This is a genomic window from Stenotrophomonas sp. PvP093, assembly GCF_017876915.1.
In the GTDB taxonomy this organism is placed as follows: domain Bacteria; phylum Pseudomonadota; class Gammaproteobacteria; order Xanthomonadales; family Xanthomonadaceae; genus Stenotrophomonas; species Stenotrophomonas muris.
This window is the reverse complement of sequence record NZ_JAGIOX010000001.1, coordinates 64376-120687: the sequence shown is the minus strand read 5'-3', so window position 1 is coordinate 120687 and position 56312 is coordinate 64376. Positions and strand designations below refer to the sequence as shown.

Below are 56312 nucleotides of genomic sequence, written 5' to 3'. Positions count from 1 at the left end.
GACCGAGATCATCGATGCCAAGCTGCGCTATCCGAACTGTGCGCTGGCGGCGGTGCAGGTTGATGCCAGCCAGTTCCAGAACATTCCCACCCGGTCCTACCAGCTGTGGGGCCGCATCGTACGCATCCCCTCCAACTACGATCCGCTCAGCCGTCTCTACAGCGGTGTGTGGGACGGTACCTTCAAGAGTGGCTGGACCAACAATCCGGCCTGGGTGTTCTTCGACATCGTCACCAACGATCGCTTCGGCCTGGGCCATCGTGTTCCGCTGGACTGGGTGGACAAGTGGCGGCTGTACCAGATCGCGCGCTACTGCGATGAACTGGTCAGCGATGGCCAGGGCGGCAAGGAGCCGCGCTTCACCTGCAGCCTGTATCTGCAGACCCGCGCCGAGGCCTACCGCGTGCTGCAGGACATCGCCACCATGTTCCGCGGCATCAGCTTCTATGCGGCGGGGCAGGTGATGGCCTCGGCCGACATGCCCAAGGACCCGGTGCTGACCTACAGCCAGGCCAACGTCATCGAAGGGCGTTTCCACTATGCCGGCAGCAGCCGCACGGCGCGGCACACGGTGGCCCTGGTGTCGTGGATCGATCCGGACGACTTCGGCCGGCAGAAGGTCGAAGTTGTGCAGCACCTGCCTGGCGTGGCCCGCTACGGCATCAACCAGACCGAAGTGACGGCGGTGGGCTGCCACTCGCGTTCGCAGGCGCAGCGCGTGGGCAACCACATCCTGCATACCGAGATGCTGGAAACCGAGACGATCAGCTTCTCGGTGGGCCTGGATGCGCTGGGCTGCATGCCCGGTGATGTGATCCAGGTGGCCGACCCGAACCGCGCCGGCCGCCGCAATGCGGGCCGCATCCGTAGTGCGGGCACGCGCAGCCTGGTGCTGGACCGCATGCCGGAACAGATCGCGGTCGGTGACACCCTGCGTGCCACCCTGCCCAGCGGGCAGACCGAAGCACGCACGGTGCAGTCGGTGGACGGCGAGACGGTGACCGTCACCGCGCCGTGGTCGGCGGTGCCGGTGGCGCAGTCGGTCTGGGCATTGGAATCGCCGGAGCTGGCCCTGCAGCACTATCGCGTGCTGTCGATCAGCGAAGGCGAGGACCTGACCTATCAGATCACCGCGCTCAAGCACGTGCCGGGCAAGTACGCCGCCATCGACGATGGCACGCGCCTGGAACAGCCGCCGATCAGCATCATCCCGCCCAGCGTGCAGCCGGCACCGGCCAACGTGCGGATGGCCTCGCATGTGGTGGTCGACCAGGGCATCGCTACCTCCGTGCTCACGATCGAGTGGGATGCTGCAGACAAGGCGATCGGTTATGACGTGGAATGGCGCCGTGGCGATCTCAACTGGGTCCGCGCTGGTCGCGTCGGGACGCAAAGCCTGGAAGTGCGGGGCGTCTACGCAGGCGAGTATCTGGCCCGCGTACGCGCGGTCAATGCGCTGGGCGCGGTGTCGCAGCCGACGCTCAGCGCGCTCACCACCATTGAAGGCAAGACGACGCCGCCACCGGCATTGACCTCGCTGACCGCGCGCAGCAGGGTGTTCGGCATCGAGCTGGGCTGGCAATTCCCGGCAGGCGCCACGGATACCGAACGCACGGAGCTCTGGTACAGCACCAGCCCGGATCGCGCAGCGGCCATCAAGCTTGGCGACTTCGCCTATCCACAGTCGCGGCACCAGATGAACGGTCTCGCGGCGGGCGCACGCTTCTGGTTCTGGGGGCGCCTGGTCGATCGCAGCGGCAACGTGGGTCCGTGGCATCCGGTGGAGATGGGTGTTCTGGGCGAGTCCAGCAGCAACCCATCGGACTACGACGCCTATTTCGCCGGCCGCATCAACGAAAGCGCGCTGGGCCAACAGTTGAAGGGCAAGATCGAGCGCGTCACCGAAGTGCTGCCGCTGGTCTGGGATGCCGAGGCAACCTACAGCCCAGGGCAGACCGTCATCCACGACGGCAGGATCTGGAGCTGGCAGGGCGCCGCTGCAGGCAACGAGACGCCGCCGGGCAGCCACTGGAAGAACATCGGCGACGCGATCGCCGAGGCGGGTGCCATCGTCGGCCGTGTCGACCAGCTGGAAATGGACGTGACCGACGTCGATGGCAAGGTGGCTGCGCAGGGGCAGAAGGTCGACGGCCTGTTCGCCCAGGTCAGCGACCACACTGCCGGCGAGGAGGACTACAACGTCGGCGAGAACGATGTCAGCGCCGGTGCCATCACCGTCTACAGCGTGATGGCCGAGAAGGACGCGGCACTGGCCAAGCGCGTGGACACGGTCGAAGCGTCCATCGAAGGTGTTCCAGGCAAGATCGAGGGCGTCAGCGCCGCGGTCCAGCAGGTCTCGCAGGCCGTGGTCAACCTGGATGGCAAGGTCAGCGCGACCTATACGGTCAAGGCGCAGATCACCAGCGCCGGGCAGATCTACATGGCCGGCATGGGTCTGGGCGTGGAGCAGCAGCCAGATGGCAGCTATCAGAGCCAGATCCTGATGCAGGCTGATCGCTTCGCGCTGATCAACACCAACAGCGGGCAGGTCAGTGCGCCCTTCGTGGTGCAGGGCGGGCAGACCTTCATCAGCCAGGCACTGATCGGCAACGGCTGGATCCAGAACGCCATGATCGGCGACGTGATCCAGTCCAATGCGGTTGGTGCCGGCGGGCAACCGCGATGGAGGCTCGACAAGAACGGCACGCTGACGATGAACGGCCCCGAGAACGGCGGCCGCCTGACCATCAATGACAGTGTCATCCACGTTTACGACAGCAACGGCCGCGTCCGCGTCCGCATGGGGATCTGGTAATGGCAACAGGTATGCAGATATTCGGCCCGGATGGGCAGATGTGGTTCGACACCAATGATCGTGCCGGCAAGATCATGGGCACTCTCTCGGTCGTTGGAAGCTCGTCCAGCAGCGTGGGCCTGGCCGGCCTGGGTGAGCCATTTGCCATCCTGCCCAGCCCTGGCTCCGACAGTTGGCAGGACCAGAATGGCAATCAGTTTTCCGCGCCTGCGCTTGGGTACATGTCGTTTGTCGACGGCGGCAATACATTGCGGATGCAGTTCACGTTCTCGCCGATTGCCAACCCGACTGCTTCCATCTACTACGGAGTCTTCTGATGTCTGTTGGTCTTGAAGTCACCAATGACAGCGGCGTTCCGGTTCTTGTGAACGCACATTCCTTCGTCTTCTTTTCGATAGCCAAGGGCACGCAGTCCATTGCAAGCAATACGTCCGCCTATGGCGCGAGCGGGTTTGTAAGCCTTCCCGCACAGAGCGTGCCGTACCTGGTGTTCATCCGCTGCAATGGCGGATCCGCACAGGTGATGTCAGCGCTGAATGGCTTTTACTGGAGCATGGGGCAAGGGACCACCAGCTTCGAGTGGTGGGCATGGGGGCGGGCGGTCAACAGTGGAAGTACAGGCATGCAGGTCTACAACGCCGACGGATCCATCCAGTGGGATATGTCAAACCGTCCACTGCGCATCGCTGGTTTGGTCGATAAATCGGGTGGAAGTGTTCCAGGCTTTACCGAGATGTCCACCGACAATGTGAGGCAAGGGCCACTGTTCAACGGTCCTGGTGAGAATCTCGCCTATCTGATGTCCGACATTGGACTGTGCCATGACATCTACGCCTACTACGGAAGTGGCCCGACCATTCGCGGCAACATGCGCTATCAGCCGTACATCAATACTCCAAATGCTTCGCAGGTGCGATTGAACTACTGCAGGCGTAGAGAGAACCGTCAACGTTCGTTGAGCGGCGCTTCCTACCAGAGTTTCACGGGGCAGTTGCCGAACTTCCTGATTGCCGCACACACCTACTAGCCTGAAGCAGGCCCGTGCAGGCGGCCATTTGAGCCGCCAGGGACTAGACTGCGCCCCTCCTACGCTCCTCGACGACGCACTGCAGTGATCACGCCACCCTGACCCTTGCCGCACATCGGCAGCCGGCCCGCCCGGCTCAGGATGGTCGGCCTGCTCGAATCGATGATGACCCTGCAGATCGTCGAGGACATCACCGAGACGCCAGCGAGCGCAACCGCGAATGCGTCGGCCAGGGCGTGGCGAATACGGTCACCGGTTTCCTCGGCGGCATGGCCTGCTGCGCGATGATCGGCCAGTCGGTCATCAACGTGACGTCCGGTGGCCGTGGCCGCCTGTCCTGCCTGGTGGCCGGCGTGCTGCTGCTGGTGCTGGTGGTGTACGGCAGCGACCTGGTGCGGCAGATCCCGATGGCCGCTCTGGTGGCGGTGATGATCATGGTCAGCATCGGCACCTTCAGCTGGCGCTCGCTGCGCGACCTGCGCACGCATCCGCGCAGTTCCTCGGCCGTGATGCTGCTGACCGTGGTGGTCACCGTGGCCACCCACGACCTGGCCAAGGGCGTGCTCAGTGGCGTGCTGTTGTCGGCGCTGTTCTTCGCGCGCAAGGTTGGCCGCATGCTGGATGTGCAGCGCGAGGATGTCGCAGACACGCAGGTCTACCGCGTACGCGGGCAGGTGTTCTTCGCGTCCGCCGGCCAGCTGGGCGCCGCGTTCGACTACCAGCATGTGGCGCCGAAGGTGCAGATCGACCTGCGTGATGCCCATCTGTGGGATCTGACGGCGGTGGCCGCGCTGGAACGCGCGCAGGAAAAGCTGGCCGCGCATGGGGCGGGGGTGACGGTGGTGGGCCTGAATGCGGCCAGCCAGACGTTGATCGAACAGGTAGGCGGGCGCGGAGGCGGGCATTGAGGTTCCAGCGTCCGCGTCTGAGACGACGTGCACGCATTCTGAATCCAGTCAGGCACCTGAAACCGTCACTGTCGTAGCATTGCCCGCGTGATGGGGGGCGATGGACGGCCCCTCCCTGCCGGCACCCGCTGGCGACACGCAAGGGAGAAACAGGCAATGCAGGCAATGGACGCGCTTGGGCGCAACGAACGGGTCGGCGTCGGCCATGGGTATTGGAAGGTGCTGGCCCTGTGCCTGGCGCTCACCGCATGCCAGGCGCCTTCTTCCCAGGCATCGACCGAAACGGCGGCCCCCGCGTCGATTGCTGCGGCATCGCCGACAGCCCCTTCCGGCCCGGCATCGGCAGATTCCCTCCACTACCCGGATGCGTCCTATACCGACGGTCGCCTGCGCCCAGCCTATGGCTGGTGTGTGGATGGGGTGGAAGATGCAGGCAAGCTCCAGGCCTGCGGCAAGGACGAACTCGCCTACCAGGAAGGGCGTCTCGAAGCGGCGGCCAGCAAGGCGCTGGCCGGACTCGACGGCGCTGCCCGGACGGCATTCCAGGCCACCCAGGCGAGCTGGCGCAGCGATACAGACCGTTATTGCCGCGATGTCCCCAACAGCAGCGTGCAGCAGCTGCAGGGCGCGCAGGAATGCCGCCTGTACCGTGTTGCCAACCGTGCCGACCAGCTGCTGGCGCAGAGCGCGCCGCCGGATACCTCGTATACCCAGGCAGCGCTGCGTCCGGAATACACCCGTTGCGTGCAGGACGCCCGCGGCATGGACGACCAGTTGGAAGCCTGCGATACGGCCGAGCTCGCCCATCACAAGGCGCTGCTGGAAGTACAGGTTGCGCGACTGATGGACAGTCCCGATGGCCCGGCCAAGGACCGCTGGATGGACGAGCAGGCCAACTGGGTTGAAGACACCGACAAGCGCTGCGCGCCTGCCAGTGACCATGTGGGGTCGATGCTGGATGCACAGTCGTGCCGCATCAACCGGTATGCCAACCGCGCCGTCGAGCTGCACACGCGCGTGCTGTCGCCCTGATCCACCGTCGCCAGCAGGCAACTGCACCCGGTCATTCCTCCACGGACAAGGAAGTGAGACATGCCAAACAATATTGACACCCGTAACCTGGACGCCACTGCCGGCGCGGTGTTCTTTGCTGTCGGACGCGGCACCGAAGGTGGTGGGTCGTCGTACCACCTCAGCATTGCCGGCATCACCAAGCATCTGAACGAGCCGCAATGGGGCACCGTCAGCGCGGTGAGGGACAACAGCGGCTATTCGCTGGGCACCATCCAGGTGGATTTCGGCCAACGTGGCGAGTGGCCGCTGGGCGCGACCGGAGAGCGCAAACTGAAGCCGGGCGAGACGACGTATGTCGATGGGGTCATCGACCAGGCCAGCGCCTACGCCAAGGCACACAACCTGCCCTTCACGCATGATCGCGCCGACCTGCGTGCGGATCTGCTCAGCCACGGCAATGGCGAGGGAAAGCGCTCATCCATCCGCTTCATCGATGCGCCGACGCGCGACAGCATCAATGCCTGGGCCGGTTCGGCGGAAGGCAAGCAGTGGATCCACACGCACATCGATTACCCGCAGGTGCGCAATGCCACCAATATCGCCATGACCATGCTGGACAAGCATGGCAGCGGCATTGCCGAGGACAAGCGCTTCGAGGCCATCGCGCTGATCGCCAAGACCGCCAACCAGCTGCCGGGCCGGTTGGATGGCCTCGAGGCGGTGCTCAAGCGCGGCGGGGACTACCAGGATCTGCGCGACCAGGCCACCGCGATCCGCCAGCGCACTCCTTCCTATGCCGGGTTGGCTGCTGCCGATGTCGCTGCCGGGTATGAAGATGCCTATGCGCAGCACTCCGCCGAAATGGATCGCGCGCACCTGAAGGTGGGGCGCCGCGATTTCGCGCCCGCCACCGAAGGCAGCGACCCGGATATCCAGGTCGCGCTGCAACAGGCGCGTGCGCACGGACACGGTGGCGGTGGTCCGCAGGTCCTGAAGGAAGGCTCCAGCGGCCGCGCGGTGGAAAAGCTGGAACACAACCTGCACACACTGGGCTATGGCGGCGCAGGCGCGCAGGCCATCCATCCCGACCGACAGTTCGATGCCACTACCCGGCAGGCCGTCGAAGCCTTCCAGCGCGATCATGGCCTGACCCCGGTGGATGGCAAGGCCGGTCCGGCAACGCTGGGCGCGATCGACCGCGAGGCGCGCGCGCTGCAGGCTGACATGGCGGCGTTGGGGCTGACCGATGCACGGGGCAAAGCGATTACCGCAGATGGTTACCTGGGGGCGGGGAGCCAGCACGCCCTCAACACCTTCCAGCAGCAGCACCATCTGCCGGCCACCGGCATGGCCGACGCCGGCACGCGCAGTGCGATCGAGGCCGAAGCGGCACAGCACCGCCCTGCAACGCCGACACCGGCCGCACCCGCTGCGCCTGCTGCACCGGCCGCGGCACCTGCGCCCGAACGCCACAGCGGGCCAGCCGCAGCCGCTGCACCCGGCGGCGAGCGCATCTCGGTGGTGGAGCCGTTCGGCAACGGCGGCAGCAACCGCATCCTGCGCCACGGCATCAGTGGCGAAGAAGCGTTCCGCGAACTGAAGATCCACCACCCCAACACCAACGCAGCTGCCGTTCGCGCGGGCGATGCCAGCCGGGTCGACCGTAGCGCGGAGATGGTCGAGGGCGAGCTGGAGGCCGTGCGCCGGCGTGGCGACGTCAACAACATCCCGCTGGTGCAGAAGGACCTGATCCTGACCGACCGGTCAGGCGGGCGCAATCTGATGGTTCCCAGTCCGGTCGCCGGCTACGTCAAGCTCAACAACGACGGCACCAACTCCATCAGCATCTACAGCCATCCGGTGGGCGATGCGCGCCGCGAGCTGGTGGGCCAAGTGCTGCACGGCGCGCGCGGGTCCATTCCGTACAAGACCGGGGATTTCGTCGAATACGGTGCGCCGCTGGTGCGGCAGTCGGACGTGGGCTCGCCGGGTGCGGTGCACGCGCACATCGAAGTTGAGCCGGACCAGTACCGTCGCTATCTGGGCGACATCCTCAACGACCGCATCACCCTGGGCGGCAAGGTCCACGCGCAGGGCCCCGAGGCCGCGCAGGCCGCACGCAGTGCACAGCAGGCGCCGATGGCCGATGGCGTGCTGAAGCAGGGCGAGCGCGGCGATGAGGTCAAGGCCCTGCAGGGCAAGCTGGCGGCGCTGGGCTACGCCGGGGCCGACGGCAAGCCGCTGCACGCCGATGGCGTGTATGGCAAGGACACCTTTGCAGCGGTCAAGCAGTTCCAGGCCAACAATGGCCTGGACGACGATGGCAAGGCCGGCCGCAGGACCCTGGCGCAGGTGGATGCGCCCAACGCGGTGAAGGCCGGTATCGCGCCGGCGGCACCGGCCCAGGCCGAACCTGCAGCGCCGGCCAGCATGCGCGACGCCGGGCATGCCGACAACGCGCGCTTCGGCCAGGCTTTGGAGAAGCTGCAGGCGCTCGAACAGCAGCGCGCCCAGGCCGGCCTGAAGCCGCTGTTCGCCAACCCGCAGGAAGCCGAACGAGCGGCTGGCCAGCTGGCCTACGAAAGCAAGGTGTCCGGCATGCGCCAGATCGACCATGTCGTGGCCCGCCCGGACGGCACCGGCCTGTTCGCGGTGCAGGGCGAGCTGGGTGACCCGGCAGCGCAGCGGACCTTCGTCGACCGCCAGCAGGCGGTGTCGCACTCGGTCGAGGCCAGCAGCCGGCAGAGCGAAGCGCTGGACAGTCAGTTCAACCAGCGTGCGCAGGAACAGCAGCAGGAACAGGTTCGCAACCGCGGGTTGTAAGCCACGCGGTGTCCCCGGGGCCGGTCGAGCGGCCAGCCCCGGAGCCACCCGCCGCCATTCAGCCGTCCGGTGTAAACTATTGATCTCACTGGCAATGCCAGTCTCCGCGATCAACACCCCGATGCCGTCCGCCACCGCCCGTTACGCCGATTCCCTGCGCCTGTCCGTTGCCCCCATGATGGACTGGACCGATCGCCATTGCCGCGTGTTCCATCGCGTGCTGGCACCGGGTGTGCGCCTGTACACGGAAATGGTGCACGCCAACGCGGTCATCCACGGCGATCGCGAGCGCCTGCTCGGCTTCGACCGCAGCGAACAGCCGCTGGCGCTGCAGCTGGGGGGCAGCGATCCCGCGCTGCTGGCGCAGGCTGCGCGCATCGCTGCCGACTGGGGCTACGACGAGGTCAACCTCAACTGCGGCTGCCCGTCCGACCGCGTGCAGGCCGGGCGCTTCGGCGCCTGCCTGATGCGCGAGCCGATGCTCGTGGCCGAGTGCGTGGCGGCGATGGTCGATGCCGTCGAGATCCCGGTGACGGTGAAGTGCCGCCTGGGCGTGGACGAGGACAACGACTACGACGTGTTCGCCGCCTTCGTCGACCGCCAGGTCGCCGCAGGTGCCGCGATGGTGGTGGTGCACGCGCGCAACGCGTGGCTGAAGGGCCTGTCGCCGAAGGAGAACCGCGAGGTTCCGCCGCTGAAGTACGACTGGGCGTACCGCCTGAAGCAGGAGCGCCCGGCGCTGCCGGTGGTGCTCAACGGCGGCCTGGCCAGCGTCGAGGCGGTGCAGGCGCAGGCCGCGCACGTCGATGGCGTGATGCTGGGCCGCGCGGCCTACCACGACCCCTACCTGCTGCATCAGCTGGAGGCGCTGCAGACCGGCGCCCCGCTGCAGGCCCGCGGCGACCTGCTGCGCGCGCTGCGCCCCTACGTGGAAGCGCGCCTGGGCGAAGGCCTGGCGCTGAAGCACATCACCCGCCACCTGCTCGGCCTGTTCCATGGCCAGCCCGGTGGCCGCGCATTCCGCCAGGTGCTGAGCGAGGGCGCACACCGCCCGGGCGCCGATTGGAGCCTGGTCGAGCAGGCGCTTGCCGCGACCGAACGCGACGCTGATCGCGCCGCAGCGTGACCGCTGTCACATTCCTGACTTGACAAGGCGCGGCGATTCGTTCCGAATGTTCACCTAGCTGAACATCGCGGGGTCGCGGCCGGAAAAGTTCAGACCGGATTCACTGCCCCAAACCAAGAATTTGCAAAGGATTTGTAAAGCGCCGGGCCCCGAACCCGGCATCCGGATTTACGACTTTTGAACGAATCGCCGTGCTCGGCTAGGATCGCATCGATGTCTTCCGCTCCCTTCCATCGCCGCATTGCCCTGGCCACCTGCGTGGTCCTGTCGGCCGTGCCGCTGTCGTCGGCGCTGGCACAGCAGCCGCCGCGGGGTGAGCAGGGGCGTGCGGAGATGATGGAGCGGGGCGAGCGCGGCAACCGTGGCGACGAGCGTTCGCTGTCCGATGCCGTGCGCCGCGTGCAGCGCACCACGGGTGGTCACATCCTCGGTGCCGAGCGCGTGCCGTTCGATGGTCGTGATATCAACCGGGTGAAGTACATGGACGACCGGGGCCGGGTCCGCTACATGGACGACCCCGCCCCGTCGCGTTCACAGCCGCGCACGCCGCGGTCGGATATGTCATCACTACGCGGCGATAACCCCTGAACAGGGATAGTTGTCGCTATCAACCCGTACCCCACAGGCCTCCGGGCCACACCCAGGACACTAGGGAGAGTTCATGCGTATCCTTCTGGTCGAAGACGAAGCCCCGCTGCGTGAGACCCTGGCAGCCCGGCTCAAGCGCGAAGGCTTTGCCGTCGATGCTGCGCAGGACGGCGAGGAAGGCCTCTACATGGGGCGCGAAGTTCCGTTCGATGTCGGCATCATCGACCTCGGCCTGCCCAAGATGTCGGGCATGGAGCTGATCAAGGCCCTGCGTGATGAAGGCAAGAAGTTCCCGGTGCTGATCCTGACCGCGCGTTCGAGCTGGCAGGACAAGGTCGAGGGCCTGAAGCAGGGTGCCGACGATTACCTGGTCAAGCCATTCCACGTCGAAGAGCTGCTGGCCCGCGTCAACGCGTTGCTGCGCCGCGCCGCCGGCTGGAGCAAGCCGACCCTGGAATGCGGCCCGGTCGCATTGGACCTCGCCGCCCAGACCGTCAGCGTGGCCGGCAGCAATGTCGACCTGACCAGCTACGAGTACAAGGTGCTGGAGTACCTGATGATGCATGCCGGTGAACTGGTCTCCAAGGCCGACCTCACCGAGCACATCTACCAGCAGGACTTCGACCGCGACTCGAACGTGCTGGAAGTGTTCATCGGCCGCCTGCGCAAGAAGCTGGACCCGGATGGCGAACTGAAGCCGATCGAGACCGTGCGCGGTCGCGGCTACCGTTTCGCGATCCCGCGCAACGAGGGCTGAGCCGGCTCACCCTGGCGATAACACGATGTCCGGCCGTCTGTGGTTCTTCCGACGCTGGCGGCCGCGCTCACTGCAGGCGCGCCAGATGCTCGCCGCGTCCGTGGGCCTGGTGGCGTTCCTGGCCCTGGCCGGTTACGCGCTCGACGCCGCCTTCGCCGATACGGCGAAGGCAAACCTGCGCGAGCGCCTGAAGAACTACGCCACCTCCTACGCGGCCGGCATCGACTTCACCCGCGACCGCTCGCTGTACATCCGCGAGCAGCCGCCGGATTCCCGCTTCGACGTGCCCGGCAGTGGCCTGTACCTGCAGGTGGTGATGCCGCACGGCAAGGGCAATTCGATGTCCGCTGAAGGCCCGATGCTGCCCACCGTGGGCGGCGGCCTGCTGGCACCGCGCCAGGAAGTGTTCGAAGGCCCGCTGCCGATGATCCAGATCGACGGCAGCCAGGGCTCGGTGTACCGCTATGGCCTGGGCCTGGTGTGGGGCGCCGATGCCGACCCCGCCACCGAATTCCCGTACACCATCTATGTGATGGAAGACTCGCGCGCGCTGGGTGCCCAGCTGCGCGTGTTCCGTGGCCGCGTCTGGTTCTACCTCGGCGGCATCGGCCTGATCCTGCTGCTGCTGCAGACCGTCATCCTGCAGTGGAGCCTGCGCCCGTTGCGCCGGGTGATCACCGAGTTGACCAAGGTGCAGCGCGGCGAGACCGAGCGCATGAGCGAGCGCCACCCGCGCGAGCTGGAACCGCTGACCGACAGCATCAACGCCTTCATCGAAAGCGAGCGCGAGAACCTCGAGCGCCAGCGCAACACCCTGGCCGACCTGGCGCACAGCCTGAAAACGCCGATTGCCGTGTTGCGCACGCAGATGGACAGTGGTGCCGGCGACGGCGCGCTGCGTGAGGAACTGGACGTGCAGCTGCAGCGCATGAACAACCTGGTTTCGTACCAGCTGGCACGCGCGGCCTCGTCGGGCCACAAGCTGTTCTCCGCGCCGCTGCCGATCGAGTCCAACGCCGAGGAAATCGTGCGTGGCCTGGAGAAGGTCTACGCCTCCAAGGGCGTGCTGTGCGAGTTCGACATCGATCCGGCAGCGCGCTTCCACGGCGAACCGGGCGACCTGCAGGAACTGCTCGGCAACCTGCTGGAGAACGCCTTCAAGTGGGCCAACCGCCGCGTGCTGCTGACCGCGCAGCCGCTGCCGGCCCCGAACGCGCGCCGCGCCGGCCTGCTGCTGGCGGTGGATGACGACGGCCCGGGCATTGCCCCGGACGACATCGGCAAGGTGCTGCAGCGTGGCGTGCGTGGCGACGAGCGCGTGCAGGGCCACGGCATCGGCCTGTCGATCGTGCAGGACCTGATCAAGGATTACCGCGGCGAACTGACCGTGGGCCGTTCGGCCGAACTGGGCGGCGCCCGCTTCGAAGTGCGCCTGCCGCCAGGGCCGTAAGCCTCGTTGATCGGTAGTGCTGGCCGCTGGCCGGCAACCAAGCAATGCCATCGAAGATCATGGGGTTGCCGGCCAGCGGCCGGCACTACCGCATTGCGATCCTGGGCGGCTCGCCGTAGAACCGTCGCAGCTGCGCCGTCACCTCCGGCAACGCCTGCTGCAGCAGATCCGGTGCCGAGAAGTGGTACTCGCTGGCCACCGCGAAGAACTCTTCCGGCGCCTCGGCCGCATACGGATCGATCAGCGTCTCTTCGCCTGCGTCCACCTGCGCACAGAACGCGTCGTAGGCGCGCTGGAACGTGGCGGCCCACTCGCGCTGCCATTCGCGCGGCAGCGGCGGCGTACCATCCATCGCACCATCGAGCGCATCCAGCTTGTGCACCATCTCGTGCACCGCCACGCAGTAGCCCTCGTGCGGCGCCGCCAGGTCGGCCTGCACATCGGCCCAGGACAGGATCAACGGACCGCTGTCCCACGACTCGCCGATCAGCTCGTCATCCCACTCGTGCAGCACGCCAGCCGCGTCCATGTGGCTGCGGTGCACGCGGAAGGCATCGGGGTAGACGATCAGCTGCGACCAGCCCTCCAGCCCCACCTCACCGAACGCCAGCAGCGGCAGGCAGCACAGCGCGGCCAGCAGCACGCCGTCACCGGCCTGCAGCTGCAGCTCACCGATCGGGGTGATGGTCTTCTCGTGCAGGAAGCGCGTGGCCAGTACGCGCAGGCGCGCGCGGCGTTCGTCGTCCAGTCCGTGCAGCCAGGCCGCGCGGCGGCAGGCGTGTTCCCACAGTGCATCGTCGATCGGCCGCGGCGTAGGCCGCAGCCACTGCAGCAACGACTTGATCAGCGGAACATTCCCGGCAGGTAGCTGTGCCACTTCGGCGCACGGATGCGCTGCAGCACGTCATCGTCGCTGCCGCCGCCCCCGGTGCTGGTGGCACTGCTGGCCGCAGGGCGTACCGGTGCCGGCTTGGTGGTCGCAGCCGAGGCAGTCGCGGTCGGCGCGCGCTGCGAGGCGGCATCACCGTTGGAGGACACGCAGGCGCCGCGGCTGTCGTCCAGCGCTGCCGTCGCAGACGCCGCGAAGGGCATCATCAGCAGGATCAGGCAATGGGCATAACGGCGCATTGACGACATCCACGTTAAGGGAGGGTGAGTTCCCGATTCTAGCTCGAACCCGGCGCCCCGTTGGAAGCCCCCGCGGAACCCAGCGTGGCGGGCGTCGCTGGCGGCTTTCCCGCATAATTCCTGCCTGACTTCGTGGAAGCTGCCGTGGACGATCGCCAATTGCTGGCCAAACTCGCTGCCGGTCGCCTGTCCGGCGACGCCCTGGCCCGTGAGCTGGGCCAGACCCGGGCGGCTATTTGGAAGCGTATTCAAGGGCTTAGGGCCGCCGGTGTGGATGTCGAGGGCCGTGCCGGCGAGGGCTATGGCCTGACCCGCCCGGTTGACCTGCTGGACCCGGCGGCGATCCGTGCTGGCCTGCCGGCCGGGGTCCTGCCGCTGCTGCACGACCTGCAGGTGGCCTGGACGGTGGACTCCACCAACGCTGAATTGCTGCGGTGCAGCGCGCCCCAGCGCGGGGTCAGCGTGCTGCTGGCCGAACGCCAGACCGGTGGCCGTGGCCGTCGTGGCCGCACCTGGGCCTCGCCGCTGGCCGCGCATATCTACCTGTCGGTGCTGCGCCTGTACTCCGGTGGCCTCGGCCGCCTGGCCGGGCTGAGCCTGGTGGCCGGCATCGCCGTGGCTGAAGCGCTGCACGACCTGGGCTATGCCCAGGCACAGCTGAAGTGGCCGAACGACCTGATCGTCGATGGCAAGCGCAAGCTGGTCGGCCTGCTCGCAGAAGGCGGTGGCGAATACGCCGGCCCGGCGCGCGCGGTGATCGGCATCGGCATCAACACGCACATGCCGCCGTCGTTCGCCGAGCAGATCAGCCAGCCGTGGGTGGACCTGGACACCCTGGCCGGCAAGCCGGTGGACCGCAACGTGGTCGTTGCCGCCGTGCTGGCCCGTCTGCTGCCGGCGCTGGAGGAATTCGATCGCGAAGGCCTCGCTCCGTTCCTGCCGCGCTACGCCGCCTTCGACATGCTGGCCGGCCGCGAAGTACGCGTGGAACTGGACGGGCAGTGGCAGCACGGTACCGCGCTTGGCCTGGCCGATGACGGCGCATTGCGCGTGCGCATCGATGGCCAGGAGCGCCTGCTGCACGCCGGCGAAGTCAGCGTGAGGGCAGCATGAGCGATTGGTTGTTCGACCTCGGCAACTCGCGCTTCAAGTTCGCGCCGTTGCAGGGTGACCGTGCCGGTGACGTGCAGGCTTGGGCGCATGGCGCCGAAGGGATGGCCAGGCAGCCGCCGCACAGCCTGCCCAGCGGTACCACCGCGTTCGTGGCCAGCGTGGCCGCACCCTCGCTGACCAGCGCCATGCTGGACCAGCTGCAACGCCGCTTCGAAAACGTGCACGTGGTGCGCACCAGCGCCGAATGCGCCGGTGTGCGCATTGCCTACGCCAAGCCGGAAAAGTTCGGCGTCGACCGCTTCCTGGCCCTGCTGGCTGCCGCAAAGGCACAGCGCCCGGTGCTGGTGGTCGGCGTGGGCACCGCGCTGACGATTGACCTGCTCGACGCCGACGGCCAGCACCACGGTGGCCGCATCTCCGCGTCGCCCACGACCATGCGCGAAGCGCTGCACGCCCGCGCCGTGCAGCTGCCGGCTGCCGGCGGCGACTACAGCGAGTTCGCCAACGACACCGCCGATGCGCTGGCCTCCGGTTGCGATGGCGCTGCGGTGGCGCTGATTGAACGCAGTGCGCAGCAGGCGCACGCGCTGCTGGGCGTAGCGCCCTCGCTGCTGGTGCACGGTGGCGGCGCACCGGCACTGATGCCGTTGCTGCCGGGTGCCGACTACCACCCCTCGCTGGTGCTGGATGGCCTCGCCCGCTGGGCGGTGCACCAGCCCGCAGGCTAGTATCCGCGCATGCTGACCCGTGCCCTGATCGTCGTACTGGCCGTTCTCAATCTTGGCGTCGCCTGCTGGTGGCTGCTGCGCGATGCACCGCAGCCGCCTGCGCCTGCACCGCAACCGGCTGGCGTCGCCGAGCTGCGCTGGGTGCCCGGTGGCGCGGATGCCAATGCCGCAGCCGAGGCCACCGCCGCCGCCCCGACCGCACCGCTGATGGAGCGCGAACCGGCCGCGAAGACCGCAGTGGCTGCGACGCCTGCACCCGCGCCGGCCGTGCCGGCCAAGCCGGAAGTTTCCAAGCCGCAGACGGCTGACGCTACGCCGGTTGCTGCCGCCGCCAAGCCGGCAACACCGCCTGCACCCGTTCCGGCACCGGAAAAGCCCGTAACCCCGCCCGCGGCCGCCGAGCCGCCGCGCTGCGTCGCGCTGGGCCCGTTCGCCGACCGCGCTGCCGCGACCGGTGCGCAAGGCAAGGCCGGCACGCTGCTCAGCCAGGTGCGCCTGCGCGAACAGCCCGCTGCCAGCGGCAGCGCCCGTTACCGCGTGATGCTGCCGGCCGCCGCCAACCGTGATGAAGCGCAGGCCACCGTGAAACGTATCGTCGCCGCCGGCCTGAGCGACTACTACATTATCAGCCAGGGGGAGGAGGCCAACGCCGTGGCGCTGGGCCAGTACCGCAATCGCGAAGGCGCCGAGCGCCGCATGGCAGCGGTGCAGGCCGCCGGCTTCCAGCCGCGCCTGGTGGCCAGCGGCGACGCCGGCCAATGGTGGCTGGAAGGACAACTGGCGGCGGGCACGCAGCCGGCCCAGGCCCAGCAGCGCAGCGGGGCGGCACAGAGCCGGTCGCTGGAATGCACGCGGTTGCGCTAGAATCCCCGGACCGCGGCGCTGCCGCCGGTGAACCACCCATGCCGCTTTAGCTCAGTTGGTAGAGCAACTGTCTTGTAAACAGTAGGTCATCCGTTCGATTCGGGTAAGCGGCACCACATGGCAGTTTCAAGCGGTGGCAGGACAACCCAAAAACAGTAAAAAACCCCGCGAAATGCGGGGTTTTTTGTGCACGCTGTTTCAGAGCGTCCCAGGGAAGCCGAGCGCATTTGGGGGCACAGGTGGGGGAACCCACGGACCTTCTGGGGGCATATTTGGGGGAATCGGCCGATCCGCGTGGGGGCACCAGAGTGCTCGGCGACCTTCACCAGGCCGGTCGCCCCGGACCGGGCCACGGCCCACGCGTTGACGCGCGTTCTGATTCCCTGGAACGTCCTCGCCCAGCGGTGCATGGCGATCACCGCTGGGGGAGCTTTCTTGGGAGCGGCGAAGGCTCCGAGCGTGCCTGCGGCCCGACGATTGCGGCGGGTCAGGCCGCCTGACGCTGGCTCAGTTCCGCAATAGCCAGATCCAGTGTCGCGAGTAGCTCGCGTCGCGGTTTGCAGTCGTTGTAGCCCCGCTCGACGATCTGGCGGGCCTTCGTAAGTGCCTTGAGACATTCGGCCGTTGTCTCGCAGATCGACGCACTGGGCCCGCCAAAGTAGAGGTCGTAGACACCCTCCTCCTGCCGATGCTCGATGAGCGACCAGTCCTCCAGCTGCGATCGTGCAACGTCCAGCTTCTGGCCCACGCGCCATGAAAAGTCATGGCACAGCGTCTTCAGCAAGGAGCCCAGTTGCTGATGCAGCTCGAACGGCATCGGTTGGGTCGGCCGCCAGCGGGAGGGGATGCCTGCCGCGCCACCGTAGGGGGTCGCACCCTTGTGTTGCCGCCAGGAGGGACCGGGCCGCGGCCGGCGCGGTTTCTCATCCGCCTGACGCTTCGGGCTGACGAAGTCGTCGCCGCAACGGCCCGTTTCGTGAGGCCACTCCGTCGGCTCCGTGACGGACTCGACCTTGGCCAATGCGTCGGCGACACGCCGTAGCAGCGCGGTATCGGGGCCAATCAGGCGGGGTAGGCAGTGACCCGGATAGTAGATGCCCTCCCAATCCGGAGCGACCATGTGCAGAGCATTGCGTTCGAGCCAGCGCTGGCGCTCCGCTGCGGCTCTCTCCAGCGCGGACGCATAGGCTTCATCGAGAAAAACGTAGCCCTCGGTCGCAGGATCGAACCACAGGGACTGATGATCGCGACCGGGCAACTTCTCCAATGGCCGCAGGAGGTCTCGGTACTTCTGGGTTGAGACGGGCTGTAGCCCGGTCGCCTCCATGAACCGCAGGCCGCGTGTCGCCGTCAACAGTGCCTTGCGAGCAGCCTCTTGCCCTATCAGATTCGTGCGGTGCTCCAAGTGGTCTTCGTATTCCATGCGGAATCCGGAGATGCCGCGGCCGTACGTGACGCGGTGCTTGGCGATGATCTCAGGCAAGGGCTGGCTTAGATCGACGCGCAGGACCTCACGACCGGCGTGCAGTCCCGCGGCATCGCCGTTGCGCTCGAGCGGGGTCTGCCAGTGAGCCGAGAGATAGACGGAGAAGCGGCGCGAGGCACCGGCCCCGACCAGCTGGCGCCTTGCATGCACGAAGTTCTCGTAGCCCGCTTGGCGGCTGGCGTCTTCGAGGGCTTGCGTATGGGGGATGTTGTGCTCGCGGCGAATCTTTTTAGCAAGCTGCTTGATGCCGTCCACGGTGGACGGACGAATGCTGGAGATAACCATGCGCTTCAATCCTCATGGCCTAGTTCGCAGCGTCACCGTCGCCACTACTGTAGGCCGGGATTAAGGCATCGGCCAAAAGGTTACAAGCACTGCTCTAGGAGCTTCGAAAGACGGTGTCATGCGCATGCCAGCGCCCAACTAGGCTAGTTGCCCCTTGCGTGGCAGTCAACCGGGGACGTGTGCGAGCTGATGTGAGGATCTTGATGACACTATTCCTCACCGGGTAGTGGTCCAGCTGAATGCGGGCAGGAAGGTCCATTCATAACGACTGGACACCACTGCCCTGCGGAGGCCGCATCCCCCACCAGGGCATCCACCTCCATTGCTTGACTTGGAGAAATGGCATTCACTGGTGGTAAAATTTCGATGAGACTCGCGCTCATCGCGAATCTTTGGGAATGCAGGCAACATGAACGTAGGTCAAGCCATTCGACTATGTCGGACGCAAAGGGGAGCTTCCCAGGGGGCTATTGCTCAACGGGCCAATTGCTCCGTTTCGTACCTGTCGATGCTTGAGAACAACAAGCGCGATCCGACGCTCTCAACGGTCACAAAGATTGCTGAGGCGCTGCATATTCCTGTCGGCTTGCTGTTCGTTTTGGCAGCCGATCAGGATGACTTGGGGGAAATCGACGAGAGCATTACGGCTCAGCTGATGCAATCTGCGCTGGCATCACTGGAAACGACGGCCAACATGACCACGCGGGCGGGTAATCACTATGGCTAATGCAGATCAACTCAAAGCGCTAGTGAAATCCCACATCGAACGGGATGATCAGCATTTCTACTCGGTAGCGATGCAGGTTGCAGCCCGGGAGGCGAGAGTCGGTCACGGCAAGCTCGCCGAAGAGCTGCGCGAGATGATTGACGCGGCGAAGGCTCGAGCCTCGTCGGAAGGCACGTCGGGCAAGCTGGTGCCATTGGCTCGACCACGTGGTGAACTGGCAAACCTGCTGACGGTTTCCTATCCGAAGAATCGTCTATCTGACATGGTGCTCGATGCGGAAATGGCTGAGCAGCTTGGTCGCATCATGAAGGAGCAGAAGCACCATTCGCGTATCCGCGAGCATGGGCTGTCACCTCGGCGGAAACTGTTGCTGGTCGGCCCGCCGGGCACCGGCAAGACGATGACGGCCTCCGTGCTGGCTGGCGAACTCGGTATTCCGCTGTTCTCCGTTCGACTGGATGCCCTGATCACCAAGTACATGGGGGAGACGGCGGCGAAGTTGCGCCAGATCTTTGATGCCATCAACGATGTACGTGGCGTCTATTTCTTCGATGAATTCGACGCCATCGGCTCGCAGAGAGGCATGGACAATGATGTGGGGGAGATCCGCCGCGTCTTGAACAGCTTTCTGCAAATGATCGAGCATGACCAATCGCATAGTTTGATCATCGCAGCAACCAATCACGTAGAGATTCTTGACTACGCGCTTTTCCGTCGATTTGACGATGTGATCGAATATCGGCTTCCGACGACGCCACAGGCAACAAAGTTGATCCAATCGCGGCTTGGGAAGTTTGCGCCCAAGCCTTTTCCACTCAAGGCACTCACAACCAGGACGGAAGGCTTGAGCTATGCAGAGATCAAGCGAGCTGTAGACGAATCGATCAAGGAAGCGGTGATGCACGACGAAGAGCGAGTGAAGGCCGATGTTCTGGCGCGCGCTTTCGATGAACGCCGCAAATTCAGCCTCAGGATGAACAAGAAGAAGGCCGTGTCCAGCCATGCCGGATCAACCCCAACCTAAGCGCCCGCATTTCATTCTCCGCGGTACATCGAAGGCCGTCGAATTCAAAGCACACTCTGCTGGCGGACGATCTACAGACGACGTTCCCGCGCTCCCCCGGGCGCAGCATAGTGCGTCCCTTCGTGCCCAGATCGAGAATCTGAAACCCGCAGCAGAAAAAGCTGTTGAGGGACAAAGAGACTTGCAGCTGGAAAGCGGGTTAGGCCTGCAGATCCAGTTCTCCAGTCAACCCGATGTCAAGTTGGCATTCGACAGCTTGGCGAACGAGCCGAAGAAGATTGAGCTCCTCAGTGTTCGTCATGAAGGCAACCAGACATTTGCCAATGTCTTTGTGCCCGATGGTGGACTTGCGCACTTCGAGAAATACATCACCGACTACTTGGCGGAGAAGAAGGACAGTCTGGGGCGTCCACGTGATCATCAGAAGTTGCTGGATGCCATCGACTCTATCCGAGTAGCCGAAGTCCGGGCTTTGTGGACTGATGACCCTGATCTCCTCCCTGCAGACCTAGGGCTTGCCTTCTGGTGGGAGGTGTGGCTTCCGGTGCGAGGCCCGGGTCAGCGGCAGGCTGTGGTGGAAGACTTCAAGAAGCTTGCGCGCCTGGCGGAATGTGTCGTCAGTGACAAGCAGGTCAATTTCCCCGAGCGCACGGTTCTGGTGATGTATGGCTCGCAGCAGCAGCTTTCGCGATCGGTCATGACGCTGAACTGTGTTGCTGAACTCCGCTACGCCAAGGAGACTGCGGAGTTCTTCGATGGCATGGAAGTACGCGAGCAAAGGGAATGGAGCGATGATTTGCTGCGTCGACTCCAAGCGCCGCCATCGGACGACGCGGCCCCGCGCGTCTGCCTATTGGATTCCGGGGTGAATCGCGGACATCCGCTCCTAGAGCCACTGATGGATGCCGGCGACCTGCACACGGTGGAACCCGCATGGGGCGTGGACGATGGGGCCAATCATGGCACTGGCTTGGCCGGCCTTGCCGCTTATGGCGATCTCACCGATGCCCTGTCATCCGCTGACGCCATCAACATCCCTCATCGCCTGGAGTCGGTCAAGCTGATACCCGCGGAAGGTGCAAACGAAGGCGATGCGCGCCACCACGCCTACCTCTTCATGGAAGGCGTCGCGCGTCCCGAAATCTCAGCCCCTCGCCGTGCTCGCGTTTTCACGTCGGCCGTAACCGCCTCGGACTACCGGGACCGTGGGCGCCCATCCTCATGGTCTGCCGCCGTCGATGGCCTTGCAGCCGATACGGACGGCGCTGGCGAGAATCCACGCCTGTTCGTCCTCTCTGCGGGCAACACAAGCGATCCCAATGCCTGGGCCGGGTATCCCACTAGCCTATCCACTAATCTCGTGCACGACCCTGGCCAAGCGTGGAACGCCATCACCGTCGGGGCGTATACGAATAAGGTCGATACGGAAGGTCATCCGACCTTGAACCCCACCGCCCAAGCGGGTGGCCTCAGCCCCTTCACTACCACCACCAGAACGTGGGAGCGTGTGTGGCCTTTGAAACCGGAAGTGGTGCTGGAAGGAGGAAATGCGGCCAAGGACGACGTTGGCCCCGTCGGAATGGCGAGCCTGAACCTTCTTACCACCCACAACCAGCCGATTGATCGGCTGTTTACGACCAGCAATGCCACCAGTGCCGCGTCGGCCCTTTGCGCCGGAATGGCAGCCCAGATTCTGGCGGCCTATCCGCATCTCCGCCCGGAGACCGTACGTGCCCTACTGGTGCATTCAGCACAATGGAGCGAGGGTATGCGCGGGATGTTCCTTCCCGCTCTGCCGAACAAGGATGACTACGTCAACTTGATTCGCCACTGTGGTTGGGGCACGCCGGACCTGAATCGAGCGCTTTGGAGTGCAGGGGATTCGCTGACCTTGCTGGTGGAGGATGAGGTGCATCCTTACAAGAAGGTTCAAGGTCAGGGTGTCGAGACACGCGACATGAACTTGCATTCCTTGCCTTGGCCGAAGGAAGAGCTGGAAGCATTGCAGGACACGCCCGTCGAAATGCGCATCACGCTCTCCTATTTCATCGAGCCCAATCCGTCTGCGCGTGGCGTCGCCTCGAAGTATCACTATCCTTCGCATCGCCTGCGATTTGACGTGCAGCGTCCGCTGGATGGATCCACCGAGCACTTCGTGGCACGAGTGAACGCTGCGGCGCAACGCGAGGATGACGGAGATCCTGTGAATCCCTCCGACCCCAATTGGCTGCTTGGCGAGAGGCAACGACACCGTGGCTCGCTCCATCAGGATGTCTGGAAGGGGACGGCGGCTGAACTGGCCAGCCGTGGGTTCATTGCAGTCTATCCTTCGGCAGGGTGGTGGCGGACTCGGCCTGCTTTGGAGCGCTACGATCTGCCCGCCCGATATAGTCTCGTGGTGTCCATACAGACGCCACAAACAGACGTCGATCTTTACGCCGCTGTCGCTCAGAAAATCCCGGTTGCCAACGCTGTTGTCGTGGGGACATGAGCAATTGCCTCCCCTGCTTGTCGGCTCACGTCCTTGGTGGGCGACGATGACGCAGGGTAATGTACGCTTGTCGTCGAAGGCACGGGCTGCACAGTGAGCAGCCCGTCGTCTTCATAGATTTCCCGCCGATAGCGAATAAAGCGATCAAGGTACCAAGGCCGGCACGCTAGGTCCGCCAGTTCCTCGAACCTACTCATTCACCGTCTACTTCGAGACTGCCTTCATGGTGGCCGCTTTCTTGCCGGTGACCTTCTTGCTGGCCGTTGTAGCGCTGCCCGTCGATGTACCGGCCGTCATCTTTCCAGGGCTACCTCCGGGACGCGGGCTTGAGCGGGACACGGCGGCCCCCGACTCGACGTGGAGTGACACTCCGCTGTCACGGCAAAAGCACTCCAGATGCACCAACGAACGTGCCCCGCAGGCCTTGTCCGGCTTCACTTGGATGCGCGAAAGATCTTCAAGACCAAGAAGGTTTTTGCCGCCAGCGTCTCTCAGGGCAAGCGCTACGCCGAGCGCTGGTGCGCCGCCAGGCTGTGTCATTGCGCAAGGCCGTTGCCCGGCTGACTGACACCACGCCGATCCAGCCGGCACCGCCACCTCCTGGCCTGCCGCCAACCCTCGAGCAGCAGCAACCGGCCCGGCGCCTGGCCGAGGCCGGTACGGTGGAACTGGCGTGAATCAAGGAGGTGCTGGAACCACGCCGACCGCTGAAGGAGACCAAGCCCAGGGCGAGGGATCCCATGAAGGCGTGGGTGATAGCAGGACGCCCGCATCTTGGTGCCGTGCTCCGTTGAAGCTCTATCGTTTTCCGTGGAAGTGGCTAAAGCGGTTTGGGTGCCACGGTGCGCTTACGCTTGTGTGAAGCGACTGGACTGATTGCGAGGGCAAGTTTTGTGCGCCTGTTCCAGCGCCTGGGGGTTCCGGTGACTGTGCCGATTTCAGGAATGCTCTCGTCAGCACCGGATCCACTTCGTCCGCACATCGAAGCGCGGATTCTCGCCATGCAGCCATCTCTTTCGGGTGCACAGGCGACTCACTTCCAGCGTTCGCTTCGGCGACCGCTTCGACGTAGCTACGAATGTCCTGCGCGAGCCGATAGGCTGTGGCATCCGCCAAGAGCTTGTGAAGGCGTGCCTCGCGATCCGCCTCTTTGGCAGCTTCGCGATCGCGTATTGCTTGGAGCCTCTTCTCCTCCTGTCTACGTATCGCGCCGTTGTGCATGTCAATAGCCAATTGATATGACTGGGCTACTCCCTGGCGATGCATCGCCTCCACCGCCAAAGCCAAGGTGGCCGCAATCTCGCTCGCAGAGTCTTCAATCTGGGAGGCCTTGCCGTCCTGCCATTCGCGACGGAAAGGTGCGGCCGAGCGAAAGTACCAGGAGATTTCTAATTTCAAAGGGTCTGACGCTGGGCGGTCGGCCTTCGACATCGCGAAGTAGCGGCTCCGCGAATCCGTCTTCTTGGGGTGATCTAGTCGAAAGGTCACGCTGGATCCCTCGTTGGCAAATACCGTGAACTCGTTAGCATCTTTCCCTTTGGCCTGACAGCTAAGTCCTGTCTTCGATATCCCCTTGAATATTGCGCTCAGCAAACGGAGGCGCCTCTTCTCGAAGGGCGAAACGTAATAGGGTTGGTCGTAGCTCCAGGGATAGTCGGATTGAGAAATTTTCTCTATCCGCTTCGCGTCTATGGCTAGCATCCTTGCCACAGCGGGGTGGGGCGCAGATAGAGACTTAGGGATGGTCACCGTCCCAATCTCAGTTTTTAGCCGAGTGAGCAGGTCATCGAGTGATTCGTCGTAGACCTTGAGTGGACTAGGCATTGGCGGAATTTCGGGGTCTGGCCGGCCGCTGCTTCCCGGGCTATGTTCATCCTCTCGGCCTACCCTGACCACCTCTGACTCTCCGAGTCCCCTTGGCGGAAGCCTTCTCTTCAGAGCGTGCTTGCCGGCTGCGACCTTGGCCCAGTAGCCCCGTTCCGGCGCCGGAATTCCATATCGCTTAGCCGCTTTTCCGAGGGCGACGTCTGAAATGCCTAGATCCTTTGCGATCTTACTGACCGGCGCTGACCAAAGCAGGTCATAGAATTCCGTTCTCGAGAAAAGCGGCATGGGTGGCTCCTCGTTGGCAGCCTGATCATGCCGCAATGAGGTGACCAATTGCCGCACCTACCTCAGATACGGCACACGAAAGGCACACAGCACCCCGGCAGCCCTTGTGCCGCAAGGGGTTTTGGTTCCGATAAGCGCACCATCCTCGGATGTTTTTACCGGGACACTGTCATCTGGTCGGGATCTGATTCAGGCATGGCCACGGTAAGGCATGAAACGCCGTTCGGCGCGGAAGAACCCCAACCCCGTGTCGCCCCTGAAGCCTGAGTCGATCATCAGATCGGCCAGGCCTGCCGAAATCAATAGATCCCCGGACTGTGGCTCCCTGGCGATCCGGCCCATTTCGGAGGGCGCATCGAGAAACCAGGTCTGGTTGAAGTAGATGATGTAGCCGTCATCGTCCCGCTCGGCTTCAGAGCGGGCGTGGTCGATGGCTTCGACGCTCCTGGAAGCGTTGATCATATAGAACCGTTGAGCGATATCCTGATGGTCGGCCACCAGATGCCGGGGTTCGATGAGCTCGATGTCAGTCGGCGCCTGGGCGCTGAGAAAGTTCGCCAGACGCTCCGATATCAAGGGAATGCCCACCAGCAGCCATAGGCAGTCAAGCTTCAGCAGCGTCTGCGCGTTGCACTGGAAAAACACGGGTAGCCTATCCATCCCTCGCGGATACGGTCGCCCCTCCAGCAGGGCGAGGTAATCAAAATTGGAACAGGACGCCTCATAGGAACCGATGCGGGCGTCATAGGAGCCAATCAGCTTCTCGTTGTAGTGGATCGGCGTCTTCCAGCTCAGAATCATCTGTTTCCCCACTTCCGACGGGCGCTCGTTCGGGCGGCTGCCCATGGGCAAGCGTACTGGGAAGACAGCGGCGTCGTTGTCTTTGCGGCAATGCCATGCGCTGCCCACGCTCAGGCGGTGGATCCGCCCGCTTCACTCCGGCTCCGCCATCAACCTCCTGTTGAAGGAATCCTTCTGTTCCCGATGGTTGGTGTAGCCGAGGGTCTTCTCGCTCAGGATCCTGGCAACAGTGTCGACATCGGGCCTGATGCCATTGCTGCGCAAGGCGGAATGGATGATTGGAACCGGATAGGAGTAGCGCTCGGGCCTGGCAAGCACATCGTTCACCAGTCCGGGGCTGAGGTCGAAGAGGTTGGAGATGATCGGCAAGTCGGTTTCCAGGAGCCTCTGGAGTAATCCGCGACAGACACGTTCAACGCCTTGCTCCGTGACAGGGAGTAGGGGACAGGCCTCGCGCTCGCTGACGGTTGACATGCAATACACCAGTTTCGCGTTTGCCAAGTTGGATGGGTAAGGCGGATCCATGCGTTCGAGCTCCTTCTGCAGGATCGGATGCTCGGCGAGGACGATGGTTTCATAGCTCCTGGTGTTGGCCAGGTACTCGAAATGCAGGGTTGCAACGGCTCCCGACCGATGCTTGATTACGACCTTGTTCTTGCTGACCACCAGCCCGGGATGGCCTGCCAGCTCGAGTTTCAGATGAGCTTTGAGCGCATTCTCAAATGTGTTACGCAGTTCCTTCAAAGAGCGGTCCATCGTTCCTGTTCCTGGGGGCGATTGATGCTCTGCGGTGGGAGTATTGAACGAAACGTACTTCGACGCGATCATCCTGGAAACACCACCGCCGCGCGAATCAGTTTCGTGCAGATGCAGCTCAACGAGAACAGGTTTCAGGTTTGGAATGGGTGTGCTCGTCCCAGCAGCGGCCTGTTTGATCTGAGGGCCGGGGAAGGGACGTTGGGAACCTGCGTATCGGGATCCCGGTATTCCGCTTTACGGAGCCCCACGCACCTGCAACGCCACATACTCGGCCAGCCCCCGGCAGGCCAGCATCAGCCCTTCGCGTGCACCGTCGCCGATATCGTCTTTCTCTTCCCCATCCACGCGCACGCGCTCTGCGGCGTGGTACAGCTCCAGCAGTGACACCAGGCCCACCGCGGCGCGGTCCCTGCGCGCGGCAACCACGGCGTCGCCAGGTGTGCCTGCCGGTCCCGGCCACGGCTGTCCATCGGCGGCGTCACCTGCCTGGATGCGCTGCAGGCATCCGGGCAGGTTGATCGGCGCGGGCGCCTCGTTGGCGGCAGCGAAAGCAGCTTCCAACGGCTGCGCCAGTTCGGGTGGCAGGCGCCGGGCGGCCTCGCCCAGGGTGGCGGTCAGGTAGGGGTGGTGAGTTCTGGACATGCGGGCATCCTCGTCAGGAACAGAGGTGCCACCGGAGCAGGGTGGCGGGCGATACGTGGTTTCCAATCCCGGGACTGAATGAGCCGGTGGGCACGAGGCCCCCACGCACCGCCCGCCGTCGATCGGCGAACGGATTGCCAGCCGGCGCCGCTTTTGAGAAGTCGACGCCGGCTGGCAAGCGTATACAGCTTTCAGTCTTCGGGTTGGAAATCCCGGCCACCCCGCTGAAGGTGGCAATTCATCATGCGCATGCGAAATCACCGCCTGCCAGTCGTTTGTTTCGATGGCATCGGGTGATCTGAAAGGAAAAATGAATCATCGCGTTTGGCCTGTTTCGAGCAGTGCAATGCCAGAAGCGACAGTTCGCGCAGTGCCGCGAACCACGATACATCCGGCTGCGCCATTACTGTCGCACGGCCCATCGCGGCCCACGACGTAAAGCTGGCTTAACCGCCCCGGCAGGGCTCCAAGAACACCGTATCAGACCTGAATCCCCGCGCGCGCCGCCGGGTTCTTGATAGTCCTCACGGACAGGCCGCAGCGCCCCACTGCATACTGCCGCTACACGCCCACCCTGGGCCCCTTCGGGATCCGCACATGCGTCGCCATGCCCTGTCGCTCACCGTCGCACTGGTGTCCACCGCTTTCGTGGCCCCGGCCATGGCCGCGGTGCCGTTCTTCAACGCCAGCTGCCCGGGCGGTATCGATGTGCACGCCGACGAAGGCGGCCCCGTCTACGTGCAGGGCCGCGAGGCGGCGCTCAAGCGCTTCAACGACCGCTACGTCGAAGCACGCGATGCCAATAGCGGCATCACGTTGTCGATCAGCCGCAGCGAGGACGGCACGCCGCAGATCAGCTACACCGGCCGTGGCGGCGCCAATGGCATCTGCCAGGTCAGTGCCAGCGGAACGCCCGCGCCGGCAGAGCATCGCGACCGCCGCCACCACGATGAAGACAACGATGCGGCGCTGCCACGCGAGGTGACCTGCGAATCCACCGACCAGCAGCAGGTGTCGTGCCACATGGATACGCGCGGCAACGTGGAGATGGTGCGCCAGCTGAGCCACACCCGCTGCGAACAAGGGCAGAACTGGGGCCTGTCGCGGCACTCGGTATGGGTGAACGGCGGGTGCCGGGCGGTGTTCCGCAATGTGTCCAAGGTGGCGTACAGCGCGCCGGCGGGCGATACCGCGCTGGGTTCCTGCAACATGCGCAAGGGCGCGCAGGGCACGCTGGTGACCCAGATGCCGGTGGGCAGCGATTACCAGGAACTGATCATCGATTATCCCGATGGCCGCTTCCTGTGCATGATGCGCAACAACGGCCAGGTGCAGAGCCTGACGCCGGTTCGTCGCCGCGGCGGTTGAGATGCCGCGGCGGCAAACCCGCCGTCGGCCGCGTGTCTGAAGGGGGCAATGCGGCACGCGTTGCCCCCGTCCCGTTACTGCTGGTTTACCGGGTCATTTCCCTTCTTGTAGGTGTACCCGGTGACATCCCAGCCGCCGCCATGGCCGGACGAGGGTTCCACCCAGGTGAATTCCCACGTCTGCAGGGAGCCGTCGGGAAGCAGGTTTTCCACCCGGTAGATTTCACCGGGAATGCCCTGCTCCGGCAGCTTTCCCGGAATCGATTCATCCGCGCGTGCAGACGCGCGCCCCACCGAGAATGCACGCCGTTCCACCTGTACGTTGCCGTAGCCCTGCGGGGCGAACGACGGCTTTACCCGCTGCGCCACCCAGTCGAGCACCTGGCGTGCGCTCGCCGTCTGCATGGGATACGCGTCGGTGGTCACCGTATGCGTGATGCGTTGCGAGGAGGCATTGGCAGCTGCCGGAAACAGTCCGCCCAGGGCAATTGCCAGTACCGCAAATCCATTGAGTGCATGTTTCATGTGCGTCGTTCTCCAGGGTTGGGGAAATGAAGTCGCACCGTCCGGGTGCCGACGCAGGGTGGACACAAGGACCGCCGTGGGTAAGAGGCGATGCCGACTCGGGTGTGAAGTGGATCAAGGAAGGGCGGATTTCTGACCGCTCAGCGCTGGAATGCCTGACCGGGGCGCCTTTGTGCTCGCGGCGATCCGGGTATTGCCCTGCTGCACCGCCGCGAGTGGTGTCACACAGCTCTGGCTAGACTGTGCTTCTTTTTTCCCACCGCAGGAGGCACCCATGGCCCATCCCATCTCCGTATCCCTGATTGGCGTTCCCACCGACGTCGGTGCGGGCCATCGCGGTGCACGGCTGGGGCCGGAGGCGCTGCGCGTGGCGGGCCTGCCGGAGGCGCTGGAAGCACGTGGTGTGGACGTCCGTGACGTGGGCAATCTGGATGGCCCGCGCAACCCGTGGACCGCGCCGGTGGAAGGCTACCGCCATCTGGATGAAGTGGTGGCGTGGAACCATGCACTGATGGAAGCCAGCTACGCCGAGCTGCAGGCCGGCCGCATGCCCATCATGCTCGGCGGCGACCACTGCCTGGGGATCGGTTCGATCACCGCCGTCGCGCGCTGGTGCCGCGAGCAGGGCAAGACCCTGCGCGTGCTGTGGCTGGATGCGCACTCGGATTTCAACACCAGCGATGTCACCCCGTCGGGCAACATCCACGGCATGCCGGTGGCCTGCCTGTGCGGCCTCGGCCCGGAGGCGCTGACCCACCTGGGCGGCAGCGCACCGGCGATCACCCCGGCGCAGATGCACCAGATCGGCATCCGCTCGGTGGACCCTGAGGAGAAGCGCCTGATCAAGACCCACAAGGTCGATGTGTACGACATGCGCTACATCGATGAGAACGGCATGAAGCGCGCGGTGGAGGCGGCGCTGGCCGGCATCGATGAGAACACCCACCTGCATGTCAGCTTCGATGTGGACTTCCTCGACCCGAGCATCGCGCCGGGCGTGGGCACCACGGTGCCGGGTGGGGTGAACTACCGCGAGGCGCAGCTGGTGATGGAGATGATCGCCGACACCGGGCGCATGGGATCGCTGGACATCGTCGAGCTCAACCCCTTGCTGGACAAGCAGAATGCCACCGCCGAACTGGCCGTGGACCTGGTCGAAAGCCTGTTCGGCAAGTCCACCCTGATGCGCGACTGAGGGCCTGGCCTGAACGGATCGCCGATCCGTTCACACCCGCTCCACGCCGCTGCCGCCAGATTGCACTTCACGCGGCGGCGGTGGCAGTGTGCCCTCCCGCCGAGCGACAGAACCCCATCCGCGAATGAAGCGGTGTAGCGGCGAACCCAAGGAGAAGCCCATGAAGCGCGTAGTTGCCCTGATGCTGTTGTCGATGTTCTCGGTGGCCCTGCTGGCCGGTTGCAATACCGTTGCCGGTGCCGGCAAGGACGTGCAGAAGGCCGGTGAAAAAGTTGAGGACGCCGCCAAGGGCAAGTGAGCCCGGCGCGGATTGGAAAGCGAAAAGGCCGGGAATCTTCCCGGCCTTTTTTGTGCGCGCTGTTCGCCGCGTGGCTGTCGAAGCGGAGTGAACCATTCAAGCAGGTGAGCATGTATTTCATTGCCGGTTGACCGGTACTCAACAGCCGCTGCGCGAAGCTGGAGCCACGGTAAGAACGCCGTTGCAACCAAGGACTCCCAGCAATGAACAAAGACATCATTTCCGGCAAGTGGTCGCAGCTGAAGGGCAAGGCCCAGGCCAAGTGGGGCGATCTGACCAACGACGACTTCGATGTGGCCGAAGGTAACGCCGAGTATCTGGCCGGCCGCCTGCAGGAACGTTATGGCTGGGCCAAGGACCGCGCGGAGAAGGAAGTGCGCGAGTTCCAGGACGCGGTGAGCAAGGACTACCCGGACTACAAGTAAGCGCTTCGGTTTCCCCCACAACACGACGCCCGCACCGTGAGGTTGCGGGCGTCGTGTTGTCTGCGCCGGACGATCAGCGCGCCGGCGGGTCCGGCACGTAGCGGTTGGGGAACGCCTGCGGTTCGCGCGGCAGGCGCGAGGGCGAATCCACCAGGATGCCGCGCGCACGCAGGTTGCGGGCGCTGTCGTAGCGCAACTGCAATACCTGTGCGGGGCTGCGGCTGGCGCGCTCGAAGTCGGTATCGCGCACCGAGGACTGCTCGCGCGCACCGTGGCCGGTACCCAGCGCTGGGGCCTGCGACTTGCTGGCGTAGCCTTCGATGCGGCTGGCATTGGCACTGGCACTGGCATCGGCCGCCGCTTCGGCCGCCGGGGCCGGCAGCGGCAGGCCACGGCGCAGGATCGGCTCGGGGCGCCAGCGACGTGCCTCTTCGAACACCGCCACGCCCACAACGCCGATGTTGTCCGGGCGGCCGGTGCGGCTGGCATAGCTGCCGCTGGGGCTGCTGAACACGAACTGCGCCACTTCGTCCTGGCTCTTGCGCCAGCCGGTGATGTCGGCGCGCTGGCCGGGGTTGAGCACGTAGCCGGTCTGCGAGGGATCGGCATCCTCGCCGGAGATGGCGTTGACGCCGTCCACCGACAGCACCACCAGCACCCGGCGCGGGCTGTCGTTGTACAGGCGCACGGCGTAGCGGTGGCCGCGCTCGCCGGCCACCCAGCGCTGGCCTTCGGCGGGGTAGCTGCGCAGTTCGGTGCCACGGTCGCGGTCGACCAGGGTCATGCGCACCGGGCCGCCTTCGTAGGCCGGTGGCGGAGGCGGCGCCGGGCGGAAGCCGGCCAGGGGCAGGATCAGCAGCAAGGGCAGCAGGCGTTTCATCGGGCGTCTCCAGCGGGGTTGGGTGAATGAACGCACCGCAGGCCCTGACGGGGTTGGTGGCGTGCAAGGTAAACTGGCCCCGTTCATCGAAGGTTACCCCACGCAGTCATGACGACCCGAGTCCTTACCGGCATCACCCCCTCCGGCACGCCCCACCTGGGCAACTACGTTGGCGCCATCCGTCCGGCCATCGCCGCCAGCCGCGCGCCGGGGATCGAGAGCTTCTTCTTCCTGGCCGACCTGCACAGCCTGATCAAGTCGCAGGACCCGCAGCGCACCCAGCGCGCGACCCTGGAGATCGCGGCCAGCTGGCTGGCCTGCGGCCTGGACCCGGAACACGTGTGGTTCTACCGCCAGAGCGACATCCGCGAGACCACCGAGCTGATGTGGTTCCTGACCGCCATCGCCAGCAAGGGCATCCTCAACCGGGCGCACGCCTACAAGGCGGCAGTGGACAAGAACCGCGAGGAAGGCGTGGACGAGGACGCAGGCGTCAGCGCCGGCCTGTTCATGTACCCGGTGCTGATGGCCGCCGATATCCTGATCTTCAAGGCCAACCAGGTGCCGGTGGGACGTGACCAGATCCAGCACATCGAGATGGCGCGCGATTTCGCCCAGCGCTTCAACCACGTGTACGGCAAGGAGTACTTCCCGCTGCCGGACGTGGTGATCGATGAGCAGGTGGCGACGCTGGCCGGCCTGGATGGCCGCAAGATGAGCAAGAGCTACCACAACACCATTCCGCTGTTCGTGCCGCGCGAGGAGCTGAAGAAGCTGGTGTTCTCTATCCTGACCGACTCGCGCGCACCGGGTGAGCCGAAGGACACCGAAGGCTCGGCGCTGTTCCAGATGTACCAGGCGTTCGCCACGCCGGAACAGACCGCAGAGTTCGCCAAGGCGTTCGCTGCCGGCATCAGCTGGGGCGACGCCAAGCAGCAGCTGTTCGAGCGCATCGACAGTGAACTGTCGCCGCTGCGCGAGCGCTACAACGCGCTGATGGCCGAGCCGGAGAAGATCGAAGCGCTGCTCAAGCGCCGTGGGCAGCAGCTGCGCGAGCAGTTGGCGGCACCGCTGCTGGAAGAACTGCGCCACGCCGTGGGCCTGCGCGACCTGTCCACGGCGGGCAACATCGCCAGCGAAGATGCCGGCGTGGCCCGCGTGGCGCCGCCGCAGTTCAAGCAGTACCGCGAGAAGGACGGCCGGTTCTACTTCAAGCTGACCGCCGGCGACGGCACGCTGCTGATCCAGAGCGAAGGCTTCGATTCGCCGCGTGATGCCGGCCAGCTGATTGCCGTGATCAAGCAGGCCGAGCAGGGCGACCAGCTGCAGAGCGAGCTGTTCAAGCTGGACGCCGAGGTGGACGCCGTGCTGGCCGCGCTGGCCGTGCTGCGCGAAGCGGCCTGATCGCCGGGCCTGCCTGCCCTTTGTAGAGTCGAGCCATGCTCGACTTTGCTCCGCCTCTGTAGAGCCCAGCCCGTGCTCGGCTGGGTAGCAAAGCAGCCGAGCATGGGCTCGGCTCTACAGGGAAGCCCCCCGCCGGCACGACCGTGGCACAGCACCCATGGCATGATGTCCACGCGCCGCCGGCGCGATGACATGGAGTCTGCGATGGCCTGGTTGTCGCTGCTGCTGTTCCTGCCCTGGTTCCTGCTGCTGGGCAGCCTGTACTGGCTGTTCCCGCGCGAGCCGCGCAGCGCGCGGCGGCGCCTGTTCGACGGCACCACCCTGGTACTGGCGTTCGCGCTGAGCATCGTGTCGATGCTGTGGGGCTACCGCATCGGCGTGGTGCAACCCGGCGCCGGCCCGATCTGGCCGCAGGTGCTGGCGGTGCTGTACGCCTACGGCGCGTTCCTGGCGGTGCTGGTGCTGGCGTTGCTGCTGCGACCGCGCTGGCTGGACCGGTAACCCCGCCTTTGTAGAGTCGAGCCATGCTCGACTGCACGCGCCCTCTGTAGAGCCGAGCCCATGCTCGGCTGATGTCTGGCAGAAAGGCAGCCGAGCATGGGCTCGGCTCTACGGAATCTGGACTCCGACCAAAGCCGCATCGAACCCGGGCCGCCTGCGCGCCTACCATGGGCGTCTGTTCCCGATCCTGCCAGGTGCGTGCCGATGACCGCCGACCCCAGCATCCACACCATCGATACCGGCTTCCAGCGCCCGGACTTCGACGCGGCTTACCTGATCGTTGAAAACGGCCGCGCCGCGTTTGTCGACTGCGGCACCGGCCTGTCGGTGCCGGCGATGCTGCAGGCGCTGGCGGATGCCGGCCTGGGCGTGGAAGCGGTGGACTGGTTGCTGCTCACGCACGTGCACCTGGACCACGCCGGCGGCGCCGGCCTGCTGATGCAGCAGCTGCCCAACGCAAAGGCGGTGCTGCACCCGCGCGGTGCGCCGCACATGATCGACCCGACCCGGCTGATCGCCGGTGCCACGGCGGTGTATGGCGCCGACGAGATCGCGCGCAGCTATGGCCGCATCGAGGCGATTCCGGAGTCGCGCGTGGTGGTGGCCGAAGACGGCCACCGCATCGATCTGGCCGGCCGCGAGCTGGTGCTGCTGCACACGCCGGGTCACGCGCTGCATCACTATTGCGTATGGGATGCGCGCAGCCGCAGCTGGTTCACCGGCGATACCTTCGGTATCTCCTACCGCGAGCTGGACAGCGTGCAGGGCGCTTTCATCTTCCCGACCTCCTCGCCGGTGCAGTTCGACCCGGAGGCGATGAAGGCCTCGATCCAGCGCATGCTGGGCTACGGCCCGCAGGCGATGTACCTGACCCACTACGGTCGTGTGGAACAGGTGGAGAAACTGGCCGGCGACCTGTTCGAGCAGATCGATGCGATGGCCGCCATCGGCCGCCAGTGCGACGGTCGACCGGACCGCCATCGTTGCCTGTTGGCCGCGTTGCAGGCGCTGTATCTGGAACGTGCACAGCTGCATGGCTGTGCGCTGGACGATGCGGCAGTGACCACCGTGCTGGCGATGGATATCGAGCTCAACGCACAGGGCCTGGCCTGCTGGCTGGATCGCATCAGCAGGTAGATCCACGCCCTGCGTGGATGACGCGGGCCCAAGCCGCGCCGTGATGTCACGACCACGTTACACTCTGGTGACTTCCAAGCTAGCCGTGGTACTGCCGTGAATCCGATGCGCGTGTTGCTGCTGTCGTCCTGCCTGTTCGTCGGTGGCCTTGCCCATGCGGCCAACGACCTGCCGGGTGGCGGCATCGATCCGCAGGCGCTGTCGCGCCATGTGCGCGTTCTGGCGTCGGATGAATTCGAGGGCCGCGCGCCGGCCACCGAGGGTGAAGAGCGCACGGTGCAGTACCTGATCGAGCAGTTCCGCAGCTACGGCCTGCAGCCCGGCGGCGTGGATGGCAGCTGGGTGCAGCCGGTCCCGTTGGTGCGCGCGCAGCTGGACGGCCCGGCCAAGGCCAGCCTGTCGCTGAAGCAGGGCAAGCGTGCGCTGGCCAATGGCGTGGACGTGACCCTGCAGAGCCTGCAGCCGCGCAAGCGCGTGCAGATCAGGAATGCGCCGCTGGTGTTCGTCGGCTATGGCATCGATGCGCCGGAACGCCAGTGGAACGACTACAAGGACGTGGACCTGCACGGCAAGATCGCCGTGGTGCTGATCAACGATGCTGATTTCGAGGCCGATGCGCCGGGCGCGTTTGACGGCAAGGCGGTGACCTACTACGGCCGCTGGACCTACAAGTTCGAGGAAGCCGCACGCCGTGGCGCCGAAGGCGTGCTGATCGTGCACGAGACCGCGCCGGCCGCCTACGGCTGGGCCACGGTGAAGAGCTCGGGCACATCGCCGCTGTTCGACATCGAGCGCGGCCAGGACGAGGCGATGGCGCAGCACACGCCGCTGCGTGGCTGGATGCAGCGCGAGCTGGCCGAGGCGATCTTCGCCGACGCCGGCCTCGACTTCGATGCCGAGAAGCGCAAGGCGATGCGCGCCGACTTCCGCCCGGTGGCACTGGACAACGCCAAGCTGAGCGTGGACTTCGCGCTGAAGCGCGAGCAGGTGGTGACCCGCAACGTGGTGGCCAAGCTGCCCGGTGGCGAGCATGGCGACGAGGCGGTGATCTTCTCTGCGCACTGGGATGCGTTCGGCATCGGCCAGCCCGACGCCAAGGGCGACCGCATCCGCCGCGGTGCGATCGACAACGCCACCGGCGTGGCCACGGTGCTGGAACTGGGCCGGGTGTTCGCCGCCGGCCCGCAGCCGCAGCGCACGCTGTACTTCGTGGCGCTGACCGCCGAAGAGAAGGGCCTGCTGGGCGCCAGCTACTACGCCGCGCACCCGCTGGCGCCGCTGGACAAGACCGCCGCGGTGCTGAACATCGAAATGTTCAGCCCGGATGGCCCGACCCGGGACATCGCGTCGTGGGGCAAGGGCCGGGTCTCGCTGGAAGGCGACCTGGAACGCGTGGCCAAGGCCCGTGGCCGCAGCTACAGCCCGGACCCGAACCTGGAAGCGGGCTTCTTCTACCGCGCTGACCACTTCGCCTTCGCCCGCCTGGGCGTGCCGGCAATCACCATCGGCCCGGGCCTGGACAAGCTGGACGGTGGGGTTGAAGCCGGCCGCGCGCTGCGCGAGAAGTACTTCGCCGATTGCTACCACCAGGCCTGCGATGCCTGGACGCCGCGCTGGGACCCGAGCGGCCACGCTGCCGATACCCTGCTGGTGTACGACCTGGGCGCGGAGCTGGCCAACAGCCGCCGCTGGCCGACGTGGGAAAAGGAATCGGAGTTCCGCGGCGCGCGCGACAAGAGCGAAGCGGCCCGCCGCTGAGGTAGCGCCGGCCGCTGGCCGGCAACTCCCTGCTCTTTCCGGAGGTTCATGAGGTTGCCGGCCAGCGGCCGGCACTACCAAAGGAATGTTGAGTTGCCGGCCAGCGGCCGGCACGACCGAAAGAATGTGGAGGTGTCGGCCAGCGGGCGGCACGACCGGGTGTTCGTCAGCGCCGGCGCAGCAGCTTCCAGGCGCCCCAGCCGCTGGCGGCGAGCGCTGCCAGATAGCACGCCACCATCGTGCGCAGGCCGACCAGCGATCCGCCGTTGACGCCGCGATGCAGGCGCAGTTGCAGCGAGCTGTGGCCGCTGCCCAGGTCCACTGCCAGCTGCAGCGCCAGTGCGGCGCAGAACAGCAGCAGGGCGATCCCGAAGCCGATGCGTGGCCATGCGGCCTGTGCGCTGGGGCGGCGCAGCAGCCAGGCCAGTGCCGTGGCTGCGGCCAGCGTCACCGCGATCCACATCAGTGGAGGAGCGGGAGACGCAGCGGCCACCGGCATTGCACCGGTGGCCGCGATCAGGGCAACGCGCTTACTTGCGGGTGCCGTCGAGCCAGTTCGGGCCCTTGTTGGTGAGGAAGAACACATAGACCACCAACGATACCGCGATCGTGGCAGTCACGTAGAGGGCGAACCAATCGACGTGGCCGGTCTTCAGCGCGCCCTGGTACAGCAGCGGGGCGGTGCCGCCGAACAGCGAGTTGGCCAGCGCATAGCCCAGGCCCACGCCCAGTGCACGCACGTGGGTGGGGAACAGTTCGGCCTTCACCACCGCGTTGATGGAGGTGTAGCCGGTGAGGATGACGAACGCCAGCGCCAGGGTCAGGAAGGCAAGGGTGGCGTCATGCTGGTGCGGCAGCTGGGTGATCAGGTACCAGCTGTACAGCACGCCGCCGACGCCGAAGAACACCAGCAGGGTCTTGCGGCCGATGATGTCCGACAGCCAGCCACCGACCGGCTGCAGCACCATCAGGAAGGCCAGCACGCCCAGGTTGATCAGGGTGCCGGTCATCGGATCGTTGCCGGCGAAGGCGCTCTGGATCATCTTCGGGCCGTTCACCGAGTAGGTGTAGAAGGCCACGGTGCCGCCGGCGGTGATCAGGAAGCACAGCAGCAGCGGTCGCCACTGGTGCACGAACAGCTCGTACATCGAGCCGGACTTCTGCGCCTTGCCCTCGCGCGCGGCCTCGATGGACGACTCCGACAGCGACTCGTCCATGCCACGGCGCAGCCAGAACACCACCACCGCGGCGATGCCGCCGATGCCGAAGGCGATGCGCCAGCCCCACTCGGAGATTTCCGGCTTGCCCCAGAAGGTCAGCATCAGCAGCAGGGTCAGCTGGGCCAGCACGTGGCCGCCAACCAGGGTGACGTAGTGGAAGGACGACAGGAAGCCGCGGCGGCCGGGAATGGCGGCTTCGGACATGTAGGTGGCGCTGGCGCCGTACTCGCCACCGGTGGCGAAGCCCTGCAGCAGCCGTGCGAACAGCAGGATGACCGCGGCCCAGATGCCGATGCTGGCGGCGGTGGGGGTGATGGCGATCAGGAACGAGCACAGTGCCATCAGCGTGACCGAGACGGTCAGCGCCAGGCGGCGGCCATGGCGGTCGGCGAAGCGGCCGAAGAACCAGGCGCCGATCGGGCGCATCAGGAAGGTCGCGGCGAAGATCGCCCACACGTACATCGTGGAGTTCTTGTCGTCGGGCGAGAAGAACTGCGATTCGAAGTACACGGCGAACACCGAGTACACGTAGACGTCGTACCACTCCACCAGGTTGCCGGCGGAGCCTTTGAGGGTGTTGGAGATCGACCGCCGCAGGGCGGCGCGGTCGTTCGCGGGGACAGCAGGTTGGGGCGTGGTGCTCATCTGGGTGGGAATCCTCGATGCGGCGCGTCCGTGCGCAGGGAAAACGGCGCCCGGCCTTGGGGCGGCGCGGCCGGGCAGCCCTCTTGGTACTGCATCGACCGTCAACACGGGGTAGCAGACCAGAGCAGGGTGCATGGATGGATGACAGCGTGCCACCGTATGGGGTCCCGGACCATACTCAAAACGTCCTAGAATCCGCCTTCCCCCGGCTCCCTGGTGTGTCATGTCGGCTCCCCCCTCTTCGTCTGCGGCTGCCCCCCGGGGTGGCCTTGTCGCGCTGGCACTGCTGCTGGTCTACGTGGTCTGGGGCTCGACCTACCTGGGCATCGCCAAGGCCCTGCACGGCGGCGCACTGCCGCTGACGATGGTCTCCGGCAGCCGCTTCATCATTGCCGGCGGCCTGATGTTCCTGGCCTTGCGTCTGTTCTGGAAGCTGCCGAACCCGACCCTGCGGCAGTGGCGCAACCTGGTGGTGATGGGCGTGACCATGCTGGTGCTGGGCAACGGCATGGTGGTGCTGGCCGAGCGTGAGGTGTCCTCGGGCCTGGCCGCCACCGCGGTGGCCTCGGTGCCGCTGTGGATGGCGCTGTTCTCGGCGCTGCGCGGGCAGCATGCCAGCCGCGGTGAGTGGCTGGGCATCGCCATCGGCTTCCTCGGTGTGGTCTGGCTCAATGCCGGCAGCAGCCTGACCGCCTCGCCGACCGGGCTGGTGCTGCTGCTGATCGCGCCGATCGGCTGGGCCTTCGGTTCGGTGTGGGCACGCGGGCTGGACCTGCCGGGCCCGTTCATGACCGCGGCCGGGCAGATGATCTGCGGTGGCGTGCTGCTGGTGCTGATCGGCCTGGCGGTCGGCGAGCGCCCGAGCACGCTGCCCGATACCGGTGGCCTGCTGGCGATGGCGTACCTGTGCGTGTTCGGCTCCATCGTCGCGTTCACTGCCTACGTGTGGCTGCTGCAGAACGTGCGTCCGGCGCTGGCCGGCAGCTATGCGTACGTCAACCCGGTGATCGCGGTGCTGCTCGGCGCGCTGCTCAACGGTGAACGCTTCGGCTGGCGCGACCTGCTGGCGATGGCGGTGATTCTCCTGGGTGTGGTGGTACTGACGATGGCAAGGACGCGAAAGAGATGAGCATGGACGAGAAAGAACAACGCCGGGGCCTGCTGGTCACCGCGTCCACCTTCGTGATCTGGGGCCTGGTGCCGGTGTACTGGCACCTGCTCAACGAGGTGCCTTCGTTCCAGATCATCGCCCACCGCATCATCTGGAGCACCGTGCTGGTGCTGGGCTGGCTGCTGATCAGCTCGCGCCTGGGCTGGTGGCAGAAGATCGCCGCGCAGCCGCGCGCGCTGCCGATCCTGCTGGTGTCGAGCCTGACCATCGCCTTCAACTGGGGCCTGTACATCTGGGCGGTCAACGCCGGTCATGTCATCGAGACCAGCCTGGGCTACTTCATCAACCCGCTGGTGAACGTGCTGCTGGGCGTGCTGGTGCTGAAGGAACGCCTGCGCCGCCTGCAATGGGTGGCGGTGGCGATGGCGGCGGTGGGCGTGGCCTGGCTGACCATCGACGCCGGCACACCGCCGTGGATCGCGCTCGGCCTGGCTTGTTCGTTCGGCCTGTATGGGCTGTTGCGCAAGCTGGTCTCGGTCGACCCGGTGGCCGGCCTGGGCGTGGAAAGCATGTACCTGTTCCTGCCGGCGCTGGCCTTCGCGATCTGGGCGGAAAACGGCCATGGCGGTGCGTTCTTCCATGGCTGGGGCTGGCGCAACGACCTGCTGCTGATCTTCGGTGGCGCAGTCACCGCCGTACCGCTGATCGGCTTTGCCTACGGCGTGAAGCGCATTCCGCTGTCGCTGGTCGGCATCCTGCAGTACATCGCACCGAGCCTGCAGCTGCTGCTGGGCGTGTTCTTCTTCCACGAAGCGTTCGATACCGCCAAGGCGATCGGTTTTGCCGCGATCTGGGCCGGCCTGATCCTGTTCGTCGGCGACAACATCCGCACGATGCGCGCCAAGCGCTAGCGCCGGCGGGGCTGCGGGGTCGGATCCCTCCGCAACGCGGAGGGCTCTGACCCTGTTCTATCCGTCGCGTGGGGTCAGAGCCCTTCGCAGGGCGAAGGGATCCGACCCGCTTCCACCCAAAAAAGAACGGCGCCCCGAGGGGCGCCGTTCTGCTTCCATCCACGGCCAGGAGAGAGGGATGGCCGTGGCGGGAACGCGGTTGCAGGCTTAGAAGCGCTGCTGGTACTTCATGTACATGAAGCGGCCGATGTCGAAGCCACCGTAGTAGGTGAAGCTGCTGTTCGGCTGGCTGTACATGATCGGACCCTGGTGGTTGAACACGTTGTTCACGCCCAGCGACACGGTGCCATCCCACGGCAGGCTGTAACGCACCTGCAGGTCGTGGAAGGTGTTGGAGCCCACCTTGTTGGTCGGCGACGCGCTGGTGTACGACGAGTTGAAGCCCGGCATGTTGCACTCATCCATGTACGAGCACTTCTCCTTCATGCTGGAGTAGTAGCGCGCGGTCCAGCCGATGCCGAGGTCGCCGTACTGCCAATCCAGGTTGAAGGTGGAGCGCACGCGGAAGTCGCCGGCCCAACCGGTACGCTGTTCCACCGGGGTGGTGGCGGCGCTGTCGTTGCGCTGCTCCAGGTAGTCGGTGTAGGTGGTGTTCCAGTTGACGGCGAACTTGCCGAACGCGGTTTCCGGCAGGCGGTAGCGCACGTTGATGTCATAGCCGGCGGTTTCGCGGTAGCCCGCGTTGACCAGCGAGCGGTCCAGCGAGTTGACCTGGCCGTTGCTGCCACGGGTGAAGCGGCCGCAGGCGGCATCCGAACCCTGCACGTAGCACTGTTCCAGGATGTTGGTCGCCGACTCACCGACGATGGCGTTGTCGATGCGGATCTTCCACCAGTCCAGGCTGACGTCCAGGCCCTGCACGAAGTCCGGGCTGTAGACCAGGCCGACGGTCCAGGTCTTGGCGGTTTCCGGCTTCAGGCCCGGGTTGGAACCCGAGCTGAAATCGGTGGTGGCCTGCTGGCCGGGCTTGGTGGCCACGCTGCCATCGCTGTTGAGCTGGCGGAAGTTGGCCGGCACCTTCAGCGCCTGGCAGCGGGCAGCGACGGTCGGGCTGGTGGCGGCGGTACCGAAGGAGGTATCGCACGGATCGGTGAACGAGTCGCGGCTGCTGACGGTGCCGCCGTACAGGTCATCCACGGTCGGCGCACGGAAGCCGGTGCCGTAGGTGGCGCGCACCAGCAGGCTGTCGATCGGCTTCCACTTCAGGCCGAACTTGCTGTTGGTGGTCGAACCGAAGTTGTTGTAGTCCGAGTAGCGGCCGGCCATGTCCAGCGACAGTTCGCGGGCGAACGGCAGGTCGGCCAGCAGCGGCACCTGCAGCTCCAGGTAGACCTCGTTGAGCGAGTAGTTGCCGCGGGTCGGCTGGCCGCTGGTGCCGGCGATCTCGCCCTTCTGCACCATCGTGTCCGGAGTGTAGCTGGCTTCCTCGCTGCGGTGCTCGAAGCCCATCGCGGCCAGGATGTCGCCGGCCGGCAGGGTGAACAGCGAGCCGGAGATGTTGCCGCTGGCGACCTTGGTGGTGCTCTGCATCTTGTCGACGAAGCGGGTGAACAGGTAGTCCTGCACGTCCTGGTTGCTCAGCGAGCCGGGTCCGGTGTAACCCATCGGGGCGGCCGGGTTCCACGGCACGCAGCCGGCGATCACCGCGCCCGGCGCACCGCAGCGGGCCATGTTGCCGTCCATGAAGGACGGGCCGACGGCCAGGTTGACGTGCGGCTGGTACATGCTGCCGGTACCGATGCGCTCGCCTTCGTTGCGGTTGTACATGTAGTTGACGTTCCAGTCCCAGTACCGCGAACCGGTTTCGAAGCTGCCTTCCAGACCAATGCTGGCGCGCTTGGTTTCCAGGTTGTTCTCGGTGCCGCGCGGCAGTTCCTCGGTACGGTGCGCGAACAGCGCATCCTGGCCCCACAGGTTGAACGCGCTGTCCTTGGACAGGGCGGCACGGCTGCCATTGCGGGCCTGCGCGGCGCTGACCGAGTACGGGTAACCGGCCAGGTGCTTGGTCGACTCGCGCTTGCTGTACAACGCGTCGGCGACGATGCGCAGGTTGTCGGTGATCGAGAAGCCACCGTTGGCGAACACCGAGGTGCGTTCCAGACCGGTCAGCAGGCTCATGTTCGACTTGGTGTTTGCACCATCAGCCGGGTCCGGCGCATGGAAGTTGCCGGCCTTGCCCGGGTCGCCGCCCGGGCCCACCGTCAGGTTCTTGCCACCGACGGTGACGTAGCCCCACGGGGTGTTGCCATTGAGGCCATCGTTGGGGTGGCGCGGGCCGTTGGTGTAACGGCTGAACTCGCGGTCCTTGCCCAGCACCTCATCTTCCTTGGTGCGCTCGGCGCCCACGCTGAACCAGCCGCGCTCGAAGGTCTTGCCGAAGGTCGCGCTGTAGGCGCGCTTCTGGCCGTCACCCTGGCCGTACTGGCCGACATAGACGCTGGCTTCGCCACCATCGAAATTCTTGCGGGTGATGATGTTGACCACGCCGGCGATGGCATCAGAGCCGTACAGCGCGGAGGCGCCGTCGGTCAGCACTTCCACGCGCTCGACGATGGACGACGGGATCGAGGCCAGGTCGGAGTAACCGCCGGCGCTGACGCCCATGCGGCGGCCGTCGATGAGCACCAGGCTGCGTTCCGGGCCCAGGTTGCGCAGGCTGACGTACATGCCGCCGAAGTCGCGCGAGGAGGTCAGCGACGAGGCGCGGCTCATGCTCGGCGCACCGGCGGCAGGAATGTCCTGCAGGATGTCAGCGACGTTGACGTAGCCCTTCTTCTCGATCTCGGCGCGGTTGAGCGCGACCACCGGCTGTGCGGTTTCGACACTGGCCTGGCGGATGCGCGAGCCGGTGATTTCGATGCGGTCGAGGTTGGTCGGGGTATCGCCGGCGCTCTGTGCGAAGGCGGGGGTGGTGCAGCTGGCGGCCAGCGCGATGACGATCGCGTTGCGCAGCGGATTGGTTTTCAGGGACATCCGTGAAATCTCGTGTTTCAGTAAAAACAAGCGCCCGTTCTATGGGCGCGTGGGGTGCTGCAAACCAACGTGGGGGGCGCGATTCTAGAATGTTTCCATTCGTAACTGTTTGTCTCGGCGCCGCTGGAAGTGCGCGAAAATGAATCGCAACCAACAATCCACAGATGCGCTGTGCGCAGCGTCACGCGCGCTGCGTTTGCGATGGGCAGAGGCATCGATAGCGGCACGAAGCTGGCACGCTTGAGTGGTTGCGACAACGCGTCGCAGTACGCGCTTGTATGCAGGCGCGCAGGCGTTGTGATGCACCTGCCCGCATGAAATGCTCTTCGCCTTGTCATCGAAGGCAGGAGACGAAGGAATGATCCAGCTTGAAGAAGCACGCCGTCGCGTGGAGGCTGCACTTGCCAGCGACGATGAGCCGGTTGCCATCACGCATGAGCACGAAGTGGTCGAAGGCTGGCTGTTCTGCTTCCAGTCGCTGCGCTACCTGCAATCCGGCGAAATCTCGGATGCATTGGCCGGCAATGGGCCGATCTTCGTCGACCGGCACACAGGCGAGCAGCACGCGCTGGGCACGGCGTATCCGCCCGAGGAGGTCCTTCGCCAGCATCTGGCCGCGCGCGGCCCCGCCGTCTGATGCTGCGGCGGCGGATTTCTGAGTTCGGCAACGTGAAAGGGACGGAGCCTTCGCTCCGTCCCCTTGCGTGATGCGCAGTCCACCGCTGCGCGATGCTCAGGTTTCGCGCAGCGCCGTGGTGATCGGCAAACGTGCCGCGCGCAGTGCCGGTAACAGGCCGCCGACCAGGCCGATGCCCAGTGCCCATTTCAGGCCGGTCCACAGCAGTTCCGGCGACACATGGAACTTGAACACCACTGCGCTGAAGTTGCTGCCGATGGTGGACACGCTGTAGCCGTTGAACAGCAGCCACGCCACCGCACAGCCGAGCAGGCCACCGAGCAGCGCCAGCAGCATCGTCTCCAGCATCACTGCCGTCACCACCGGCAGGCCGCGGAAGCCGATCGCACGCATGGTGGCGATTTCGCGGGCGCGCGTGGCGACGGCCGCATACATGGTGTTGAGCGCGCCAAACACCGCACCGACCGCCATGATCGTGCCGATCACCTTGCCAAGGATGTCGATCAACTTGGTCAGCCCGCCGCCCTGCTTGCTGTAGTACACGCGGGTGGTTTCCACGTCCAGTTTCAGGCGCGGGTCGGCGGCGACGGCGGCCTTGAACTGATCGAAGCCTGCCTTGCCCTCGGTGCGCACGCTGATCGACTGCCAGGCGCTGCGCTGGTAGGTGGTGGCCAGCGTATCGGCGTCGGTCCACAGTTCCGAATCATGCGCATCGCCGGTGGCGAACACACCCACTACGGTCCAGGTCTGGTTGCCCAGGGTCAGTGTCCTGCCCACCTCCATGTCGCGGAACTGGCCCTTGGCGCCCTGGCCGACCACGATCTCGCGCAGGCCAGTGGCGAACTTGCGCCCCTCGACGATCCTGACCTTGTCATGCACCGCCCATGCCTGCGGGCCCACGCCGCGGAACTGCGCGTTGACGTCGGTGCCATCGGACTTCGACACCAGGTTGACCACCTGCGACAGCTCCGGCGACAGCAGCGGCCGGCCCTGCGCATCGCGGCTGATGCCGGGCAGGGTGGACAGCATCGGCACCTGCTCGCGGGTGATCACCGAGTTGGTCTCGGCCTGCGAGCCACCGCGCAGCACGATGGCAGTGGTGTCATCGCCGGTGTTGTTGAGCGTGGCCTGGAAGCCTTCGCCCATCGCCAGCATTGCCACCAGCACGCCGACCACGCCGGCGATGCCGACCACGATCACCGAGGACGCGCCCCAGCGCTGCGGCAGGCTGGCCACGCCGATACGGGTGGCGGCCAGCGCCAGTCGCCCCCCGCGGGTCAGCAGAAGCCACAGGGCCACCAGCACGGTCACGGCCAGCACGCCGGTCCACGGCAGGCTGATCCACAGCACCAGGCCGACCGCCAGCAGCAGCACCGTCACGCCGTTGCCCAGCCACTTCTTGAGTTTGCTCTTGAACATGTCTGTGTTCTCCTCAGCGACCGGCCAGTGCGTCGACGATCTTCAGGCGCTTGGCACGCAGCGCCGGCAACAGGCCGACGATGATGCCGATCACCACGATCAGGCCCAGCCCCATCAGCCAGGTTGGCGTCGGCACGTGCGGCGGCAGCATGCCCATGCTCTTCGGGCCGATGGCCGGCAGGATCAGCGCGGCCAGGCCCATGCCGATCAGGCCGCCCAGGCCGATCAGCAGCACCGATTCCACCATCACCAGGGTCAGCACGGTGCTGTCCTTGAAGCCCAGCGTCTTCAGCGTGGCCAGCTCCGGCACGCGCTCGCGCACGGCCTGCGCCATGGTGTTGCCGGTCAACAGCAGCAGGGTGAAGAACACCGCGCCCATGATCGAGGTGACGATCATGCCGATATCCGCGAACTGCTTGACGAAGGCCTGCTGGAACGCCGATTCGGTCTGGGTCTTGGTCTCGTGGTCGGAGTTGGCCGAGATCGCGTCGATCGCCTGCGCCACCCGCGAAGAGTGGTCCGGGTTGTCCAGCGTTACCGTGTACCAGCTCACCTGGTTCTTGATGTAGTCGTTGGATTCATCGAAGTACTTCCAGTTCATCATCAACTGGCGTTCTTCGTTGGCGGCCAGCGCACGGTCCTTGGAACGGTAGATGCCCTTGAGCACCAGCGGCCAGTCGTTGCTGCCGCCACGCGGGAAGATCGTGGCCTGCAGCGGGATGGTGTCGCCGATCTTCCAGCCGAACTGCTTGGCCAGGGTTTCGCCGACGATGGCGCCGGTACGGGTCTGCTTCCAGTCTTCCAGCTGTGCCGGGTCGATCTGCAGCTCGCGGTAGACATCGAAGTAGTTGGGGGACACCGAGAAGTTCGGGAAGAAGTTCTTCGGGTCCTGGTAGATGCCGCCGAACCACATGCCATAGGCCACGTCGCGCACGCCGGCCACCTGCCGCACCTGGGCCTCCAGGCGGATCGGCAGCGACTGGGTGATCGACAGCCGCGATGCGACCACCAGGCGGTTGGCGCCTTCCACGCTGCCGCCGGAGGTGAATGCCACGCGCACCGAATCGAGCATGCCGAACAGCAGGAACGCGGCCACCACGGAGAGCAGGGTCAGCAACGTGCGGGTACGGCTGCGGAACAGCTGCGCCCACACCAACGAGAAGTATTTCATCGCCGTGGCCTCCGTCAGTGGGCCAGCGGCGCGTCGGCCAGCTCGCCCTTGTCCAGGTGCACCGTGTGCGTGGCGTACTCGGCGGCCTTCGGGTCATGGGTGACCATGATGATGGTCTTGCCATGCTCCCGGTTGAGCTGCTGCAGCAGGCCGAGGATCTCCTCGGCGGACTGGCGGTCGAGGTCGCCGGTCGGTTCGTCGCAGATCAGGAAGGTCGGGTCGGAGACGATCGCCCGGGCGATTGCCACGCGCTGCTGCTGGCCGCCGGACAGTTCATTCGGGCGGTGGCTGCGGCGGTCGGCCAGGCCGACCAGGGTCAGCGCGATCTCGGCGTTGCGGCGGCGCTGCGCCGCATTGAGGTGGGTCAGCAGCAGCGGCAGTTCCACGTTCTTCTGCGCGGTCAGCATCGGCATCAGGTTGTAGAACTGGAACACGAAGCCGACGTGGTGGCTGCGCCAGGTCGACAGCTGGCCGCCGCTCATCTGGTCGATGCGCTCGCCCTCGATGCTGATCTCGCCGCCGCTGGGGTTGTCCAGGCCGCCGATCAGGTTGAGCAGGGTGGTCTTGCCCGAGCCGGACGGGCCCATCAGCGCGACGAAGTCGCCGCTGGCGATGTCCAGGTCGATGCCGTGCAGCACCTGCACTTTCTCGGGGCCACGCTGGTAGGTCTTGGTGATGTTGCGCAGTGAAACCAGGGTCGACATGGGTGGTTCTCCACGGAAGGCGGGAAACGGGGAAGCGCCACGGCAGGGGCCGCAGGCGTGCGTCGAGCGGTGCTGCCGGCGGCGCCGGTGGGCGCCAGGCCGCTACTGCGCTTGTTTCTGTTGCACCTTGGCGCCATCGCGCAGGCTGTCCGGCGGGTTCAGCACCACCGATTCACCTGCGCTCACGCCCTTGAGGATCTGGCGGTCCTTGCCCATCGCCTGGCCGGCCTCGACCGTGCGCTGCTGCACGCGGCTTTCGTCACCCAGCACGAAGGCAACCGAGGCGCCCTCGCGCTGGACCACGGCGCCCGCCGGCACGCGCACGCCCTGCGGTTTGGCGGCCGCCTGCGGCTGCGCCTGCTCCAGGAAGCTGACGCGCACGCCCATCTCCGGCACGATGCGCGGGTCCTTCACCTTCAGCGCCACGCGCACCTTCACCGTGGCCTTGCCGCGGTCGGCGGTGGGGATGATGGCGATCACCTCGCCCGGAATCTTCCACTCCGGATAGGCGTTGAGCGTGGCTTCGACCGGCATCTTCGGCTGCACGCGGCCGATGAAGGCCTCGCCGACCTCGACTTCGATCTCCAGCGAGTCCATGTCGACGATGGTGCCGATGCCGGTACGGGTGAACCCACCGCCCGCCGACAGCGGCGAGACGATTTCGCCGGGCTGCGCGGCCTTGGCAGTGACCACGCCGGAGAACGGCGCGCGCACGATGTTGTTGTCCACGCCCAGCTCGGCGATGGCCAGCTGGTCGTTGGCCACCTTGACGTTGCGCTGTGCGGTGTCCAGCTGTGCACGCAGGCTGTCACGCTGGGCCACCGCCTGGTCGTACTGCGAGCGCGACACCAGCTGCTGGCCGACCAGTGCCTGCAGGCGGCTGGCTTCAGCGGCCGCCTGCCTCTGCTGCGCTTCCAGCCCGGCCACCTGGCTGCGTGCGGCCTGCAGCTGCGAGGCATACAGGCTGCGCTGCGCGTCGGCATCGATCGGGTCCAGGGTGGCCATGATCTGGCCCTGTTCCACGCGCATGCCTTCCTCGATCATCACCTCGCGCACCTTGCCGGTGATCTTGGCCGATACCGTGGCCATGCGCCGGGCGACCACGTAGCCACTGGCATCGAGCACCGAACTGCTGGCGCTGCCCTGCTGGATGGCCACGGCGGGGGCGGTTTCCACGTCCACTGCCGGCGTACGCCCGAACAGGGCGAAGCCGACAGCGGCCAGCAACAACACGACCACGATGATCGCGATCCACAGCCAGCGGCGGCCACCGCCACTGCCGCCGGAGGCGGGCGGCGGCGATTTGCGGTCGATACGGAGTTCCTTCAACAGCTCGGCAGAAGCGTTCATTCGTTCCATCACAGGCGTTTGGGCGGGTGTGGCCGGAAGGGCGGACGGCGGCGGTTCCGGCGGTGGAGCGTGCGGCACAGCATGCAGGCAGGCACAGCGATGACGGCAGTGACAGCTGTCACCCGATGACACTGACGGCGGCAACTGCGAAACGTGACCACGGCGGCACAGGATGGCAACGTCCCCGCTACCGGTACCGCCCATGGATCCGATCACCCCGTCGCTGGCCCGCCACAGCCGCGCCGCCAAGCGTACCGTGATCCGCGCTCGGTTGCGCCGGTGCCGCCCGGCCGGTGGTGGCGCCTGCGCGCAGGCGGCTGAACTGGCATGATCGGCGGCGATCGTCCCCGCCTGGAACCGCCCGTGCCGTCGACATGGCTTGCCTCGCTGCTGCGCCCCGCGCCGGACTCGGCGGTGGCCGATACGCTGCGCCGGGGAAAATCGCCCTGGAGCGAGGCAGTCCACCTGCTGTGGTCGGTGTGGATCTTCCTGACGCCCTTGCTTGGCCACGGCTTCACCCTGCGCTGGCTGCTGCTGACGCTGGCCAGCTATCCGGTGTTCCTGCTGCTGTACGCCAAGGTGATGGTGGCGCCGCGCCATCACGCTCCGCGCTATGCGCTGGGCCTGATCGCGATGTCGCTGGTGCTGCTGCCCTGGTATCCGTCCGGGCTGACCTACTTCGTGTTCGGCTGCGTGCTGCTGCGGGTGAGCGGACGCGGTGGCTGGTGGCAGTATCTGCTGCAGCTCACTGGCCTGAACCTTCTGTTCTGCAGCCTCGCGCTGCTGTTCCAGTACCCGTGGCAGAGCCTGGTCTGGATCCCGGCCGTGTCCTACATCGTGGGGCTGGTCGTGAACGTGGAAGCGCTCAACCAGCAGAAGGATGCGGCACTGCAGCTGTCGCAGGACGAGGTGCGGCGGCTGGCGGCCACTGCCGAGCGCGAACGCATCGGCCGCGACCTGCATGATCTGCTCGGCCACACCCTGTCGCTGATCACATTGAAGCTGGAGCTGGCGCGCAAGCTGCACGACCGCGGCGACGCGCGCGCGCGGCTGGAGATCGGCGAGGCCGAGGCCATCGCCCGCGAAGCGCTGGCACAGGTGCGCAGCGCGGTTACCGGCATCCGCGCCAGCGACCTGGCCGGTGAGCTGGCATCGGCGCGGCTGCTGCTGGAATGCCAGCAGGTCCACCTTCAATACGCACCACCACCGGCGATGCCGGTGGATGTCGAACGCGGGCTGGCGCTGGTGCTGCGCGAGGCCGCAACCAATATCGTGCGCCATGCACAGGCGACACAGGCACGGGTGGAGTTCATGCTGGAGGGACGCATGCTGGCGATGCAGATCCGCGACGATGGCCGTGGCGGCGTGCAGGCCGAGGGCAACGGGCTGAGCGGCATGCGCGAACGCGTGGCCGCCCTGGGGGGCAGCCTGCAGGTACAGTCCGCAAAGGGCGAGGGCACGCGACTGACCGTGCGCGTGCCACTGGCTGCCGCGACCACACCGTTGCCGCCGGGAGCGCCGCCGTCGCTGGCACAGGACGGTGCCGCATGATCCGCATCCTGCTGGCCGAGGATCAGGCGATGGTGCGCGGTGCACTGTCGGCGTTGCTGGGCCTGGAGCCGGATATCGAGGTGCTGGGCAGCGCCGCCGATGGCGAAACCGCGTGGCGGATGCTGCAGCAGCTGCAACCGGACATCCTGGTCACCGACATCGAGATGCCCGGCCTGTCCGGGCTCGAGCTTGCCCAGCGCATCGCGCGCCACGAGCTGCCGATCAAGGTGGTGATCGTGACCACCTTCGCCCGCGCCGGCTTCCTGCGCCGCGCGCTGGAAGCCGGCGTGCTGGGCTACCTGCTGAAGGATGCACCGGCCGAGAACCTGGCCGATGCCCTGCGCAAGGTGAAACAGGGCATCCGTGCGATCGACCCGCAGCTGGCACTGGATGCGTGGTCGCAGGCCGATCCGCTGACCGACCGCGAGCGCCGCGTACTGCGGCTGGCGGGCGAGGGCCGCACCGCCAGCGAGATCGCCGAGCAGCTGGGGTTGTCGCACGGTACGGTGCGCAATTACCTGTCCGAGTGCATCGGCAAGCTGGGCGTGGCCAACCGGATCGAGGCGTACCGGCTGGCGCGGCAGAAGGGGTGGTTGTAGCGGATCATTTCCGCGCCTGCGGAGAGGTGTCACTTTCTTTGCTCGTGCAAAGAAAGTAACCAAAGAAACACGCCGCCAGAGCGCGAGCCGTCGCTACGCGACGGTTCCCTGCGCTTCTCGGCGAATCAGGGGACGGCGCCGAACTCGCTGCGCTCAGACACCGGCGCCTCTGCGCCCCTGATTCCCCTGCGATGCTCGGCTCGCTCAAGGCGGACCCAAGGTCAAGAACCACAGCTGCACGACGATATTTGGTAGCGCCGGGCCGTGTCCGACGAGTGAAGCGGCCGCTTTCGCCTTTGATCTTGAGTCCGCCTTCAAGCGAGCCGAGCACCGGAGGTCCGGCGAGGGCGAAGAGGTGCGGGTGTCTGAGCGCAGCGAGTTCCCGCGCCGTCCCTCGACGGACCGAGGAGCGCAGGGCACCGGCGTGCGAAGCACGCCGGCTCGCGGCCGGCGGAGCGTTTCTTTGGTTACTTTCTTTGCGCGCAAAGAAAGTGACACCCCCCGCGGTCGCGGAAACAATCCGCCGGGAACGCCCGGCGAATCCTTTCAATCCTTCCCGCGCGCCATCGCCTGGAACACCCCGTCACGCCGCACCCACAGGTGGAACAGCGCCGCACCCACATGCATCAGCACCGTGGCAAACAACACATAGGCCAGCAGGCTGTGCGCATTGCGCAACGCGGCATACAGCGCCGGGGTATGCGGCACGATCGGCGGCAGGTGCAGGCCACCCCACAGCACGATCGGGTAACCGCCGGCCGACAGCATCGCCCAGCCGATCAGCGGCATCGCCAGCATCAGTGCGTACAGCATCCAGTGCGAGGCCTTGGCCGCCATCACCTGCCACACAGGAAGATCCGCCGGCAGCGGCGGTGGGCGATGACGCAGCCGGTTGTACAGGCGCAGCAACACCAGTACGCCGATAGTGATGCCCAATGGGCGGTGCAGGTCGATCAGCATCGGCCGCAGGTGCAGCGAGGCGACCATGGTCACGCCAATGAACAGCATGGCGATGATCATCAGCGCCATGGACCAGTGCAGCACCCGCGCCAGCAGGTTGAAGTGGCCGTTGCCGGTGCTCATCGTACGGCCTCCTTCCGTTGCTCGACGTTGCCGGTGGCGCGCTCGCGTTCGCGGCGGTTGAAGGACTGCGAATACACGGCCGAGCGGGCCGCCAGGATCGGATCGTCACTGCCACGCACGCCGCTGGGCAGGATCAGCGGATCGAAATTGATCTGCCCGCAGGCGCCCTGTTCCTGCGACTGCATGCGGTCCAGGCTGAGTACGCCGGCCACTACCTGGTCACGCGATTCGGGCCACGGTACCGACGGATCATCGATGGCATCGCCCGGCTCGGCGGTGGTCACGACCAGGTTCCAGCGCACCGGGCCGCTGGCCAGGCGCTGCTGCAGTTCCTGGCTGAGGAAATCGACGCTGGCCTGCTTGCGGGTTTCCGCATCCATCTCCACCACCGGCGCCTGCGGCTGCCAGCGCCAGCGCACCGCGCGCTTCTGGCCCTGCGCATTGGTGAACCAGAAGCTGTTGACGCTGTTGAAGGTGGTGTCGGCCCAGCTGCTGGTCCACGGCGCGGTCTTGGCCCACTGCTGGAAAGCCTGCGCACTGGGGTATTTGGCCAGCACCGCGGCCATCTTCTGCGGATCGGGCTTGCCGGTGGCCGGGTCGGGAATGGAGGCGCGGGTCTGCTCGTAGAACGCCTCTGCGCTGGGCACGGCGAAGAACGGGAAGCTGTTCATCGCCATGCGCCATTCCTGGCCATCATCGCTGACCATCTGCACCGCGAGGCTGCGCACGCGTGCGGTGTTGTCGGCGCCGTAGGGGTCGCCGCCGCCGATCGACAGGCGGCCCATCACTGGCACGCGGCGTTGCGAGAACACCCGTGCGCTGGACAGGGTGGGGGCCTGCGCGCTGGGTTCGAACCAGCCGCTCACGCAGATGCCCTTGCTGTGCGCGCGGCGGAAGCCCGGGTGGGCCGGGCCGGTGGCCTCGATGGTGTCGGTGAAGCGCTGCGCGGTCAGGCGGTTTCCAATCCAGCCGGCCAGCCAGGCGAAGGCCAGCGCGACCGCACCCAGAATGAGTGCGATCAGTGCGATCCAGAGCAGGGGTGAATGCTTGCGTGGCGCGCCCGGCGTCTGGCCAGCGCGGGTGTAGCGGAAGAGCGACATGGTCGGAGTCCTGCCTTCACGGAGCGTGTGGGTGGTCGACCCACACATCCTCGCAGAACCCGGCCGGGGCCGAAATTCAATTTTTCGTCAGATTTTCCGGGGACGGGGTGCCGACCAACGGTCGGCACCCACCCGATCAGCTGTAGCGCTGCTTCAGCATCGCCCACGCCGAGCGCAGCGCCAGCGCTTCGCCACCGGCCGGACGGCCCGGGCGCTCGCCGTCGTTCCAGGCATACACATCCAGGTGCGCCCAGCGCTGGCCGTCTTCCAGGAAGCGTTCCAGGTACAGCGCGGCGGTCACCGAGCCGGCCATGCGCGAACCGGCGTTGGCCAGGTCGGCGATGCCGCTGCTCAGGTAGCGCAGGTAGGGGCGCCACAGTGGCATGCGCCAGACCGGGTCGCGGGTCGCGTCACCGGCCTGCAGCCACTGCTGGGCCACCGTGTCGTCGTTGCTGAACAGTGCCGGCAGGTCCGGGCCCAGTGCGATGCGCGCGGCACCGGTGAGGGTGGCGAAGTCCAGCACCAGGTCCGGCTTCTGCTCACCGGCGAAGGTCAGCGCATCGCACAGGATCACGCGGCCTTCGGCATCGGTGTTGTCGATCTCCACGCTCAGGCCCTTGCGGGTGGCGATCACTTCGCCCGGGCGGAAGGCATCGGGACCGATCGCGTTTTCCACCGCCGGCACCAGCAGGGTCAGCCGCACCGGCAGCCCACGTGCCATCACCAGGCCGGCAAGGGCCAGTGCATGCGCGGCGCCACCCATGTCCTTCTTCATGTTGCGCATGCCGTCGGCCGGCTTGATGTCCAGCCCGCCGGTATCGAAGCACACGCCCTTGCCCACCAGCACCAGCGCCGGGTCGGTTTCCCTGCCCCAGCGCAGCACGACCAGACGCGGCGCACGATGCGAAGCGCGGCCCACGGCGTGGATGGCCGGGAAATTCTGCTTCAGCAGTTCGTCGCCGGTAATCGCCTCGACCTGCGCACCATGTGCATCGGCCAGCGCGCGCGCGGCGTCTTCCAGCTGCTGCGGGCCCATGTCTTCGGTCGGGGTGTTGACCCAGTCGCGCACGCGCAGGCTGGCGGCGATCAGGTCGGCCACCTCGCCGGATGGCGCCGCTACCAGCTGGGCCGGCGCGCGGTTGCGCTTGCGGTAGCGGTCGAAGCGGTAGCTGCCCAGGCCCCAGCCCAGCTGCAGCAGCGCCCGTTCGGCGGCCGGCAGTTCGCTGGCCAGCTGCCACACGCTGCCTTCCGGCAGCGCGTGCGGCGCATGCGCATAGCTGTAGGCATCGGCACGATCACCCACGCCCATCACGGCACCGGCCAGGCCATCGGCGCCCGGCAGCAGTGCCACGCTGTGGGCGCCGGCGTTGAAGCCCTGCGATGCCAGCCACGCCTGCGTGGCAGCCGGCTGGCTGTCCTTCCAGGCGGCGAACTGCTCGCGGTCCAGCACGTACAACGGCAGCGCCGCAGCGGTGTCGGCGGTGAAACCAGTGATCTCGCTCATGCGTCAGGTACTCCGGGGTGCGGCGGCGTCGAGGTTGGCATCCAACCAGTCGGCCAGGCCGGTAAGGGTGTCGAACTGCAGGTCCGGCTGCAGCTGCGGATGGGTCCAGGTGGCTGCGTCGCGGTTGATCCAGCAGCCGCGCAGGCCGGCGGCAATCGCCCCGGCCACGTCCATGTCGGCATGGTCGCCGACGTGCAGCACCTGTGCCGGTGCCACACCCAGGCGGGTGCACGCGGCATGGAAGATGCTGGCTTCGGGCTTGGCCGCGCCGTGTTCGCGCGAACCCAGCTGGAAGGCGAAATGATGGGCCAGGCCGATCCGCTCCAGGTCGGCGTTGCCGTTGCTCAGCGCCGCCACCGGCACCCGTGCGGCAATGCGCGCCAGCGCGTCGATCGCATCGGGATAGCACTCCACCTGGTTGCGCGCGGCGTAGAACACTTCATACGCAGGCTCCAGCAGATCGAGGCTGGCACCGCTGGTGTGCAGTGCTTCGTGCAGGGTCAGCCGGCGCAGCGCACTCAGGTCGTGGTGGAGGTACGGATGGGCGTGGTACAGCCGCTCGCGCAGTTCGCGCATGGCCTCCACCGGATACATCGCGGCGGTAGCGGGGCTGTGTTCGCACATCCAGGCGTGCAGGACCTGTTCGATGCGGGCGCCGATCGGAGCGAACGGCCACAGCGTGTCGTCAAGGTCGAGGGTGATGGCTTGGACGGGGAAATTCACCTCACCATTCTACCCCTGCCCGCGCGGGCTTTCATGCGACGCGGCGGGCGGGTGGGCACTGTGGCTGGGCCGGGTCAGCGCAGGTTGTACGAGCAGGCGATGGTGGTCTGGCCGTCGAACTGCTGCACGTCCAGGTTGTGCCGCCCAACTTCCTTCGTGTAGGTGCCTGCTACCGGGTCGGACATCTTCGCCAGTGCCGCGACCTGTTCCACACTGGCCGAGCTGAAGTACGCGGTGAAACTGTCGATGCCATCCTCGCCGCTGTCGCCGTCATAGGACTGCAGCCGGTTCACGGGCTGGCCCAGCACCATCAAGGGCGTGGTCAGCCGGAACTCGCCGCTGGATTCGCCGTCCTGCGCCCTTGCCGGGGCCGGTGCCAGCATCCGGGCCATGGCGTCGAACTGCATGGGCGTGAGGTGCCGCTTGCAGGTAACCGCCTCAGCAAGCTGGGTGCGCGCCTGATCGGCAGTCGGCGGCGTCGCGGCGAACGCGGGAGCGGCAATGCAGGCCAAGGCAAGGCAACGCGTGGCGAGAGAGTTCATACGAGCGGATCCATCCGGGTAGGGCGCCATAGTCTGCCACTTCGTCCCTGTTTCTGGTTCCGCCACCTGCGTCCATCCGTTGTTGATGCCGTCACTCCAGCAGGCGTGCCCAGCCCTGCATGCCATCCAGGCGTGCCAGCACCAGCTTGATGCACACCAGCAGCGGCACTGCCAGCAGCAGCCCGATCATGCCCCAGGCCCAGCCGAACACCATCAGCGCCAGGATCAGCACCAGCGGCGACAGCTTCATGCGCCGGCCCAGCACGATCGGGGTCACCATCTGCCCTTCCAGGGTGTGCAGGCCCAGGTAGGCGGCGGCCGGCAGCAGGGCCTGCAGCGGGTCGCGGAACTCGACGAAGCCCATCAACAGCATCAATGCCACGCCGATCAGCGGGCCCACGTACGGGGCGAAGTTCAGTAGTGCAGCCACCGTGCCCCACAGCAGTGCTTCCTGCAGGCCGATGCCGAGCAGCATCAGCACGCCGGCGAACACCAGCCCGACCAGGGTGTTGATGACGCTGATGGTCAGCACGTAACGCGAGACCTCCCGTTCGATCGAACGCAGGATGTCGGTGGTGAACCGCTGCTGCTGGCGGTTCGGGAACAGGGCGATCGCTGCGCGCTGCAGGCTTTGCCCGTAGATCATGAAGAACAGGGTCAGCAGCACCACCGCCAGCACCGACGCGGCCAGGCGCGGTGCACGGGTCAGCATGCGATATGGATCGTCCAGCTGGGTGCGGATCACCTGCACCTTGTGGTTGCTGTCACCGCCGGCCACGCGGGCGAAGTTTTCCGCCGCCTGGTTGGCCTGCTGCACCGGCTTGGTCAGGTCCTGCACCTGCCGGGCCACC

At 66.1% G+C, this 56312-nt stretch carries 51 protein-coding genes, 1 tRNA gene and 2 pseudogenes (2 of these 54 running past the window's edge); 32 read left to right on the top strand and 22 right to left on the bottom strand.

Going from position 1 to position 56312, the window contains the following annotated elements:
- The 10 genes and pseudogenes from J3A72_RS00555 to J3A72_RS00510 all read left to right on the top strand — a co-directional run.
- Positions 1 to 2815 carry the 3' portion of a host specificity protein J gene (locus tag J3A72_RS00555; RefSeq protein ID WP_075076394.1) on the top strand. 674 nt of this gene lie to the left of the window's left edge, so the window shows 2815 of its 3489 coding nt (coding positions 675-3489); the start codon falls outside the window, past its left edge; its stop codon occupies positions 2813 to 2815.
- Positions 2815 to 3132, top strand: a complete 318-nt coding sequence (locus J3A72_RS00550) for a hypothetical protein (RefSeq protein ID WP_041862969.1) — start codon at positions 2815 to 2817, stop codon at positions 3130 to 3132. The genes J3A72_RS00555 and J3A72_RS00550 overlap by 1 nt, the downstream gene beginning before the upstream one ends.
- Positions 3132 to 3842 carry a hypothetical protein gene (locus J3A72_RS00545; protein WP_041862971.1) on the top strand — a complete coding sequence of 237 codons (711 nt, stop codon included), beginning with the start codon at positions 3132 to 3134 and terminating at the stop codon, positions 3840 to 3842. Before J3A72_RS00550 ends, J3A72_RS00545 begins: the two co-directional genes overlap by 1 nt.
- Before the next feature lie 135 nt (positions 3843 to 3977).
- Positions 3978 to 4750: pseudogene (locus tag J3A72_RS00540) on the top strand (SulP family inorganic anion transporter); the annotation flags it as partial.
- 156 nt (positions 4751 to 4906) lie between these two features.
- Positions 4907 to 5782 (top strand): lysozyme inhibitor LprI family protein, encoded by an 876-nt coding sequence (locus J3A72_RS00535; protein WP_172617724.1) that lies wholly within the window; start codon positions 4907 to 4909, stop codon positions 5780 to 5782.
- 60 nt (positions 5783 to 5842) lie between these two features.
- Positions 5843 to 8587: a peptidoglycan-binding protein gene (locus J3A72_RS00530; RefSeq protein WP_080469287.1), complete on the top strand. Its 2745-nt coding sequence runs from the start codon at positions 5843 to 5845 to the stop codon at positions 8585 to 8587.
- A 94-nt stretch (positions 8588 to 8681) separates the two neighbouring features.
- Entirely contained in the window at positions 8682 to 9713 is a 1032-nt protein-coding gene (gene dusA / locus J3A72_RS00525) for a tRNA dihydrouridine(20/20a) synthase DusA (RefSeq protein WP_075076393.1), read from the top strand.
- A gap of 213 nt (positions 9714 to 9926) precedes the next feature.
- A complete protein-coding gene (locus tag J3A72_RS00520; protein WP_014645619.1) occupies positions 9927 to 10301 on the top strand; it encodes a hypothetical protein in 375 nt (124 codons plus the stop codon).
- A gap of 73 nt (positions 10302 to 10374) precedes the next feature.
- Positions 10375 to 11058, top strand: a complete 684-nt coding sequence (locus J3A72_RS00515) for a response regulator transcription factor (RefSeq protein ID WP_004136763.1) — start codon at positions 10375 to 10377, stop codon at positions 11056 to 11058.
- Between the two features lie 25 nt (positions 11059 to 11083).
- Positions 11084 to 12508, top strand: a complete 1425-nt coding sequence (locus tag J3A72_RS00510; protein WP_014645620.1) for a sensor histidine kinase — start codon at positions 11084 to 11086, stop codon at positions 12506 to 12508.
- Between the two features lie 85 nt (positions 12509 to 12593).
- On the opposite strand, the gene J3A72_RS00505 is transcribed toward J3A72_RS00510, so the two are convergent.
- A complete protein-coding gene (locus tag J3A72_RS00505) occupies positions 12594 to 13385 on the bottom strand; it encodes a M90 family metallopeptidase (RefSeq protein WP_014645621.1) in 792 nt (263 codons plus the stop codon).
- Positions 13352 to 13636: a hypothetical protein gene (locus J3A72_RS00500; RefSeq protein ID WP_014645622.1), complete on the bottom strand. Its 285-nt coding sequence runs from the start codon at positions 13634 to 13636 to the stop codon at positions 13352 to 13354. The genes J3A72_RS00505 and J3A72_RS00500 overlap by 34 nt, the downstream gene beginning before the upstream one ends.
- A gap of 144 nt (positions 13637 to 13780) precedes the next feature.
- On the opposite strand from J3A72_RS00500, the gene birA reads away from it, so the two are divergent.
- The 4 genes from birA (at position 13781) to J3A72_RS00480 (ending at position 16457) form a co-directional block, all read left to right on the top strand.
- The gene (gene birA, locus J3A72_RS00495; RefSeq protein ID WP_014645623.1) at positions 13781 to 14749 is read left to right on the top strand and encodes a bifunctional biotin--[acetyl-CoA-carboxylase] ligase/biotin operon repressor BirA; all 969 of its coding nucleotides are present in this window, start codon (positions 13781 to 13783) and stop codon (positions 14747 to 14749) included.
- The gene (locus tag J3A72_RS00490; protein ID WP_053494627.1) at positions 14746 to 15477 is read left to right on the top strand and encodes a type III pantothenate kinase; all 732 of its coding nucleotides are present in this window, start codon (positions 14746 to 14748) and stop codon (positions 15475 to 15477) included. Before birA ends, J3A72_RS00490 begins: the two co-directional genes overlap by 4 nt.
- A 9-nt stretch (positions 15478 to 15486) precedes the next feature.
- Entirely contained in the window at positions 15487 to 16341 is an 855-nt protein-coding gene (locus tag J3A72_RS00485) for an SPOR domain-containing protein (RefSeq protein ID WP_075076392.1), read from the top strand.
- A 40-nt stretch (positions 16342 to 16381) separates the two neighbouring features.
- Positions 16382 to 16457, top strand: a tRNA-Thr gene (locus J3A72_RS00480).
- 371 nt (positions 16458 to 16828) lie between these two features.
- Here J3A72_RS00480 and J3A72_RS00475 read toward each other — a convergent pair.
- On the bottom strand, positions 16829 to 18112 hold the full coding sequence (locus J3A72_RS00475; protein WP_075076391.1) for a DUF5623 domain-containing protein: 1284 nt from the start codon (positions 18110 to 18112) through the stop codon (positions 16829 to 16831).
- 409 nt (positions 18113 to 18521) lie between these two features.
- On the opposite strand from J3A72_RS00475, the gene J3A72_RS00470 reads away from it, so the two are divergent.
- The 4 genes and pseudogenes from J3A72_RS00470 to J3A72_RS00455 form a co-directional block, all read left to right on the top strand.
- Complete coding sequence (locus J3A72_RS00470; RefSeq protein ID WP_075076390.1) at positions 18522 to 18839, top strand: helix-turn-helix transcriptional regulator; 318 nt, start codon at positions 18522 to 18524, stop codon at positions 18837 to 18839.
- On the top strand, positions 18832 to 19863 hold the full coding sequence (locus J3A72_RS00465; RefSeq protein WP_075076389.1) for an AAA family ATPase: 1032 nt from the start codon (positions 18832 to 18834) through the stop codon (positions 19861 to 19863). The genes J3A72_RS00470 and J3A72_RS00465 overlap by 8 nt, the downstream gene beginning before the upstream one ends.
- 181 nt (positions 19864 to 20044) lie before the next feature.
- Positions 20045 to 22354, top strand: coding sequence for a S8 family peptidase (locus J3A72_RS00460; RefSeq protein ID WP_230374574.1), 2310 nt, complete (start codon positions 20045 to 20047; stop codon positions 22352 to 22354).
- Positions 22355 to 22780: 426 nt separating this feature from the next.
- A pseudogene (locus tag J3A72_RS00455) lies at positions 22781 to 23148 on the top strand (hypothetical protein); the annotation flags it as partial.
- A 4-nt stretch (positions 23149 to 23152) separates the two neighbouring features.
- Here J3A72_RS00455 and J3A72_RS00450 read toward each other — a convergent pair.
- The 4 genes from J3A72_RS00450 to J3A72_RS00435 all read right to left on the bottom strand — a co-directional run bounded on the left by J3A72_RS00450 (position 23153) and on the right by J3A72_RS00435 (position 26668).
- Complete coding sequence (locus tag J3A72_RS00450) at positions 23153 to 24466, bottom strand: hypothetical protein (protein WP_140222782.1); 1314 nt, start codon at positions 24464 to 24466, stop codon at positions 23153 to 23155.
- A gap of 189 nt (positions 24467 to 24655) precedes the next feature.
- Entirely contained in the window at positions 24656 to 25312 is a 657-nt protein-coding gene (locus J3A72_RS00445; protein WP_075076386.1) for a DUF1629 domain-containing protein, read from the bottom strand.
- Between the two features lie 87 nt (positions 25313 to 25399).
- Positions 25400 to 26095, bottom strand: coding sequence for a hypothetical protein (locus J3A72_RS00440; RefSeq protein ID WP_197735279.1), 696 nt, complete (start codon positions 26093 to 26095; stop codon positions 25400 to 25402).
- Between the two features lie 165 nt (positions 26096 to 26260).
- Positions 26261 to 26668 carry a hypothetical protein gene (locus tag J3A72_RS00435; RefSeq protein WP_075076385.1) on the bottom strand — a complete coding sequence of 136 codons (408 nt, stop codon included), beginning with the start codon at positions 26666 to 26668 and terminating at the stop codon, positions 26261 to 26263.
- Positions 26669 to 27265: 597 nt separating this feature from the next.
- Here J3A72_RS00435 and J3A72_RS00430 point away from each other — a divergent pair.
- A complete protein-coding gene (locus J3A72_RS00430; RefSeq protein WP_140222783.1) occupies positions 27266 to 28036 on the top strand; it encodes a DUF3011 domain-containing protein in 771 nt (256 codons plus the stop codon).
- Positions 28037 to 28110: 74 nt separating this feature from the next.
- Here the strand turns inward: J3A72_RS00430 and J3A72_RS00425 are convergent, their stop codons facing one another.
- The gene (locus tag J3A72_RS00425) at positions 28111 to 28560 is read right to left on the bottom strand and encodes a hypothetical protein (RefSeq protein ID WP_046428110.1); all 450 of its coding nucleotides are present in this window, start codon (positions 28558 to 28560) and stop codon (positions 28111 to 28113) included.
- A 274-nt stretch (positions 28561 to 28834) separates the two neighbouring features.
- Between J3A72_RS00425 and rocF the strand changes: the two genes are divergently transcribed.
- From rocF to J3A72_RS00410, 3 genes are all read left to right on the top strand, one after another.
- On the top strand, positions 28835 to 29755 hold the full coding sequence (gene rocF, locus J3A72_RS00420; RefSeq protein ID WP_032956249.1) for an arginase: 921 nt from the start codon (positions 28835 to 28837) through the stop codon (positions 29753 to 29755).
- 160 nt (positions 29756 to 29915) lie between these two features.
- Positions 29916 to 30053 carry an entericidin A/B family lipoprotein gene (locus J3A72_RS00415; protein ID WP_014035659.1) on the top strand — a complete coding sequence of 46 codons (138 nt, stop codon included), beginning with the start codon at positions 29916 to 29918 and terminating at the stop codon, positions 30051 to 30053.
- A 203-nt stretch (positions 30054 to 30256) separates the two neighbouring features.
- Entirely contained in the window at positions 30257 to 30478 is a 222-nt protein-coding gene (locus J3A72_RS00410; protein WP_004153772.1) for a CsbD family protein, read from the top strand.
- A 73-nt stretch (positions 30479 to 30551) separates the two neighbouring features.
- On the opposite strand, the gene J3A72_RS00405 is transcribed toward J3A72_RS00410, so the two are convergent.
- The gene (locus J3A72_RS00405) at positions 30552 to 31358 is read right to left on the bottom strand and encodes a hypothetical protein (protein ID WP_053494621.1); all 807 of its coding nucleotides are present in this window, start codon (positions 31356 to 31358) and stop codon (positions 30552 to 30554) included.
- 108 nt (positions 31359 to 31466) lie between these two features.
- Here J3A72_RS00405 and J3A72_RS00400 point away from each other — a divergent pair, with 108 nt between their 5' ends.
- The 4 genes from J3A72_RS00400 (at position 31467) to J3A72_RS00385 (ending at position 36158) form a co-directional block, all read left to right on the top strand.
- The gene (locus J3A72_RS00400; protein ID WP_014645631.1) at positions 31467 to 32762 is read left to right on the top strand and encodes a tryptophan--tRNA ligase; all 1296 of its coding nucleotides are present in this window, start codon (positions 31467 to 31469) and stop codon (positions 32760 to 32762) included.
- A 204-nt stretch (positions 32763 to 32966) separates the two neighbouring features.
- Positions 32967 to 33263: a hypothetical protein gene (locus J3A72_RS00395; RefSeq protein WP_053494619.1), complete on the top strand. Its 297-nt coding sequence runs from the start codon at positions 32967 to 32969 to the stop codon at positions 33261 to 33263.
- A 204-nt stretch (positions 33264 to 33467) separates the two neighbouring features.
- Positions 33468 to 34400: an MBL fold metallo-hydrolase gene (locus J3A72_RS00390; RefSeq protein WP_046428116.1), complete on the top strand. Its 933-nt coding sequence runs from the start codon at positions 33468 to 33470 to the stop codon at positions 34398 to 34400.
- Between the two features lie 105 nt (positions 34401 to 34505).
- The gene (locus tag J3A72_RS00385) at positions 34506 to 36158 is read left to right on the top strand and encodes a M28 family metallopeptidase (RefSeq protein ID WP_014645634.1); all 1653 of its coding nucleotides are present in this window, start codon (positions 34506 to 34508) and stop codon (positions 36156 to 36158) included.
- A 166-nt stretch (positions 36159 to 36324) separates the two neighbouring features.
- Here the strand turns inward: J3A72_RS00385 and J3A72_RS00380 are convergent, their stop codons facing one another.
- Positions 36325 to 36621: a hypothetical protein gene (locus J3A72_RS00380; RefSeq protein ID WP_014645635.1), complete on the bottom strand. Its 297-nt coding sequence runs from the start codon at positions 36619 to 36621 to the stop codon at positions 36325 to 36327.
- Between the two features lie 67 nt (positions 36622 to 36688).
- Positions 36689 to 38023 carry an MFS transporter gene (locus tag J3A72_RS00375; RefSeq protein WP_014645636.1) on the bottom strand — a complete coding sequence of 445 codons (1335 nt, stop codon included), beginning with the start codon at positions 38021 to 38023 and terminating at the stop codon, positions 36689 to 36691.
- Positions 38024 to 38246: 223 nt separating this feature from the next.
- On the opposite strand from J3A72_RS00375, the gene yedA reads away from it, so the two are divergent.
- The gene (gene yedA / locus J3A72_RS00370; RefSeq protein ID WP_046428119.1) at positions 38247 to 39152 is read left to right on the top strand and encodes a drug/metabolite exporter YedA; all 906 of its coding nucleotides are present in this window, start codon (positions 38247 to 38249) and stop codon (positions 39150 to 39152) included.
- Entirely contained in the window at positions 39149 to 40045 is an 897-nt protein-coding gene (gene rarD / locus J3A72_RS00365; protein ID WP_014645638.1) for an EamA family transporter RarD, read from the top strand. The genes yedA and rarD overlap by 4 nt, the downstream gene beginning before the upstream one ends.
- Before the next feature lie 207 nt (positions 40046 to 40252).
- On the opposite strand, the gene J3A72_RS00360 is transcribed toward rarD, so the two are convergent.
- The gene (locus J3A72_RS00360) at positions 40253 to 43078 is read right to left on the bottom strand and encodes a TonB-dependent receptor (protein ID WP_140222784.1); all 2826 of its coding nucleotides are present in this window, start codon (positions 43076 to 43078) and stop codon (positions 40253 to 40255) included.
- Positions 43079 to 43436: 358 nt separating this feature from the next.
- On the opposite strand from J3A72_RS00360, the gene J3A72_RS00355 reads away from it, so the two are divergent.
- Entirely contained in the window at positions 43437 to 43715 is a 279-nt protein-coding gene (locus J3A72_RS00355) for a YrhB domain-containing protein (protein ID WP_019661820.1), read from the top strand.
- Positions 43716 to 43811: 96 nt separating this feature from the next.
- On the opposite strand, the gene J3A72_RS00350 is transcribed toward J3A72_RS00355, so the two are convergent.
- The 4 genes from J3A72_RS00350 to J3A72_RS00335 all read right to left on the bottom strand — a co-directional run bounded on the left by J3A72_RS00350 (position 43812) and on the right by J3A72_RS00335 (position 48359).
- Positions 43812 to 45134, bottom strand: a complete 1323-nt coding sequence (locus J3A72_RS00350; protein WP_075076382.1) for an ABC transporter permease — start codon at positions 45132 to 45134, stop codon at positions 43812 to 43814.
- A 13-nt stretch (positions 45135 to 45147) separates the two neighbouring features.
- Entirely contained in the window at positions 45148 to 46305 is a 1158-nt protein-coding gene (locus J3A72_RS00345) for an ABC transporter permease (RefSeq protein WP_014035671.1), read from the bottom strand.
- Positions 46306 to 46319: 14 nt separating this feature from the next.
- Positions 46320 to 47009: an ABC transporter ATP-binding protein gene (locus J3A72_RS00340; protein ID WP_004137569.1), complete on the bottom strand. Its 690-nt coding sequence runs from the start codon at positions 47007 to 47009 to the stop codon at positions 46320 to 46322.
- Positions 47010 to 47111: 102 nt separating this feature from the next.
- The gene (locus J3A72_RS00335) at positions 47112 to 48359 is read right to left on the bottom strand and encodes an efflux RND transporter periplasmic adaptor subunit (protein ID WP_075076381.1); all 1248 of its coding nucleotides are present in this window, start codon (positions 48357 to 48359) and stop codon (positions 47112 to 47114) included.
- Positions 48360 to 48561: 202 nt separating this feature from the next.
- Here J3A72_RS00335 and J3A72_RS23145 point away from each other — a divergent pair, with 202 nt between their 5' ends.
- From J3A72_RS23145 to J3A72_RS00325, 3 genes are read left to right on the top strand one after another with little or no spacing between them, the layout of a single operon-like run.
- Positions 48562 to 48690, top strand: a complete 129-nt coding sequence (locus J3A72_RS23145) for a hypothetical protein (RefSeq protein WP_257473236.1) — start codon at positions 48562 to 48564, stop codon at positions 48688 to 48690.
- Complete coding sequence (locus J3A72_RS00330; protein WP_032956229.1) at positions 48687 to 49910, top strand: sensor histidine kinase; 1224 nt, start codon at positions 48687 to 48689, stop codon at positions 49908 to 49910. Before J3A72_RS23145 ends, J3A72_RS00330 begins: the two co-directional genes overlap by 4 nt.
- Entirely contained in the window at positions 49907 to 50509 is a 603-nt protein-coding gene (locus tag J3A72_RS00325) for a response regulator transcription factor (protein WP_014645643.1), read from the top strand. The genes J3A72_RS00330 and J3A72_RS00325 overlap by 4 nt, the downstream gene beginning before the upstream one ends.
- Positions 50510 to 51055: 546 nt before the next feature.
- Here the strand turns inward: J3A72_RS00325 and J3A72_RS00320 are convergent.
- The 6 genes from J3A72_RS00320 to J3A72_RS00295 form a co-directional block, all read right to left on the bottom strand.
- Entirely contained in the window at positions 51056 to 51592 is a 537-nt protein-coding gene (locus J3A72_RS00320; RefSeq protein ID WP_075076380.1) for a cytochrome b, read from the bottom strand.
- The gene (locus tag J3A72_RS00315; RefSeq protein ID WP_075076379.1) at positions 51589 to 52692 is read right to left on the bottom strand and encodes a catalase family peroxidase; all 1104 of its coding nucleotides are present in this window, start codon (positions 52690 to 52692) and stop codon (positions 51589 to 51591) included. Before J3A72_RS00315 ends, J3A72_RS00320 begins: the two co-directional genes overlap by 4 nt.
- Positions 52693 to 52828: 136 nt before the next feature.
- The gene (locus tag J3A72_RS00310; RefSeq protein ID WP_075076378.1) at positions 52829 to 54196 is read right to left on the bottom strand and encodes a M17 family metallopeptidase; all 1368 of its coding nucleotides are present in this window, start codon (positions 54194 to 54196) and stop codon (positions 52829 to 52831) included.
- A 3-nt stretch (positions 54197 to 54199) separates the two neighbouring features.
- Complete coding sequence (locus tag J3A72_RS00305; protein WP_014645647.1) at positions 54200 to 54919, bottom strand: HAD-IA family hydrolase; 720 nt, start codon at positions 54917 to 54919, stop codon at positions 54200 to 54202.
- A gap of 74 nt (positions 54920 to 54993) precedes the next feature.
- Positions 54994 to 55461 (bottom strand): hypothetical protein, encoded by a 468-nt coding sequence (locus tag J3A72_RS00300; protein WP_032961458.1) that lies wholly within the window; start codon positions 55459 to 55461, stop codon positions 54994 to 54996.
- 91 nt (positions 55462 to 55552) lie between these two features.
- On the bottom strand, positions 55553 to 56312 hold the 3' portion of the coding sequence (locus J3A72_RS00295) for an AI-2E family transporter (RefSeq protein ID WP_049441853.1). The gene runs 350 nt beyond the window's last position; the window shows 760 of its 1110 coding nt (coding positions 351-1110); its start codon lies beyond the right edge, outside the window — the gene reads right to left on this strand; its stop codon occupies positions 55553 to 55555.

Coding starts and splice junctions, on each gene's coding strand:
- J3A72_RS00530 (WP_080469287.1), top strand. CDS start 5,843: ATGCCAAACAATATTGACACCCGTAACCTGGACGCCACTGCCGGCGCG.
- J3A72_RS00485 (WP_075076392.1), top strand. CDS start 15,487: ATGCTGACCCGTGCCCTGATCGTCGTACTGGCCGTTCTCAATCTTGGC.
- J3A72_RS00435 (WP_075076385.1), bottom strand. CDS start 26,668: ATGTCCAGAACTCACCACCCCTACCTGACCGCCACCCTGGGCGAGGCC.
- J3A72_RS00405 (WP_053494621.1), bottom strand. CDS start 31,358: ATGAAACGCCTGCTGCCCTTGCTGCTGATCCTGCCCCTGGCCGGCTTC.
- yedA (WP_046428119.1), top strand. CDS start 38,247: ATGTCGGCTCCCCCCTCTTCGTCTGCGGCTGCCCCCCGGGGTGGCCTT.
- J3A72_RS00340 (WP_004137569.1), bottom strand. CDS start 47,009: ATGTCGACCCTGGTTTCACTGCGCAACATCACCAAGACCTACCAGCGT.
- J3A72_RS00500 (WP_014645622.1), bottom strand. CDS start 13,636: ATGCGCCGTTATGCCCATTGCCTGATCCTGCTGATGATGCCCTTCGCG.
- J3A72_RS00430 (WP_140222783.1), top strand. CDS start 27,266: ATGCGTCGCCATGCCCTGTCGCTCACCGTCGCACTGGTGTCCACCGCT.
- J3A72_RS00510 (WP_014645620.1), top strand. CDS start 11,084: ATGTCCGGCCGTCTGTGGTTCTTCCGACGCTGGCGGCCGCGCTCACTG.
- J3A72_RS00330 (WP_032956229.1), top strand. CDS start 48,687: ATGATCGGCGGCGATCGTCCCCGCCTGGAACCGCCCGTGCCGTCGACA.
- J3A72_RS00550 (WP_041862969.1), top strand. CDS start 2,815: ATGGCAACAGGTATGCAGATATTCGGCCCGGATGGGCAGATGTGGTTC.
- rocF (WP_032956249.1), top strand. CDS start 28,835: ATGGCCCATCCCATCTCCGTATCCCTGATTGGCGTTCCCACCGACGTC.
- J3A72_RS00410 (WP_004153772.1), top strand. CDS start 30,257: ATGAACAAAGACATCATTTCCGGCAAGTGGTCGCAGCTGAAGGGCAAG.
- J3A72_RS00350 (WP_075076382.1), bottom strand. CDS start 45,134: ATGTTCAAGAGCAAACTCAAGAAGTGGCTGGGCAACGGCGTGACGGTG.
- J3A72_RS00520 (WP_014645619.1), top strand. CDS start 9,927: ATGTCTTCCGCTCCCTTCCATCGCCGCATTGCCCTGGCCACCTGCGTG.
- J3A72_RS00450 (WP_140222782.1), bottom strand. CDS start 24,466: ATGCCGCTTTTCTCGAGAACGGAATTCTATGACCTGCTTTGGTCAGCG.
- J3A72_RS00465 (WP_075076389.1), top strand. CDS start 18,832: ATGGCTAATGCAGATCAACTCAAAGCGCTAGTGAAATCCCACATCGAA.
- J3A72_RS00395 (WP_053494619.1), top strand. CDS start 32,967: ATGGCCTGGTTGTCGCTGCTGCTGTTCCTGCCCTGGTTCCTGCTGCTG.
- J3A72_RS00415 (WP_014035659.1), top strand. CDS start 29,916: ATGAAGCGCGTAGTTGCCCTGATGCTGTTGTCGATGTTCTCGGTGGCC.
- J3A72_RS00535 (WP_172617724.1), top strand. CDS start 4,907: ATGCAGGCAATGGACGCGCTTGGGCGCAACGAACGGGTCGGCGTCGGC.
- J3A72_RS00320 (WP_075076380.1), bottom strand. CDS start 51,592: ATGAGCACCGGCAACGGCCACTTCAACCTGCTGGCGCGGGTGCTGCAC.
- J3A72_RS00300 (WP_032961458.1), bottom strand. CDS start 55,461: ATGAACTCTCTCGCCACGCGTTGCCTTGCCTTGGCCTGCATTGCCGCT.
- J3A72_RS00385 (WP_014645634.1), top strand. CDS start 34,506: ATGCGCGTGTTGCTGCTGTCGTCCTGCCTGTTCGTCGGTGGCCTTGCC.
- J3A72_RS00440 (WP_197735279.1), bottom strand. CDS start 26,095: ATGATCGCGTCGAAGTACGTTTCGTTCAATACTCCCACCGCAGAGCAT.
- J3A72_RS00390 (WP_046428116.1), top strand. CDS start 33,468: ATGACCGCCGACCCCAGCATCCACACCATCGATACCGGCTTCCAGCGC.
- J3A72_RS00360 (WP_140222784.1), bottom strand. CDS start 43,078: ATGTCCCTGAAAACCAATCCGCTGCGCAACGCGATCGTCATCGCGCTG.
- J3A72_RS00545 (WP_041862971.1), top strand. CDS start 3,132: ATGTCTGTTGGTCTTGAAGTCACCAATGACAGCGGCGTTCCGGTTCTT.
- dusA (WP_075076393.1), top strand. CDS start 8,682: ATGCCAGTCTCCGCGATCAACACCCCGATGCCGTCCGCCACCGCCCGT.
- J3A72_RS00470 (WP_075076390.1), top strand. CDS start 18,522: ATGAACGTAGGTCAAGCCATTCGACTATGTCGGACGCAAAGGGGAGCT.
- J3A72_RS23145 (WP_257473236.1), top strand. CDS start 48,562: ATGGATCCGATCACCCCGTCGCTGGCCCGCCACAGCCGCGCCGCCAAG.
- J3A72_RS00425 (WP_046428110.1), bottom strand. CDS start 28,560: ATGAAACATGCACTCAATGGATTTGCGGTACTGGCAATTGCCCTGGGC.
- J3A72_RS00515 (WP_004136763.1), top strand. CDS start 10,375: ATGCGTATCCTTCTGGTCGAAGACGAAGCCCCGCTGCGTGAGACCCTG.
- J3A72_RS00315 (WP_075076379.1), bottom strand. CDS start 52,692: ATGTCGCTCTTCCGCTACACCCGCGCTGGCCAGACGCCGGGCGCGCCA.
- J3A72_RS00475 (WP_075076391.1), bottom strand. CDS start 18,112: ATGGTTATCTCCAGCATTCGTCCGTCCACCGTGGACGGCATCAAGCAG.
- J3A72_RS00335 (WP_075076381.1), bottom strand. CDS start 48,359: ATGAACGCTTCTGCCGAGCTGTTGAAGGAACTCCGTATCGACCGCAAA.
- rarD (WP_014645638.1), top strand. CDS start 39,149: ATGAGCATGGACGAGAAAGAACAACGCCGGGGCCTGCTGGTCACCGCG.
- J3A72_RS00490 (WP_053494627.1), top strand. CDS start 14,746: ATGAGCGATTGGTTGTTCGACCTCGGCAACTCGCGCTTCAAGTTCGCG.
- J3A72_RS00355 (WP_019661820.1), top strand. CDS start 43,437: ATGATCCAGCTTGAAGAAGCACGCCGTCGCGTGGAGGCTGCACTTGCC.
- J3A72_RS00345 (WP_014035671.1), bottom strand. CDS start 46,305: ATGAAATACTTCTCGTTGGTGTGGGCGCAGCTGTTCCGCAGCCGTACC.
- J3A72_RS00375 (WP_014645636.1), bottom strand. CDS start 38,023: ATGAGCACCACGCCCCAACCTGCTGTCCCCGCGAACGACCGCGCCGCC.
- J3A72_RS00380 (WP_014645635.1), bottom strand. CDS start 36,621: ATGTGGATCGCGGTGACGCTGGCCGCAGCCACGGCACTGGCCTGGCTG.
- J3A72_RS00400 (WP_014645631.1), top strand. CDS start 31,467: ATGACGACCCGAGTCCTTACCGGCATCACCCCCTCCGGCACGCCCCAC.
- J3A72_RS00310 (WP_075076378.1), bottom strand. CDS start 54,196: ATGAGCGAGATCACTGGTTTCACCGCCGACACCGCTGCGGCGCTGCCG.
- J3A72_RS00325 (WP_014645643.1), top strand. CDS start 49,907: ATGATCCGCATCCTGCTGGCCGAGGATCAGGCGATGGTGCGCGGTGCA.
- J3A72_RS00445 (WP_075076386.1), bottom strand. CDS start 25,312: ATGGGCAGCCGCCCGAACGAGCGCCCGTCGGAAGTGGGGAAACAGATG.